Annotated in this window: 60 protein-coding genes, 2 pseudogenes and 1 other annotated feature (1 of these 63 running past the window's edge); of the genes and pseudogenes, 18 read left to right on the top strand and 44 right to left on the bottom strand. The window is 36.3% G+C overall.

Going from position 1 to position 57,671, the window contains the following annotated elements; translation table 11 throughout:
* The 7 genes from CP366_RS00835 to CP366_RS00865 all read right to left on the bottom strand — a co-directional run.
* Positions 1-403, bottom strand: a 403-nt coding sequence (locus CP366_RS00835) for a sugar nucleotide-binding protein (protein ID WP_143469299.1), incomplete at its 3' end; no start/stop codon positions are given.
* Between the two features lie 16 nt (positions 404-419).
* Positions 420-1,028: a dTDP-4-dehydrorhamnose 3,5-epimerase gene (gene rfbC, locus CP366_RS00840; protein ID WP_023192708.1), complete on the bottom strand. Its 609-nt coding sequence runs from the start codon at positions 1,026-1,028 to the stop codon at positions 420-422.
* A 22-nt stretch (positions 1,029-1,050) separates the two neighbouring features.
* A complete protein-coding gene (rfbA, locus tag CP366_RS00845) occupies positions 1,051-1,935 on the bottom strand; it encodes a glucose-1-phosphate thymidylyltransferase RfbA (protein WP_089147671.1) in 885 nt (294 codons plus the stop codon).
* 2 nt (positions 1,936-1,937) lie between these two features.
* A complete protein-coding gene (rfbB, locus tag CP366_RS00850; protein WP_089147672.1) occupies positions 1,938-2,975 on the bottom strand; it encodes a dTDP-glucose 4,6-dehydratase in 1,038 nt (345 codons plus the stop codon).
* A gap of 89 nt (positions 2,976-3,064) precedes the next feature.
* Positions 3,065-4,237: a MerR family transcriptional regulator gene (locus tag CP366_RS00855; RefSeq protein ID WP_089147673.1), complete on the bottom strand. Its 1,173-nt coding sequence runs from the start codon at positions 4,235-4,237 to the stop codon at positions 3,065-3,067.
* A gap of 41 nt (positions 4,238-4,278) precedes the next feature.
* Positions 4,279-5,226 (bottom strand): S-4TM family putative pore-forming effector, encoded by a 948-nt coding sequence (locus tag CP366_RS00860; RefSeq protein WP_089147674.1) that lies wholly within the window; start codon positions 5,224-5,226, stop codon positions 4,279-4,281.
* Positions 5,168-6,136 (bottom strand): nucleotidyltransferase, encoded by a 969-nt coding sequence (locus CP366_RS00865; protein WP_089147675.1) that lies wholly within the window; start codon positions 6,134-6,136, stop codon positions 5,168-5,170. Before CP366_RS00865 ends, CP366_RS00860 begins: the two co-directional genes overlap by 59 nt.
* 430 nt (positions 6,137-6,566) lie before the next feature.
* On the opposite strand from CP366_RS00865, the gene tnpB reads away from it, so the two are divergent.
* The gene (tnpB, locus tag CP366_RS00870) at positions 6,567-6,815 is read left to right on the top strand and encodes an IS66 family insertion sequence element accessory protein TnpB (RefSeq protein WP_089147676.1); all 249 of its coding nucleotides are present in this window, start codon (positions 6,567-6,569) and stop codon (positions 6,813-6,815) included.
* A gap of 6 nt (positions 6,816-6,821) precedes the next feature.
* Positions 6,822-7,895, top strand: a pseudogene (locus CP366_RS00875) (IS66 family transposase); the annotation flags it as partial.
* Positions 7,896-8,127: 232 nt separating this feature from the next.
* Here the strand turns inward: CP366_RS00875 and CP366_RS00880 are convergent.
* The 18 genes from CP366_RS00880 to CP366_RS00965 form a co-directional block, all read right to left on the bottom strand.
* Positions 8,128-9,078 carry an ornithine cyclodeaminase gene (locus CP366_RS00880; protein WP_089147677.1) on the bottom strand — a complete coding sequence of 317 codons (951 nt, stop codon included), beginning with the start codon at positions 9,076-9,078 and terminating at the stop codon, positions 8,128-8,130.
* A 5-nt stretch (positions 9,079-9,083) separates the two neighbouring features.
* Complete coding sequence (locus CP366_RS00885; protein WP_089147678.1) at positions 9,084-10,571, bottom strand: APC family permease; 1,488 nt, start codon at positions 10,569-10,571, stop codon at positions 9,084-9,086.
* Between the two features lie 13 nt (positions 10,572-10,584).
* On the bottom strand, positions 10,585-12,354 hold the full coding sequence (locus tag CP366_RS00890; RefSeq protein ID WP_158227340.1) for a phosphotransferase: 1,770 nt from the start codon (positions 12,352-12,354) through the stop codon (positions 10,585-10,587).
* A 49-nt stretch (positions 12,355-12,403) separates the two neighbouring features.
* Entirely contained in the window at positions 12,404-13,315 is a 912-nt protein-coding gene (locus CP366_RS00895; protein WP_089147680.1) for a phosphocholine cytidylyltransferase family protein, read from the bottom strand.
* Between the two features lie 17 nt (positions 13,316-13,332).
* Positions 13,333-14,259 (bottom strand): phosphorylcholine transferase LicD, encoded by a 927-nt coding sequence (locus CP366_RS00900; RefSeq protein ID WP_089147681.1) that lies wholly within the window; start codon positions 14,257-14,259, stop codon positions 13,333-13,335.
* A 25-nt stretch (positions 14,260-14,284) separates the two neighbouring features.
* A complete protein-coding gene (locus tag CP366_RS00905; protein WP_089147682.1) occupies positions 14,285-15,718 on the bottom strand; it encodes an oligosaccharide flippase family protein in 1,434 nt (477 codons plus the stop codon).
* Positions 15,719-15,724: 6 nt separating this feature from the next.
* Positions 15,725-16,831, bottom strand: a complete 1,107-nt coding sequence (gene glf / locus CP366_RS00910; RefSeq protein WP_089147683.1) for a UDP-galactopyranose mutase — start codon at positions 16,829-16,831, stop codon at positions 15,725-15,727.
* Between the two features lies 1 nt (position 16,832).
* Positions 16,833-17,834: a glycosyltransferase family 2 protein gene (locus CP366_RS00915; protein ID WP_089147684.1), complete on the bottom strand. Its 1,002-nt coding sequence runs from the start codon at positions 17,832-17,834 to the stop codon at positions 16,833-16,835.
* Between the two features lie 10 nt (positions 17,835-17,844).
* Entirely contained in the window at positions 17,845-18,864 is a 1,020-nt protein-coding gene (locus tag CP366_RS00920) for a glycosyltransferase (protein WP_158227341.1), read from the bottom strand.
* A 34-nt stretch (positions 18,865-18,898) separates the two neighbouring features.
* The gene (locus CP366_RS00925) at positions 18,899-19,936 is read right to left on the bottom strand and encodes an EpsG family protein (RefSeq protein ID WP_089147686.1); all 1,038 of its coding nucleotides are present in this window, start codon (positions 19,934-19,936) and stop codon (positions 18,899-18,901) included.
* Complete coding sequence (locus CP366_RS00930; protein WP_089147687.1) at positions 19,936-21,042, bottom strand: glycosyltransferase family 1 protein; 1,107 nt, start codon at positions 21,040-21,042, stop codon at positions 19,936-19,938. Before CP366_RS00930 ends, CP366_RS00925 begins: the two co-directional genes overlap by 1 nt.
* Before the next feature lies 1 nt (position 21,043).
* Complete coding sequence (locus tag CP366_RS00935; protein WP_089147688.1) at positions 21,044-21,877, bottom strand: glycosyltransferase; 834 nt, start codon at positions 21,875-21,877, stop codon at positions 21,044-21,046.
* Between the two features lie 3 nt (positions 21,878-21,880).
* Positions 21,881-22,534: a sugar transferase gene (locus tag CP366_RS00940; protein ID WP_089147689.1), complete on the bottom strand. Its 654-nt coding sequence runs from the start codon at positions 22,532-22,534 to the stop codon at positions 21,881-21,883.
* Positions 22,535-22,632: 98 nt separating this feature from the next.
* Complete coding sequence (locus tag CP366_RS00945) at positions 22,633-23,403, bottom strand: tyrosine-protein phosphatase (RefSeq protein WP_089147690.1); 771 nt, start codon at positions 23,401-23,403, stop codon at positions 22,633-22,635.
* Complete coding sequence (locus CP366_RS00950) at positions 23,403-24,188, bottom strand: CpsD/CapB family tyrosine-protein kinase (protein WP_089147691.1); 786 nt, start codon at positions 24,186-24,188, stop codon at positions 23,403-23,405. Before CP366_RS00950 ends, CP366_RS00945 begins: the two co-directional genes overlap by 1 nt.
* 14 nt (positions 24,189-24,202) lie before the next feature.
* The gene (locus CP366_RS00955) at positions 24,203-25,081 is read right to left on the bottom strand and encodes a YveK family protein (RefSeq protein WP_089147692.1); all 879 of its coding nucleotides are present in this window, start codon (positions 25,079-25,081) and stop codon (positions 24,203-24,205) included.
* A 17-nt stretch (positions 25,082-25,098) separates the two neighbouring features.
* Positions 25,099-26,151, bottom strand: a complete 1,053-nt coding sequence (locus CP366_RS00960) for an LCP family protein (protein WP_089147693.1) — start codon at positions 26,149-26,151, stop codon at positions 25,099-25,101.
* Between the two features lie 232 nt (positions 26,152-26,383).
* Positions 26,384-26,644, bottom strand: a complete 261-nt coding sequence (locus tag CP366_RS00965; RefSeq protein ID WP_089146258.1) for a type II toxin-antitoxin system RelB/DinJ family antitoxin — start codon at positions 26,642-26,644, stop codon at positions 26,384-26,386.
* 110 nt (positions 26,645-26,754) lie between these two features.
* On the opposite strand from CP366_RS00965, the gene CP366_RS11045 reads away from it, so the two are divergent.
* From CP366_RS11045 to CP366_RS00975, 3 genes are all read left to right on the top strand, one after another.
* Complete coding sequence (locus CP366_RS11045) at positions 26,755-26,880, top strand: hypothetical protein (RefSeq protein ID WP_255404450.1); 126 nt, start codon at positions 26,755-26,757, stop codon at positions 26,878-26,880.
* Between the two features lie 143 nt (positions 26,881-27,023).
* A complete protein-coding gene (hflX, locus tag CP366_RS00970; protein WP_089147694.1) occupies positions 27,024-28,289 on the top strand; it encodes a GTPase HflX in 1,266 nt (421 codons plus the stop codon).
* Positions 28,290-28,306: 17 nt separating this feature from the next.
* The gene (locus CP366_RS00975) at positions 28,307-29,335 is read left to right on the top strand and encodes a hypothetical protein (protein WP_089147695.1); all 1,029 of its coding nucleotides are present in this window, start codon (positions 28,307-28,309) and stop codon (positions 29,333-29,335) included.
* Positions 29,336-30,047: 712 nt separating this feature from the next.
* Here CP366_RS00975 and CP366_RS10840 read toward each other — a convergent pair.
* The 5 genes from CP366_RS10840 to CP366_RS01000 all read right to left on the bottom strand — a co-directional run bounded on the left by CP366_RS10840 (position 30,048) and on the right by CP366_RS01000 (position 33,960).
* Entirely contained in the window at positions 30,048-30,191 is a 144-nt protein-coding gene (locus CP366_RS10840; RefSeq protein ID WP_233197954.1) for a hypothetical protein, read from the bottom strand.
* Between the two features lie 425 nt (positions 30,192-30,616).
* Positions 30,617-31,510, bottom strand: a complete 894-nt coding sequence (locus tag CP366_RS00985) for a C40 family peptidase (RefSeq protein ID WP_180706855.1) — start codon at positions 31,508-31,510, stop codon at positions 30,617-30,619.
* Positions 31,511-31,679: 169 nt separating this feature from the next.
* Positions 31,680-32,423, bottom strand: a complete 744-nt coding sequence (locus CP366_RS00990; RefSeq protein ID WP_005726403.1) for a C40 family peptidase — start codon at positions 32,421-32,423, stop codon at positions 31,680-31,682.
* Between the two features lie 270 nt (positions 32,424-32,693).
* Positions 32,694-33,245 carry a C40 family peptidase gene (locus CP366_RS00995; protein ID WP_089147696.1) on the bottom strand — a complete coding sequence of 184 codons (552 nt, stop codon included), beginning with the start codon at positions 33,243-33,245 and terminating at the stop codon, positions 32,694-32,696.
* Positions 33,246-33,417: 172 nt separating this feature from the next.
* Positions 33,418-33,960, bottom strand: coding sequence for a guanylate kinase (locus tag CP366_RS01000; RefSeq protein WP_089147697.1), 543 nt, complete (start codon positions 33,958-33,960; stop codon positions 33,418-33,420).
* A 95-nt stretch (positions 33,961-34,055) separates the two neighbouring features.
* Between CP366_RS01000 and CP366_RS01005 the strand changes: the two genes are divergently transcribed.
* Together CP366_RS01005 and CP366_RS01010 are read left to right on the top strand one after the other, a co-directional pair.
* Positions 34,056-34,358 (top strand): DUF2187 domain-containing protein, encoded by a 303-nt coding sequence (locus tag CP366_RS01005; RefSeq protein WP_013086899.1) that lies wholly within the window; start codon positions 34,056-34,058, stop codon positions 34,356-34,358.
* Between the two features lie 85 nt (positions 34,359-34,443).
* Entirely contained in the window at positions 34,444-35,952 is a 1,509-nt protein-coding gene (locus CP366_RS01010; RefSeq protein WP_089147698.1) for an O-antigen ligase family protein, read from the top strand.
* A gap of 55 nt (positions 35,953-36,007) precedes the next feature.
* Here CP366_RS01010 and CP366_RS01015 read toward each other — a convergent pair whose 3' ends face one another.
* The gene (locus CP366_RS01015; protein ID WP_005722447.1) at positions 36,008-36,631 is read right to left on the bottom strand and encodes an LVIS_2131 family protein; all 624 of its coding nucleotides are present in this window, start codon (positions 36,629-36,631) and stop codon (positions 36,008-36,010) included.
* A gap of 123 nt (positions 36,632-36,754) precedes the next feature.
* On the opposite strand from CP366_RS01015, the gene nrdI reads away from it, so the two are divergent.
* Positions 36,755-37,201 (top strand): class Ib ribonucleoside-diphosphate reductase assembly flavoprotein NrdI, encoded by a 447-nt coding sequence (nrdI, locus tag CP366_RS01020; RefSeq protein ID WP_023488188.1) that lies wholly within the window; start codon positions 36,755-36,757, stop codon positions 37,199-37,201.
* Positions 37,202-37,203: 2 nt separating this feature from the next.
* Entirely contained in the window at positions 37,204-38,139 is a 936-nt protein-coding gene (locus CP366_RS01025; protein ID WP_089147699.1) for a ribonucleotide-diphosphate reductase subunit beta, read from the top strand.
* Between the two features lie 39 nt (positions 38,140-38,178).
* Here the strand turns inward: CP366_RS01025 and CP366_RS01030 are convergent, their stop codons facing one another.
* Positions 38,179-38,709, bottom strand: coding sequence for a hypothetical protein (locus tag CP366_RS01030; protein WP_057726354.1), 531 nt, complete (start codon positions 38,707-38,709; stop codon positions 38,179-38,181).
* 116 nt (positions 38,710-38,825) lie between these two features.
* Between CP366_RS01030 and CP366_RS01035 the strand changes: the two genes are divergently transcribed.
* Positions 38,826-39,539, top strand: a complete 714-nt coding sequence (locus CP366_RS01035) for a C39 family peptidase (RefSeq protein WP_089147700.1) — start codon at positions 38,826-38,828, stop codon at positions 39,537-39,539.
* Between the two features lie 196 nt (positions 39,540-39,735).
* On the opposite strand, the gene CP366_RS01040 is transcribed toward CP366_RS01035, so the two are convergent.
* From CP366_RS01040 to CP366_RS01055, 4 genes are read right to left on the bottom strand one after another with little or no spacing between them, the layout of a single operon-like run.
* Positions 39,736-40,221 (bottom strand): threonine/serine exporter family protein, encoded by a 486-nt coding sequence (locus CP366_RS01040; protein ID WP_089145831.1) that lies wholly within the window; start codon positions 40,219-40,221, stop codon positions 39,736-39,738.
* A gap of 2 nt (positions 40,222-40,223) precedes the next feature.
* Positions 40,224-40,994, bottom strand: coding sequence for a threonine/serine exporter family protein (locus tag CP366_RS01045; protein WP_013086907.1), 771 nt, complete (start codon positions 40,992-40,994; stop codon positions 40,224-40,226).
* 10 nt (positions 40,995-41,004) lie between these two features.
* Positions 41,005-42,546 (bottom strand): ABC-F family ATP-binding cassette domain-containing protein, encoded by a 1,542-nt coding sequence (locus tag CP366_RS01050; protein WP_089147701.1) that lies wholly within the window; start codon positions 42,544-42,546, stop codon positions 41,005-41,007.
* A gap of 14 nt (positions 42,547-42,560) precedes the next feature.
* Complete coding sequence (locus CP366_RS01055) at positions 42,561-42,941, bottom strand: hypothetical protein (RefSeq protein ID WP_089147702.1); 381 nt, start codon at positions 42,939-42,941, stop codon at positions 42,561-42,563.
* A 144-nt stretch (positions 42,942-43,085) separates the two neighbouring features.
* On the opposite strand from CP366_RS01055, the gene CP366_RS01060 reads away from it, so the two are divergent.
* Both CP366_RS01060 and CP366_RS10845 read left to right on the top strand, forming a co-directional pair.
* Positions 43,086-43,637 (top strand): GNAT family N-acetyltransferase, encoded by a 552-nt coding sequence (locus CP366_RS01060; protein ID WP_005722451.1) that lies wholly within the window; start codon positions 43,086-43,088, stop codon positions 43,635-43,637.
* Between the two features lie 374 nt (positions 43,638-44,011).
* Positions 44,012-44,508, top strand: a pseudogene (locus tag CP366_RS10845) (PBECR4 domain-containing protein).
* Here CP366_RS10845 and CP366_RS01070 read toward each other — a convergent pair.
* A complete protein-coding gene (locus tag CP366_RS01070; protein ID WP_089147703.1) occupies positions 44,505-45,194 on the bottom strand; it encodes a DUF554 domain-containing protein in 690 nt (229 codons plus the stop codon). The pseudogene CP366_RS10845 and the gene CP366_RS01070 overlap by 4 nt on opposite strands.
* Positions 45,195-45,259: 65 nt before the next feature.
* Positions 45,260-46,492, bottom strand: a complete 1,233-nt coding sequence (locus CP366_RS01075; protein ID WP_089147704.1) for an LCP family protein — start codon at positions 46,490-46,492, stop codon at positions 45,260-45,262.
* Between the two features lie 166 nt (positions 46,493-46,658).
* Here CP366_RS01075 and pepF point away from each other — a divergent pair, with 166 nt between their 5' ends.
* From pepF to CP366_RS01105, 6 genes are all read left to right on the top strand, one after another.
* Complete coding sequence (gene pepF, locus CP366_RS01080; RefSeq protein ID WP_089147705.1) at positions 46,659-48,455, top strand: oligoendopeptidase F; 1,797 nt, start codon at positions 46,659-46,661, stop codon at positions 48,453-48,455.
* A 58-nt stretch (positions 48,456-48,513) separates the two neighbouring features.
* On the top strand, positions 48,514-48,708 hold the full coding sequence (locus CP366_RS01085) for a hypothetical protein (protein WP_089145826.1): 195 nt from the start codon (positions 48,514-48,516) through the stop codon (positions 48,706-48,708).
* A 147-nt stretch (positions 48,709-48,855) separates the two neighbouring features.
* Positions 48,856-49,071, top strand: a complete 216-nt coding sequence (locus CP366_RS01090) for an AbrB/MazE/SpoVT family DNA-binding domain-containing protein (protein ID WP_005723825.1) — start codon at positions 48,856-48,858, stop codon at positions 49,069-49,071.
* Between the two features lie 3 nt (positions 49,072-49,074).
* Positions 49,075-49,482, top strand: coding sequence for a type II toxin-antitoxin system death-on-curing family toxin (locus CP366_RS01095; protein ID WP_089143643.1), 408 nt, complete (start codon positions 49,075-49,077; stop codon positions 49,480-49,482).
* Between the two features lie 115 nt (positions 49,483-49,597).
* Positions 49,598-49,846: a binding site (T-box leader), on the top strand.
* 216 nt (positions 49,847-50,062) lie between these two features.
* Positions 50,063-51,181, top strand: coding sequence for a 5-methyltetrahydropteroyltriglutamate--homocysteine S-methyltransferase (locus CP366_RS01100; protein ID WP_089147706.1), 1,119 nt, complete (start codon positions 50,063-50,065; stop codon positions 51,179-51,181).
* A gap of 58 nt (positions 51,182-51,239) precedes the next feature.
* A complete protein-coding gene (locus CP366_RS01105; protein ID WP_005718152.1) occupies positions 51,240-51,716 on the top strand; it encodes an S-ribosylhomocysteine lyase in 477 nt (158 codons plus the stop codon).
* A gap of 85 nt (positions 51,717-51,801) precedes the next feature.
* Here CP366_RS01105 and CP366_RS01110 read toward each other — a convergent pair whose 3' ends face one another.
* The 6 genes from CP366_RS01110 to CP366_RS01135 all read right to left on the bottom strand — a co-directional run.
* Positions 51,802-53,316 (bottom strand): L-lactate permease, encoded by a 1,515-nt coding sequence (locus CP366_RS01110; protein ID WP_089147707.1) that lies wholly within the window; start codon positions 53,314-53,316, stop codon positions 51,802-51,804.
* A 251-nt stretch (positions 53,317-53,567) separates the two neighbouring features.
* A complete protein-coding gene (locus CP366_RS01115) occupies positions 53,568-54,362 on the bottom strand; it encodes a metal ABC transporter permease (protein WP_061205108.1) in 795 nt (264 codons plus the stop codon).
* Positions 54,362-55,009, bottom strand: a complete 648-nt coding sequence (locus CP366_RS01120) for a metal ABC transporter ATP-binding protein (protein ID WP_089147708.1) — start codon at positions 55,007-55,009, stop codon at positions 54,362-54,364. Before CP366_RS01120 ends, CP366_RS01115 begins: the two co-directional genes overlap by 1 nt.
* Positions 55,010-55,029: 20 nt before the next feature.
* Positions 55,030-55,929, bottom strand: a complete 900-nt coding sequence (locus CP366_RS01125) for a metal ABC transporter solute-binding protein, Zn/Mn family (protein ID WP_089147709.1) — start codon at positions 55,927-55,929, stop codon at positions 55,030-55,032.
* 253 nt (positions 55,930-56,182) lie between these two features.
* Positions 56,183-56,461 (bottom strand): helix-turn-helix transcriptional regulator, encoded by a 279-nt coding sequence (locus tag CP366_RS01130; RefSeq protein ID WP_041811225.1) that lies wholly within the window; start codon positions 56,459-56,461, stop codon positions 56,183-56,185.
* Positions 56,462-56,655: 194 nt separating this feature from the next.
* A protein-coding gene (locus CP366_RS01135) for a fructose-specific PTS transporter subunit EIIC (protein ID WP_089147710.1) crosses the window boundary here: on the bottom strand, positions 56,656-57,671 show its 3' portion. 982 nt of this gene lie beyond the right edge of the window; the window shows 1,016 of its 1,998 coding nt (coding positions 983-1,998); its start codon lies beyond the right edge, outside the window; the stop codon is at positions 56,656-56,658.

Below are 57,671 nucleotides of genomic sequence, written 5' to 3' on the forward strand. Positions count from 1 at the left end.
GTTCCCATGGCTTGGTGCCTTGACCGTCAAATACATAATCGGTTGAAAGGTAAACTATTGGAACATCTAACTTCTTGGCTACATTAGCAATATTTTGCGTACCGCCAACGTTAACCATCCGGACAGCTTCAACCTTGTCATCATCTTCAGCCATATCAACAGCAGTCCAAGCAGCACAGTGAACAATCACATCTGGATTTACTTCAGTGATTACCTTGTCAACTGCATCTGCATCGGTGATGTCTAAAGAAACGTATGGCATCTTGGTAACAGCACTACCGTCTTCAACGCCACTGTATTCAGGAGCAAGGTCTGAACCAACGCCCTCGTAACCGCGCTTAGCAAGTTCATTCATCACGTCATGGCCAAGTTGGCCATTAACGCCAGTTACAAAAACTTTCATCAATTTACCTCACTAATTAAAACTTGAAAGTATCCTTTAAGCCAACCCATTCTTGGTCACGTTCTGCCAAGTTCAACTTAGTGCCATCATCTAAAGTGTAGCCTTCAGCACTAGCGCTACCTGGGTAATCGCCCTTAACGTGTGGCCACTTAATACCAATTTCAGGATCGTTCCAAGCCATACCACCTTCATCGTTTGGGTGCCAGAAGTCGTTAACCTTGTAGCAGAATTCAGCAACATCACTCAATACAAGAAAGCCATGTGCAAAACCTTGTGGGATCAAGAATTGCTTCTTGTTTTCTGCAGTTAATTCAACACCGTACCACTTGCCGTAAGTCTTTGATTCACTTCTAAGGTCAACAGCCACGTCAAATACGCTACCACGTACAGCACGAACTAACTTAACTTGTGGGTAATGCTTTTGGAAGTGTAAACCACGAAGAACACCCTTAGTTGAACTTGATTGGTTGTCTTGAACAAAGTTAATACTAAATCCCGCATCCATCATGTCTCTTTGGTTAAAAGTTTCCATGAAGTAGCCACGATCATCCCCATGAACAGTTGGGGTGATAACAGCTAAACCTTCAATACCGCCGACATTCTTTTCAACTTTAATTTGTCCCATTATTTTTCTCCCTTATTGAAAATTAATAACGTAATTTACCTTCTGCAACTGACTTCAAGTGTTTTCCATATGGACTCTTGCCATAGTGCTTTGCAGCTTCAAGCAATTGATCCTTATCAATCCACTTGTGGATATATGCAATTTCTTCAGGAGCTGAAATTGCTACACTTTGACGTTCTTCAGTCATCTTAACGAAGTTACTTGCATCTACCAAGCTTTGCATTGTACCAGTATCAAGCCAAGCATAACCACGACCAAGAAGTTGAACGTTCAAGTTATCTTCATTTAAGTACATCTCATTCAAACTGGTGATTTCTACTTCACCACGAGCACTTGGCTTAACTTGAGCAGCCTTTTCGCTAACGCCAGCTGGGTAGAAGTAAAGACCCGTTACAGCGTAGTTACTCTTAGGATGTGCTGGCTTTTCTTCAATAGAAATTGCCTTGCCATTCTTATCAAAATCAACCACACCAAAACGTTCTGGATCGTTAACGTAATAGCCAAAGACGGTTGCCTTGCCTTTTTGTGCATCAGCAGTTGCATCCTTAAGCAACTTAGTAAATCCATTGCCGTAAAAGATATTGTCGCCTAAAATCATGGCACAAGGTTCGCCATTAATGAAGTCTTTACCTAAAGTAAATGCTTGAGCCAAGCCATCTGGAGTAGGTTGTACCTTATAGCTCAACTTAACGCCAAATTGTGAACCATCACCCAGCAATTCCTTGAAACGAGGAGTATCAGCTGGTGTAGAAATGATCAAAATATCCTTAATCCCTGCAAGCATAAGAGTTGATAAAGGATAATAAATCATCGGTTTGTCATAGACAGGCAATAATTGCTTGCTAGTTACTAAAGTTAATGGATAAAGACGAGTGCCTGAACCACCCGCTAAAATAATGCCCTTCATTTTTAGTCCTTGTCTAAAACCTTTCTGTTGCCATACATTTCTTCGTAGTAGTTTTGGTAATCGCCAGAAATGATGTTTTCCCACCATTCTTTGTTGTCGAGATACCATTGAATAGTCTTCTTGATACCATCCTTAAACATGGTTTCTGGAAGCCAACCTAATTCGTTATGAATCTTTTCTGGATCAATAGCATAACGACGGTCGTGACCCTTACGATCAGTAACGTGTTCAATCAATGAGTAAGGCTTACCTAAGTAGTCACAGATCAACTTAACTATGTCAATGTTATGCATTTCGTTGTGCCCACCAATGTTGTATACTTCACCTGGTTTGCCCTTTTCCAAAATTAAGTCAATCGCCTTGCAGTGATCTTCAACGTATAACCAGTCACGAACATTTTCACCGTCACCGTAAACTGGAAGCTTTTCATTGTTCAAAGCTCTTTGGATCATTAATGGAATCAATTTTTCTGGGAATTGATATGGTCCATAGTTGTTTGAACAGCGTGAAATAGTTACTGGTAAGTTGTAAGTTCTGCCGTATGCACCAACTAATAAGTCAGCACTAGCCTTACTTGATGAATATGGACTTGAAGTGTGAAGTGGTGTGTCTTCATGGAAGAATAAATCTGGACGATCAAGTGGTAAATCACCATAAACTTCATCAGTTGAAACTTGGTGGAATCGTTTGATGCCGTACTTACGACATGCATCCATCAATACTGAAGTACCAATGATATTAGTTTCCAAGAAAATTTCTGGGTTTTCGATAGAACGATCAACGTGACTTTCAGCAGCAAAGTTTACTACTACGTCTGGCTTTTCTTCTTCAAATAACTTGTAAACACCATCACGGTCGCGGATGTCTAACTTAACGAACTTGAAGTGAGGATTGTCCATCACGCTCTTCAAAGTAGACAAGTTACCTGCGTAAGTTAAACTATCCAAACAAATAATGTCATAATCAGGATGCTTCTTCATCATATAGAAGATGAAGTTAGAACCGATAAAACCGGCTCCTCCAGTAACGATAACTTTCATATAATTCCTCCGACTTAATACTTTGATTCACATAGATTATATAACCTTACGTAACGTCATCTTCAAGGGTAAAAAATAAATTATCCAAATTATTTTTTAGCTGTAAAAAAGCCGGCATCTTTGGTGATGCTGAAACCACCACTCACTTTTGACTCAACATATTGCTTGAATTCTTGATAATGATTGAGCAGGATCTCGTTCTGGTTGCCGTGGCAGGACAAGATGTATGAAATAATCGGCGTTGCTTCGGAAATTTCGATGGCGTCGTGGTACTTCTTGCAGGTGACATCACTGAAGAACTTACTCAAAATCTGCTTGCCGTTGTCTAGGCCGAAGCGTTCGTACAAATTGGTAGATGATAAAACGATGTTGGAATTGAAGTTCTGGACTAGATCGGTGATCTCGCGCATGTGACACTTGGAGTATGTGCTGCATACGAGGGATGCACCAGGCTTAAGCACGCGGCGAATTTCCGACAAAGCCTTCGAAATATCATCACAGTAAAACAGCATATGATTAGCAATCACTAGATCAAAGGTATTGTCCGCAAAGGGAATCTTTTTCGCATCGATCACGGCATATTGAAATTCAGGCTTATTGCTAATCTCATTCTTAGCATCAGCCAACATCCCTTCAGAGATATCTGACAAAATAATATTCACACCAGTTGGCACCTTATCGATATTCTGTGACCATAACGCACCATTGCCTGCACCAAGTTCAAGCACCTTCATCCCCGACTTAAGGTGTAAGTTACTAAATAGCCATGGGAACCAACCTTCCTTATTAACAGAATAATCACGGTGCAAACGAATGCGAGCAGAAATATTCGTAGCGTTCTTATACTGCATACTGAGCGATTGATTCATTGAAGTTAAATGAATTAAGTTAAGCATCTTCGCCCAATCAACTTGATCATTGCGATCTAGTGCCTGACTAGTTGAGTCGATGGCATTCACCACATTCTTCATCTCTTCGAGTCGTTCTTCGGCAAGACGCTTTTGAATCTGGAGTGAATTGCGGAGTAATTGCTTATCCCCTGATCCAATCGTCATTTCACGAATATCGCTGAGTGAAAAACCAAGATATTTCAGTAGCAAAATCTGTTGTAACTTGGCAAAATCTTGGTCTGTATATAGCCGTGCGCCACCTTTAGTGTATGTGGCTGGCTTTAATAAATTCTTTTGATCATAATAGCGAATTGTGCGAATCGAAACATGGGCTTTCTTCGCAAATTCGCCACTTGTGTAGTATTGGGACATGGTATGGTTTCCTTTATCTGACTTGATGTATTTCTCTGAGATCAATGATCATTAATAGTAAAAGTCTGCGCTTCTTGATGTACTTTATTATCTTTTTTTCTAAAAAGGGAGTAAATACAATCAGGAATTAAACTATCATTTTGTCGGTACTCTGTAAATTTAGCCTCTATTATCAATGCCGAAATATTACTGTATCTTTTATCACTTATCAATTTCTTCAACTCATCTAAAATATTTTTATTCTTTTGGTAATTCTTATTAAAGTCCAAAATCCATGTAATCAAAGGGATGAAATTAACTGCACTATTTATCATTTGTGCCATGTTCAATTTTAAAAAAGGTATTATAAAAACAAATATACCGAAACTTCCCCATATAAGAATATTAAAACCTATATTAATTCTCTTATATAGAGTAGAATTCCATTGCAAATTTTGTCGTTGACAGATCCGTATAACTTCTTCCTTTTTCTTTTTTTCTAATCCGCTTAAGTTATACCAATTATTCAAATCTGATAAATCTTTTTTGGGAAATTTATCAAACTCTTCTACAACCAATTCGGTATTATCAACTTTAGGTCCTAAAAGACGATCATTCCACTTTAGGTCGAATACTTTCATATCAGATTCTAGTTGAATATATGCAGCGTATTTCTTCAATTTTTCAATATGAGTTGTTAAAAAATATTGTAGGAAAACCATAAATACAGTATAAGCATGAAAGAGCAATGTTACATTTGGATTTTGCAGAAAAACTAAGCTGGGAATTGTAGTTAGTACAGACACAACAATCGGTATAAGAACTACAAGTCCAAAAATTAAATAATTTATTTCTTTAGCTTTTGAATATATTCTTCTTTGTGCAGCTAGTCTCTTAATATTATTTTTATCATTCTGTCGTTTCTGTAACTCTTCAGTAAATGTCATTTTTTTATTTTTTAAATTGTTCCCCAAATATGCTACTCCAAATCTCAATTGCTGCTTGCTCATTTCCAATAATTCTTTGCAACACAGCATTTCCAGCCTCTTTGGCTATCTTATCAAAAAATGTGGAAATCTTAAGCCTATCTTCCCCTGCTAAAGTATTTATATTTCCTTGAATACCTTTAGGATCTATTACACTACCTAAAATTTCAGTTGCTATCTCTCCAAACACCAACTTCAAGTTATCATCTATTTCCCAATTACCATTAAAGTATTGTCTGTCATAGTAATTTAAAATAATAACTTCCAATAAATACGAAGGAATTGTAATAGTTAGCTTTCTTGAATTAAGATATTTGACCAGTCTGATCAATTCTAACAAATGGCCATAAAATTTTTGGTTTATTCTTGTTGTACGTTTGTTATCAATTCGAGGATCGGTTTTCTCCCATTTTCCATAACCATTAGGGATTAAATAAAAACCAGCATCTGTATAGAAACACGGCACTATATCGAAATTCCACGGATAAGAACTCAATTGTAATGTTATTGCCTGCATATTTCTATGCACATCTGCCTTTTGGTAATTACTTATTTGATATAGTCTACTTTTTAGTAATTCTATTACTTTGCGTGAATTTAGATATCCATCATCTGTACAACCATACTCTTTATTTTTATCATTAACTAAAATCAAAAAATGGTCTTCTTCTTTATGATAAACATATCCGTCACCACTAAATCCTACCATTAGATCTATATCATCTAATGGATTTTTCTTGGTCTTTCTTGCAAAAGAACCATAATATAAATTAAATCCAGAATACAAATCAAAAAAATCAGTTGCTTTACCGAATTCAGCTATATTGGCAAGCAAATAATCTCTGCTGTTACGTGCTTTTTTATTTAGATCAGGATCTAGATTTACCTCATCATCTAAAAAAGCTCTAAATGCAGAATTTACAGTTTTTGACATTTTAATCACCTTTCAGCACAATATCTATGCCTATTTTTAATGCATAATACATTATATTGTGTTTTATGATATCTGCCAGACTATATTTTTAATGTTAATTGTGCTATTAACACTTTCATAAAGATTGTTCAATTTTTAGAACATAAATTCTGTTTTTACTAAAAAAGCACTGATCTTCAACAGATCAGTGCTTTTTTAGTAAGCGTCAGATAACCGAGTATCTTTCTTAGTTCTCTTTTTTCGGCTATTCTAAACTCATCAAAAATATTGGAGGTTAGAATTATGCTCTAAATCATCCAGTCAGACCAAAGAAGACGCGGCCACCACGTAATAATCTGTTGCTTAGTTTAAAGAAGAATGACTTAGAATTGAACTTTTATAGTAATTTGGATCCTGAGTTAATGAATAAATTACTTGAGAAAGTCTTACCATGATTAGGCTTAGTGACTTGGGGCAAGTTTATATCGTTTGTGGTGGAAGCAAGGATCGCTTCAAAGCCCTCTATTGGGACGGTCAAGGTTTCTGGCTACTCTATAAAAGATTTGAAAATGGAAAAATGAACTGGCCCAGGAATCAAAATGAAGTTCAAGCTCTCTCTGCTAAGCAGGTTGATTGGTTAATGAAAGGCTTCGCAATTAGTCCAAAAATAAAGAACACGAAAGCGCGCGAATTCTACTAACACTAAAGGCTGGATCATATCCAACACGCTTACAAATGTAAGTACTGCAGTCAAAGAAATTATAGCGACAAGATCATTAAAGCTGCCGTACCTAAGGCGCCTCTAAATCATGGTTTAGGTTCAGCTTCACTCATCGCTCATTCACTTTATCAAAAGTATGAAATGAAATTACCCGACTATTGCCAAGAAAGTGACTGGAAGTTTCAAGACAGATGTTAAACTATTGGGGCTTAAAGAGTAGTGAATACTACTTTAAGTCGATGTTCGAGTTATTAAAACAAAAGCTGTTAACTAGTCCAATCTTACATGCCGATGAAACTTACTATACTGTCTTAGAAAGTGAGACCGTTATGGGTCTTTCTTTCAGGTAAACATGATCCATACAAAATTACGCTGTATCATCATGATCCTTCCCGCAGTGGAAAAGTCGCTCTAAACTTTTTAGGCGACTATCCTGGTTATCTGCACTGTGATATGTGGCAAGCTTATGAGCAATTACCTAAAGCAACTCTAGTTGGTTGCTGGGCCCATGTTAGAAGAAAGTTTCATGAAGCCGTACCACAAAGTCCCTTGCCCAAAAAGGGAGTTAACTACTGCAATCGCATGTTTTACTTAGAGCGGACCTGGGAGAATTTAAGCAAACAAGAGCGTTACCAGCTAAGACAAGAAAAACTTAAGCCATTGATGCAAGAGTTCTTCAACTGGTGCGAGAAAAATAAGACAACCGTTTTACCAGGTTCTAAGTTGGGAAAAGCCATTAATTATACACTCAAGCATCAAGAGACTTTTGAACATATCTTGCTTGATGGTAATTTAGAATTATCTAATAATAAAGCTGAACGAGCTGTCAAATCACTAGTAATGGGCCGCAAAAATTGGTTATTTTCACAAAGCTTTAGAGGCGCTACTGTAAGCGGCATTATTCTAAGCTTAATTGAAATTGCCAAGAGAAATAAGCTAGATCCCGAAAAATATTTGAATTATTTGCTTCAGAAACTGCCGAATGAAGAGATTCTAGAATCGGACGCCCTTGAAGCTTATTTGCCATGGCAAGAAAAGATTCAAGCCAGTTGTAAATAGAAGAACCGCCTCAGTATAACAGTTACTGAGACGGTTTTTAAGTACACTATTTTATTTGACGCTTACGTCTGAACTAATCATAATTCTATTCCTATTTATATATTCACAATAAAAGCCATCATCCACTTCAGATGATGACTTAAGTTTTAATATTAAAAAGTTGTTTATACCTAATAAATCACACTGAAAAGCAATAGAGTTTATTAAATTAATTATAATTTACTCTTACTACTTACATAAAATACTTTTCAGTTGGATATCCATAAGTAACCTCTTTTCCTTTTATTAAATTATGAAATTTCATTGCAAAAAAGAGGTCATGAATAGCTATACCGTAGTTATAAACTAAAATTCTTTCTTCATCATTAACTCTGCCTGCAGTTTTTTTGTTCAAAACATCTGTTACATTTGCTACTGATTTAAACTGATCAAAATATTTAAATCCTCTAATTTGAGCAATTTCATCAGTAAATACTTTATCAAAAAACAAATCACAATTTTGAAACCCCATTGTACAAATAGGAATTACAGTAACGCCTTTTTTAAAACAGTTATCTGGCGCAAAATTACTGTTTGCTTTAGTAACTGCTGATATCACTACATCTGAATTATCAATAACTTCTTCATAAGTATCACAATAAATAAAATTAATATTTTTCAAATACGCGAATTTTTCAGCAAATCTCTGTTCTTGCTTATGATGCTTATAAAGCTTAATAGTATATGTTGTATTTACGTCAAATCTTGCGACTAAAGCTTTAAAACAAACTGTCATTATATTTCCTAAGCCAATAAGACCATATACAGTTGAATTTTTTCTAGCAAATAACTGAGCAGAATGCGCTGCTACAACCCCAGTTCGTAATGTAGTAATATATTCTGCATCCATTACCGTTTTTAAAATTCCAGTTTCTGCATCATACAACATAATGTCGCCCATCATTGATGACCGCTTTTCTCTAGGTTTTAAATTATGTCTTCCAATCATTTTTACCATCGCAAGAGAATGATATAAAACTGGCATCACATTAAAGTAATTTCCATCAGATTGAGAAATTCTAGATTTAGGTGGCATTACAAAATCAGATTTATTTTTTAAAGCAAATTCTACCCACTGATACCAATTATTAGGATTCATTTTTTCAGCATAATGTTTAATTGTTTCAAAATCTATAACCTCCATTTTTCCTACCTATTGTTAAATATTATTGGTAACAAATATATTGCCAATGCTAATACTGAAACTACAATTGTAGAATATTTCCATACAAAATATTCATGATCTATTTTCTTTTTCTCATTATTAGTTGGTACTTCGATTTCTCCAATTTCATTCTGTGTTAATACAACCTTATTTTCATATTGATGCTTAATTAAAAAGGCATATATTAAAGAAATAATCGCCACAATCGCAGCAGTTAACAGTGCGACTTTATCAGCAAATATTAATATACAAATATACGCAATTACCGTTACTACTACACCTAAATAACCTAGTGGCGCTTTGTAAGGCCTATTTATATTTGGATATTTTTGTCGTAAACCTACAAAAGCTAAACATCCAATAATGTAACAAATAGCTAGCGATATTAAAGACACAGAAGCTATATAATCAATTGAATTAGTTAAAATAAGAACAAAGTTTATCAATCCAATAATTATAACTGCAATGTGAGGAGTTTTGTACTTGGGATGAACTTTCCCCATAAATCTCGGTAATGCTTTATCTTGTGCCATGGCATAAATGTATCTTGCTGGTGCAGCTATTCCAGGATTAATTGTCGATAGATCTCCACCAAATGCAATTCCAATACATAAAAGAATTAATGGAAAACCAACTAGTCCCACTAATTTTAATCCTTCAGCGTATGGTGCCGTAGCCACAGATAATACGGAATAAAACTTATGAGGAACTAAACCAACTAAAAACCATTGAAACAATGCATTAACCGCAAATACTAAGAAAATAGAAAGTTTCAAAGCTCTAGGTAAAGTATATTGTGGATATTTTGTTTCTGATCCCATTGATACACATGTTTCGAATCCAGTATAACACCACCATACTAATCCAAAGATATACATTATTTCTTTGAACGGAGGCAAAGAATTCATAGCAAATCCACCAAAATATTCAAAGTGGACCTTAGGTATCATATAAAGAAACCATAATATGGAACATCCCCAGAAGAAGAATACAAAAGCAGTCTGAGCTTTTCCAGATATTTCAATTCCTCTATAATTTAAAATTAAAAAAGCAGTAACCAAAATTATAGCGATCCATCTTGAGTCTACCTGAGCTATCCAATTTAGATGAAATTGCTCTAGTAATATTTTAAAGTAATTAGCAAAGGCTAAAGTTTCTCCAGCTCCAATTGCTACAACTGAAATAATATATTGCCATGCAGCAACATTAGCCCATATTCGATTTAAACCATACTTAGCATAGTTATAAGTCCCGCCTGCCATAGGCATCATAGCTGACATTTCACCATAAATTAAACAAGGCCAAATAGATATTAATAAAGCCCCAAATGTAAAGGCTATAATCCAAGGACCTACTTTGCCAATTTGAGACGAACCTGTTGTAAAAAGTCCTACACCTACCACTGTCCCAATTGTCATACTAATAGACTCTTTTAAGCCTAGTGCACGAATCACATGGTTATTCTCGCTCATTTTTATTCACTTTCTATAAATTATATTGATGAATAACGTAGTTAGAATATTTTTCTGCCATTTTTTTCCAGTTATTACGTTCTTCTCCCATATTCGCACCACACAATTCGCGATAAATAGCCCAAATAAACCAGTAGTAAGCAATAATAGCAGTATATGCTAGATAATGACATTCTCCTTGTTTATCCTTACCTTTTCCTAGATATTCTCTAATAAATCGAAGAGCATCATCGAAGTTATATTTTGCATCTACAATATAGTAACCAACGTCAATACCTGGATCAGAATAACCTGCATACTCCCAATCAATAAGAAGCACATGATTATTTGGCTCAATCATCCAGTTATGACAATAAGTATCTCCATGACAAAAGCATTTCTTAATACCATCCGAGCGAGTTTTTTCATATAAAGTATGTATTTGTTTCTTCAACAATTCATACTTTTTTAGAATCCCCGGTTTCCTTGTTTCAATTAGCTTCTCTATAGCAAGTGAATCTTCCCATGGCTTCATACCATAATTTACTTTGATATTTGCTTGATGCAATTTTCTCATAACTGGAATGATTTTTTTACTATCTTCAAAATTATCATATCGTGGCTCTCTAAACTTAGGAATATAACGTGAGATCTTCCATCCTTCAACTGAATCCATATAAATGTATGTTGGATCAACACCTATTTTTTCAGCTATAATTAAAGATTGTTTTTCATTACGTCTGTTAACTACTTTTTCGGTTCCTTCACCTGGATGACGATATACATAATCCTTTCCCTTAACTCTAAATACAAAAGATGTATTCGTCATTCCTTCATCAATAGGCCTAAAGTCTATGATATCTTCTTCTTCACACCTAAAAATTAGTTTAATATTACGAAGAATTTGACTATGAGCATGATTAATAAACTTTTTATCAAAAGCTTTTAATTGCTTAAAATAATCAAATTCAAAAATTGTATCAATTGGATACTCTTTAAAGTAGTAATTAGGGAATACTGCTAGATTATCTTTAACTAGCCATTCCCAAAATCGATTATCATATTTTCCAATATGTCGATCTTTTTTGACTAACTCAAGAAATTTCTTAGAAAAGCTTTTAGTCCAAAATGTATGTCCTAACAATAATTCTCCATCTGACAATGATTTTTCCATATCAATGATTTTATTATTATTGTCAGTAATAGCATACATCTCATCTTTTTTATCATTTGATTCATATCCAGCATAAAATGAATCGTATTCATACTGATTAAATGGATTAGAAATAAAATATTCATCACATGGGCAGATATAGGTATTACTTAAATTTTTTCTTGCACAATAAAGACTTTCAATATTATTCTTAACGCCATATTCTTCATTGATAACTAAATTAACATTATATTTCTTCTCAAGATAATAAAACATCTCTTTTTTATATCCAAGAATTACAGTAATGTCAGCAATTCCCGCATCCTTTAACTGCTTTATTTCTCGTTCAATCAGCTTTTCACCCTTAACTTCAAATAATCCTTTAGGATATTCCAAAGAAAGCGGGATTAGCCTTGTGGCTAATCCCGCAGCCATAATAACTGCATTGTCAACTTTGTACGGACTTAAAGCTTTGATACCTTTAGCAGTAATTTGGGTTAGATCACCATTAATAAGTCCATAATTCTTCATTTTTTGAGTTAAAGTATTATTATTTAAAATACGTTTAGTCTGCTTGTCAACTAAGAACTTATCTTGCCGATAAGTCTTATTATAGAAATAATTTAGTAATTTAAATTCATCAATATTCATCAGTAAATTTCCCAACATAAAAAGCTACAATGAACTTGCAGCTTTTTTGTTATTCTATTACATAACTAGAATCCAATTGAGCAAGTTCATAATAATTATCAATCTCCATTATATCAGATTTATTACATGGTCGTATATCTACCTGATAATCTTTTGATTTCAATTGTAATGGAACTTGCTCCCAGAAAATATCCTTACCCTTATCACTAGAAAATAACTGTGCCCAGTCATGGTTCAATTTTTTGCAATCTTGTGGAGTCCAATATGAAATGCCATAATAATTCCAGCAATATGTATTTCCTTTTTGATAATCTCTAATATGTCCATAATCATCCACTTTAAAACTCCAATCATCAGTCTCAAGTGACCATGAACCTAAAATATTACTATTATATTGATATTTAGTAATAATGTTTGGATTAGTAATATACAAGTCAGCCTCACATAAATATGATCCATCAATGAAATCATTTTTAGCTAAAACCGCTGATGAAATATTATTAAATTTATCGTAATCTGAATTATCAATAAAATGAATAAATGGATATTTTTTTAGTAAATCATTAAATTTATCCTTTTGATATCCGCGAATAATCGTTATATCCTTAATTCCTACATTAACTAGAGCATCTAATAACGTTTCAATTATTCTTTTTCCATTAACGGTTACCATGGGTTTAGGCTGATCTTTAGTTGCTGGCATCATACGTGAACCAAAACCAGCAGCTAATATCACTGCTTTTTTTACCCTATATGGTTTAAGAGCCAATAATCCTTTTTTAGTAATTCCAAGATAATCAGCATTTTTAGATATTAATTCTTTGTTTACCATATCTAATATATCTTTTGTGATTTCTGTATTTGAAATTGTCAATGTATCAGATATTTCCCTATGAGAATAATGTTTGCTACCGTTTTTTTCTAAAAAACTTAAAACATCAAATTGATATCTTGTGAGCATTTTCGTTTCCTTTTGTATTACTTCATGTAATCTGTATAAGGCTTATTAGTATCAAATATACATCCACCATGTGAATTTTGACCTTTAACTAGTTTATGCCAATCACCATAATATGCCTGTAAAACTTTATCATAATTCTTAGGAACCGGCATTTTAAATGATTCAAATGGTACATAAACAGGGATATTAATATCCTCTTTGCATAGGATATTATTTTCACTCTCCACAGCAATATCCATTACATATTTAGTATTTAACTTATTATACTTTGTCACTTTATTTATATACTCCTCATAAAATGGATTTTTTTCACCATAAGTTTGATATAAATTATAGTATTTTTTCTTTTCGAGTATATATTCTATGCTCCACAAAAGAGTATGGAATCCTGTTATTTTTTCCTTTATTTCATGATTAAAATTATAATATTTGCGAGCTTTCGTTTTTAGCTTTTTCATTCTTCTAACAAAATTTATTCTTTCCTTATTATCATCTGGAACACTATCCAACGGAAAAATATCAATAAATATACCTTGATTAAATGGATATTTATATTGTTGTTCAGATTGTAAAATTCCAGTTGTACTTGAATTCCGAATTTGTGCGTGACACCTTAAAGAGCCTGGATCTGTTTCTTCTATTTGAAGAAAATACGGATATTTAAATTCATCAGCTACATTACATAACTTTTCAAAGTCCTCACGATACATTATAAAGTCCATATCATCATCCCATGGTATAAAGCCATGATGCCGTACAGCACCTAACAAAGTGCCCGAATCAGCATAATAAGTTATATTATGTTTTTTGCAAATTTGATCTAGCTGATTAAATAAATCCAGTTCCACTGCCCAAACCTTTTTCATATCTGAAGAAACTAGATAATTATTTCTTATTTCTTCCTTATAAAAGGAATCTGGTAACTTGATCGTTATTTCCGCCATTCTATTTTCTCTTTTCTAGCTAAACTCAATTTTTATGCACAAATCTAAATAACAAATTCAAAGAGCTATCTTTTAAGAGCCATAAAATAAAAATATAAATTATGGATCCGCCTATAAACTGAATAAGTAAACTTAAAATTCCAATATGACTTATCATGCTTAAATCGAACATGACGAGACACATTACACCACCAGCAATTACTTTTTTCCAGAGGATTTTAAAAATATATCTTGTTGTTAAATAACCATTTGAATTTTTTAAATACAAAATAGAAATAGTTAATTCAGCAATAATAGAGGCTATTGTAGCACCTGCACTTGCAAAATAAGGAATCAAACATAAGTTTAATACTAAATTAACTGCAGCACCGACAATAATATAAATTGCGCTCTGTTTTCTCAACCCTGCTGGAGTATAATATTGTGATCCTAAACAGTTCGAGATCCCAATAATTATTACCTGTGGACTAAATAACTGAAGAATTAAAACAACTTTTTCCCAACCATTTCCAAAGAAGACTGGTACAAAAGTATTTGAAATTTCAATTAGTCCAAAACAAACACCAGCTCCTATGAACATAATGTAATCCAAAGACACACGTATACGTTGCTTAATTTCTGCATATTTTTTTTGAAAAAAGAGGAACGAAATGCGAGCACCTAACACACTATTCACTGCAGTAAAAGTAACCGCCTTAATTAAATTAATGATTTTTGTAGCTTGTTCATAATAAGCATTTTCATCATTACTATGAGTAATCAATCCAATCAAAGTTTTATCCATTGAGGTGTAAATAGACGTAGCAATTGTTGGAATAAAATATATTAACGTTTCATGAAAGTGCTTTATAAGATTGGATGGCACTATTTTAGCTTTAACTAAAAATCTTCTTAAAGATAACCACATGGACATCGTACCTAATAACGTACTGGCAGTCATAATGAAAACATACAGGTCTGTATCTTCAGGATTTTTAACAAATAGCAAAATTAAAATCACACCACTAATTTTTACCAAAGCATTCTTTGTTACGGTATATTGGAACTGCTCCAAACCATCATAAAACCAAGAAATATCTAACATTGTATTTATTAAATTTAGCGTCAAAATTAAATACATTACGTGATATTTTGTTTGAAAACCTATAAAAACAAACCAAAGAATTAACATTCCAACTGAAGTCAAAATACTAACCAATTCAATCTCAAAAAAAAGTTCACTTCGTTTTTGGGGATTCGATCTTGCACGTGCTATTTCTCTCATCCCATACTCTGCTGTTCCTAATGCAGCAAATAAAGAAAAGTAAAGCTGAATTGACGAAGTATAGCTATATGCACCAATACCATTAGGCCCAATAACTCGCGATATATACGGAGCTGTAATTAATGGTGTTATAACAGATAATATCTGATAGAGTGTGCTAATAATAATATTTTTCTTAATACTAGGAGTATTCATTTCTTTTTATTTAAACTCTTTATATACCGCTTGTAGCGCAGCATCAATAACTTGATCCATATTGTAATACTTATATTGACCAAGACGTCCACCAAAGATGACTTTATCCTGTTTCTTAGCTAATTCTGCATACTTAGCATAAAGTTCATTATTGCGGTCATTATTTACTGGGTAATAAGGTTCATCCCCACGATGCCAATCAGCTGGATATTCCCGAGTAATAATCGTCTTGTCCTTATCACCTTTGCCAAATTCAAAGTGCTTGTGTTCAATCACACGTGTATATGGTGTTTCAGCATCAGTGTAATTGATTACTGCATTACCTTGGTAATTGCCAATTTCCTTTTCTTCAGTTTCAAATCGAAGTGAACGATATTCTAGCTCGCCTAATTTATAATCGAAGAACTTATCAATCATTCCTGTGTAAACTATCTTGTCATAGTTCTTAAGATATTCATCCTTCTTATCAAAGAAATCAGTATTCAATTTCACAGTAATATTTGGATGATCAAGCATCTTTTCTACCATTTTGGTATAACCACCAATTGGAATACCTTGGTAATCATCATTGAAATAGTTATTATCATAAATTAATCGAACTGGGAGACGTTTAATAATGAAGGCTGGAAGTTCAGTACATGGTCTGCCCCATTGCTTTTCAGTATAGCCTTTGATCAACTTTTCGTAGATATCTCTACCGATTAAGGAAATAGCTTGTTCTTCAAGATTCTTAGGTTCTTTACCGGCCATCTCCTGTCGTTGTTCATTAATCTTAGCCACTGCTTCTTGTGGAGTTCTAACTCCCCACATTTCATTAAAAGTATTCATATTGAAGGGCAAATTATATATTTGTCCTTTATAATTAGCTACAGGACTATTAGTATAACGATTAAAGTCCGCAAATTGATGAACATAATCCCAAACTTTTTTATTAGAAGTATGGAAAATGTGTGCACCATATTCATGAACTTGAATTCCATCCACTTCTTTTGTGTAGATGTTACCTGCAATATGATCTCTTTTTTCAATTACTGTAACTTGATTTCCATGTTTTGCAGCTTCATGGGCAAATACTGCACCAAATAGACCTGAGCCCACAATTAAATATTTCATTTTATCTATTAACTTTCTTATACGAACAGTACAATTTAGCGAAAAAAGTGTATGTTTTTTTATGCATCAACCCTATGAACAAAATTTTTTTACTCAATGAAAGTTGCTCAATTGATATATCACTTTTATATTTTCTTAATTCAGTAAATTTATCAATTATTTCTTTACCATATTTATCCTTGAAATCTGTGCTTCCTGTTCTAACATATTCAGATAATACATATTCTAAGTAATTATATAAACGATACATCAGAATATTGTCTTTATCTTTATTAATTTGATCAAAAACAGATTGCCAGCAAATAGTGTAATCATTTATAATTGATTTTCTTACATCAGTTCTAGTATTTCCAACTCTTTCTATTAAGTAGTCTGCAAGCGCCTCATTATAATAGGCTATACTCTTAGCATTAGACAAACTAACGATATAGAGTACAAAGTCTGTATAACTAACCTTATGTGGAAACTTTATATTTTTAGCTATTTTAGTTTTATATAATTTAGCATGTGGTGAAGGGTCTCCTAAAGCAAATTTTTGTATATCATTGAAATTAGTATATACATGCTTAGGAACAATATTTAATTTAGTATCAAAGGTATTAACATATATCGCTTTAGTTTTATTATTATGCGAATATACATTATACTTATCGCCTACAGTTATATCTACATTGTTCTGCTGTGCAAAATTATATAATTTATATAATGCATCTTTTTCTAACCAATCATCTGGATCACAAATTAAAAAATATTTTGTCTTTAAATTTTGGATGCACATTTCTAAAACAGAGCCGTAACCCCCGTTTTCCTTCAATATTAGTTTAAATCGTTGATCTTTTTTTACCCAATTTTCAACTATCTTTTTTGAATTATCAGGAGAGCCATCATCTACAGCCCAAACTTCAAATTCTTTAAAGGTTTGTTTTTCTAAACTCTTAAAACATTTATCTATGTAAGATTCAACATTATAAATGGGAACTATTACTGTAATTTTTGCATTCATACTTAATTCCTTATCTCTGCTTCAAATTCATTTTCAGATTTTTTAAAATAGCATCTAATCTATAATAAAAGAAAGAACTAGTTTTACCTGGTAAATATGTCAAAATTATCTTAATTTTTTGCTTAAGGTCCAATTTCCAATTAATTTGTCTTTGAATTCTTCTAAAATTTATTAAATATTTTTGTTGTAAAGAATAGTCATTTAGATAAATAGATCCCATTAATCCCGTAAAATAAGTTGATAACATACTACTCTTTGCGCTTTTAATAATAACTGGGCTATTTTTATAATAATTATAAAAATAGTTATTTTTATACATTTCTGCATTAACCTTATCAATTACTTTTTTTAGGGTAGGTTTAGACAAACTAATAGAATTTTTCCTAGTTCTGTAATAATAGTATCCAATCAAATCGCTAGACACCTCATAGACATTATCCTGATCACAAATAATGGGTGGCATATAATATTGATCTTCAAAAAGAAATCCTTCTTTAAATAAGATTTTTTTCTTTTTTAAATACCTATTTTTAAATACATAGCTCCATACCCCCATTTGCCTATCATCATTCAAAATGCTCTCAGCAAAATTCATGCTTTTTACTAATTCATTATTTCCATTTTGAATTTCTATTTCTTTCCCATTAATAAATTTCTTTACTGGTAAATTTATCAAATTAATTTTGGAGTCTACTTTTTTTAATAAATTATACATATTATCTATATACTTTTCGCTCACAAAATCATCTGAGTCAATAAAATATATCCACTTGCCAATAGCACTTTTCAATCCAGTATTTCTTGCAGCAGAAAGTCCCATATTTTTTTGATGAATTACTACAATGTTTTTATACGCTTTTGTATAATCCTTAGCTATTTTTAGTGAATCGTCTGTAGATCCATCATCCACTAATATGTATTCGATTGCATTATTATGAGATAAACATGTTGTAAGACATTTTCTTAAATATTTATCAACATTGTAAATTGGGATTATAACCGATAACAGAATAAACGGTTTTTCTATCATGCTAAACTCCATCTAAAATTGCTTTATATAAAAATTATGAATAAATATTTATCAAATCGGAATTTACTAAATTATTATTTATCAGGTAAAAAATAATTATTGTAAAAATGACAAAATAAATATACTTTTTTGGCCCTTTAACCCAACTTTCTAGTAAATTAATTATTATAATGGGTTCTCCCGTTGCTAATATAGTAGAAATTCTTCCTGCCAAAGTATAATATTGATTAAACAAAGCCAATAACACTGTTGATAATACATACATTACTAAAATTACAGAATAATATTTTGTTTTCTTATACTTATTTTGATCATATGAATAAACTGCTATAAAACTTATAAGAATTTGAAGCCAAAGTACTGGATTTAATAATCCTCCACCCTGATTAAATGAAGGATTTGTAATGTACACACTAGTAAAGAAATCACTTATCTTTACAAAGAAAGTATTCATTTTAAAAGATAATCCTATAGCTATGACGATAGTTGTTGCAAATATACCTAAATATTTTTGTTTCTTTATATTTTTTAACCATTCATATAAAGGATAAATTAATATACCTACTAAAGCGCCGTGATGTATAGTCCATGCTATAAATATTACCAATAGAAAATTCAACAATTTATTATCATATACATATTTCACAGCAAGGAATAGAATTGCAGTAGCTAATGATGCTCTAATTTGATTCATATCACGTGAAACGAAAAATCTAGCATAATAATACAGCAGTGCATAACCGGGAACATCCGTAAAGACAGAAAATTCCTTAGTAACTATTCCCAAAGTAAGCAAGGCTATAAATATTGCAAAACATGTCCAATTTGCATTTAATAGATGAAAGATATTTTCTAAAAATACATATCCTCCTTCCAATTTTCTATCAATATAGCCATTATAAATACCATAATACATTGAAGTATCATTATTTATAGTAGCTGCTATATTTCTAAATCCGGCCAATATTACTAAGATCAGCATAGAAATATATATAAAAATGTTAGTATTTACAAATTGATCTAAAATTGCAAGTATTAATAATGCTATAAAAACAATAATAAATATATACACTATTTTTCCTCATATGCTTGCTCATAAAACTTTGCCAGTTGTTGAGCTTCTTGTTTAATATTAAATCCAGCATTTTCAAGTTCTGTAACATAGTCTTTTCTAAGAAGTTTTGGCATATTTTTTATAGCTTTTACCCATTCTTTAGTTGATTCCTGCAAATCCTGAAATCTAACTAATGGAGTTAATTCTATTTCTTTTGTAACGTTACTTGATGCTAAAATTGGTAATCCTGCATCCTGAGCTTCTACAGCTACCACAGGAAATCCTTCGAAGAATGACGGCAATAAAAAAATATCCATGGCTTGATATAAATTTTGAGTATCTTTTCTTACACCCATAAATCTAACTTTATCTTCTAATCCTAGATCTTGGACTTCTTTTTGAATTTCCATTTTCAGTTCTCCATCCCCTATTAACAATAATACAGAATTAGGAACTTCTTTTTGAAAATCATAAAATACCTTAATCAAAAACTTATGATTTTTTTGTATGTTAAATCTGCCGATATGTCCTATTACATATTTACCATTTAAGCCCAAATTATCTCTGTATTCATGTCGTATTTGAGAATTATATTTGAACTTTTGCAAATTTATCCCATTATTTAAAATGGTGAATTTCCTATTATCGCCATATAAATATTTACCGGCAGTTTTTCCACATGCAAAATAATTATTTGCAACCATAGGCGCCAATCTTGCAAGCCTATATTTAACTATACCTTTCAATCCGGGAACAGTATCAGAATTATGACTATGGATTATCCTGATTTTTACACCATATTTTTTGGCATAATACATATAAAAAATGGCTGTACTCATCATATGACCATGAACTACTTTATATTCTCTATGTGTTTTAAAAAAATGATCTAAATCATTTAAATATTTAAGGAAATTGTTATCATCTCGTACAGATAAATGATAGATTCTACCTCCTAGTTTTTTGATTTCATCATCATAGAAATAGTTTCCTTTATAATGAACTAAAAAATCAAACTGAATCTTAGATCTATCAATGTTTCTGTAAAGATTCATAATTAAGGTTTCTAACCCACCAGCTTGCATATTAGGTACTACTTGTAGTACTCGAACAGGTTTAGACATATTATCTTAACACCTTCATATAAAATAGTTTTCTAAGAGAATTTGGAAGTATGCTTACACCGGCTTGTCCCAAACCACTAATAATAAAATCCGTCAGTGACATATATCCTTTTACATGTTGATTCCACTTAAAACGAAGGACTGTACCAGCATATCTTATGCCTCCACGTCTCTTATAGAAATCAGGACTCGTTCTAATATAATACAATGATTTCTGAATATTATAAGTTTTAATATTATATTCTAAGACCATTCTAGAAAATAAATCATAATCTTCATACAAAGGAACATTACGATAATTTCCTGATCTAATTACCGCACTCTTTTTATACATAACTGTTGGGTGCAAAACTGCACATCTACGATGCATAAACTGCTTTATTTGTTCCATTTTTTCAGGAACTTTATGTATTGAAATCACATTATCCATATTATTGATAAATTCAGCTTCAAACGAACCTACCATTTCATATTCTGGATTCTGCTTTATAAACTGTAATTGTTGCTCACATCTTATAGGAATTGAATAATCGTCCGAATCCATTCGAGCAATCCATTCATTCTTCGCTACCTTTATGCCCTTTCTTAAAGATAAACCCAATCCTAAATTCTTTTTATTCTTTATAATTTTAAATAGACCAGGATTATTTAATATATGTTTTTTTATTACCCTTATAAGTTCAGGAGTGAGTGGACCATCTTCCACCAAAATAAATTCATCTGGAAGAATGGTTTGATTCAACATACTATCAATACTCAAATTAAGATATTGCGGATTCTCTTTATAATATACTGACATTAAAACACTATATTTAGGAATTTCATTTACTACCATATCTTAATAAGCTCCATTCGGATGAACCATTACTAACACAGTTTTAACGATCAACTTCAAATCTTCCAATATTCCAGAATGGTTGATATACACAATATCAAGCCAAACCATCTCATCAAAGTCAGCTTCATTACGCTTGGTAACTTGCCATAACCCTGTGCAACCCGGCATGACAAGCAATCTTTGCTTGTCATAATCAGTATATTCTTCCACTTCTGATGGTAGAGGCGGACGTGGTCCAACAAGAGACATATCTCCAATCAACACATTCCAGAGTTGTGGCAACTCATCAAGACTATATTTTCTAATAGTATGTCCAATCTTCGTGATTCTCGGATCATCTTTAATCTTGAACATTGCACCATCGATTTCGTTTTGATCCTCTAATTGACCAATCATCTGATCGGCATTAACGACCATTGAACGAAACTTCCACATCTTAAATGGCTTTTCATTCTTTCCAATTCGCTCTTGTGAATAGAATGCTGGACCACCATCTTCATGTCTGATTCTTATTATTAAAAACAAAAACAACGGAGATAGTAAGATTAACCCAAGTGCGCTAGCCAGTATATCAATTACTCGCTTAACTGTATGATATACGGGCCGGCCATTTACCTTTGCCGGATTAACCTGTAGTTTCTCCATTAGAATCATTGCTTCTTACTCTCCTAATTACTTAGTCTACAATACTCACTTTTTATATTATCACGCTTGCACTAGCTCTAATACAAATTTGCATACTTGCAATTAGCTTAAAACAACCAGAACTTCTTCTTGCGCTTCAACGGCTGCCAATCCATCTGAACTGGGTCGCCATTGATGATACTTCTAGCATTATCTTGCCACTGCTGAGCTAGGTCTTGACTGAATTCTTGACTCATCTTTTTATAAGCTTCACTCAATTGATACTGCCGTCTTGGCAAGTCGTGTGCGTCAGATGCAAAGGTGCATCCCTGCCCCGCCGCAATCAACTTACGCGACATCTCTTCAATCTTCTTGCCAAAGATCCCTGTATAAGAGCTGGCAGTAATCTGCACCAAGCAGCCCTGTTCCAGCATCCCTTGCAAGATCTCGGGTTCCTTCAAGATGCGGCTATTGCGCTCTGGATGCACGATAATTGGCGTCACCCCTCGCTGCATGATCTTGAAGATCGTGTCTTGCGCATAAGTTGGCACGTCCTCACTTGGAAATTCCAACAGCATATAAGTACCGTCTTCATCGCAGAACAGGATATCATCGTTATCAAGCGCATCAATTAAGTCACCCGACAAGCGAACTTCCTGTCCGGGGAAGACTGTCAATGGGATCTTAGCTTCATCCAGCTTCTGTTGGTAGAGATCAGTCAGCCAGATAATGTCATCTTTATGATTTGTATAGCGCCCATTAAGCGTATGTGGTGTACAAATTGCATGCGTTACGCCATCTTTTACCGCAGCCTGAGCAAGTTTGATCGAAGTTTCCCAACTTTTTGAACCATCGTCAATGCCCGGTAAGATATGGCAGTGAATATCAACTAAGACCATTATTGACCATCACTCTTTTTACGTCCGAACAAACCTTTTTTCTTTTCAGCACCATATCCGTAACCATAGCCATACCCGTAGCCGTAACCATAGCCACCATTTTCAGCTCTAATATCGTTCATAACGTAGCCTAGAATTCGGGCCTTAGCAAACTTCAGCATTTGCACTGCTCTAGTAATACCAGCCTTTTGCGTAATGCCTTGACGTACTACTAGAACTACACCATCAAGGTGGCTAGCTAATTCTTGCGTATCGGATACTTCCAAGACTGGCGCTAAGTCAATGATAACCATATCATAATGTGACTTAACCAGTTCAATGAAGGTTTCCATTCTGCGTGAACCAATCAATTCAGCTGGATTAGGTGGAATCGGACCAGAAGTCAAGATTGACAAGTTATCAATTCCACTTTCTTCAACTACATCATTTAAGTTAATCTCATCGGCTTCTGAAGTAAGAACAGTTGTCAAACCAGTATTATTTTTAACGTTAAATGTACTGTGCAAAGTTGGACGACGCAAGTCACCATCGATTAACAAGATCTTGCGACCTGCTTGTGCATAGGTGATCGCTACGTTGGCCGTAACGGTTGACTTACCTTCACTAATATTAGCTGAAGTAAAAGCTAAAGTATGAATTTCCTTATCAACAGACATAAAGTTGATGTTAGTCCGGATGGTTCTGAACTGTTCAGATACCGCACTACGAGGATTAGCAACTGTGATTAATTGGGCACCGTTTTTAATCGTATCGTTGGTATCACGCTTTTTTCTAAATAATGCCATTCGCTTCTCCTCTCCTATACTCGACGGCTTCTACGCTTAGGGCTATTAGAATTTTTATTCTTTTTTCTAATGACAAATGATGATGACACATGGAAGTGTGAAACTTGACCCAAGTCAACTAAACCTAAGGTGTCAGTCAAGAATGCATCATCCTTAACTGTAGTGTCAAACATCTCACGAATTAAGACTACTGCGAAACTTAAAACCAAGCCAATAACAAAGCCAGCCAAGGTAAAGAGCTTCACATTAGGTGATGATTGATTACCATTAGTTGCTGGCGCAACGATCGTAACGTTGTTAATGTTCATGATGTTAGGAATTTGATCTCTGAATGAACGCGCTACAGCGTTAGCTTCAACCTTTGCCTTTTCAGGTGTATCTGCAGTAGCAGAAATTGAGAAGACCTGTGATTGTTGTTGGGTATTAACTGAAACGCTCTTAGCTAATTCGCTAGTAGAAACGCTGTAGCTCTTACCGCTACGTTCAACTACTTCTGGTTGAGCCTTTCTTACTAATACTCGGCGACCTTCTTCATTAGTTCTGTACTTAGCAGGTCTAGCCTTTCTTACTACACGTACAGGGTTAGCCAAACGATCTGATGCGTCCTTCAAGATAACGTGACTAGTTACAATATCCTTATAGGTAGTAACCATTTGCATGTTAGCTTGTTGAGTTGTATATGCTGCATTCGGGTCATTCTTGTTAGCCTTTTGGTTAACCAAAATCTGCGCATTAGAAGTATACTTTGGTGAAATAATAAAATTAGCGACACCCCAGCCGACTAAAGCCAGACCGACACTCCAGATAATCAGTGCCCAGATGTGGCGACGGCAAATTTGTAGCAATTGAGTAAGATCAATTGTATTTTCAGTTTGCTTTTGCTCTTGTTCCATTTACCTTTTCCTTTAAATTAACGATTCATTACATAGCTAGACTTGTTAGCAGCTACCTTAACATGTGGCAATTCTAGCGCCGTTCTGATCTTGTCAGAAACTCGTTGACGCTCTTCTCTACTTACCACTTCAATTTCCATTGTGCCAAACTTAGGGTTTTGCGTTTCTTTACTTACACCCTGAGCATGATCTTGAGAAAGATTGTTAGTGGCTTTTCTATAATCCATAGCAATCTTGTACATTTGATTCATGGTCAAGTCAGTTTGCATCTCACTAGAAATGGAATTCAAGAAACTTGAATTAAGCAAAGTTGAAGGTGAAACAGACTTCTTAAGCAAGGCCATAATTACCAAGCGGTCACGCTCTTGTCGACCATAATCCTGACGAGGGTCACCATGACGAAGTTGGGCAAATGCTAAAGCCTTTTTACCATTCATATGATAAGTCTGGCCTTTGACAAAGCTATAACCCATATTGTTGAAAGTTAATGGAGAAGTTACATCAATTCCCCCAACTTGGTCAATTGCCTTCTTCAAACCACCCATATTGATCATGATGTAGCCGTCAATTGGAACACTGTAATATTTATCAAGTGTCTTAATTGTTTCGCTAACCCCGCCCAATGTATAAGCTGAGTTAATCTTAGTTACACCATAATGTGGGTAATCTGGGAAGATTGCGTTTGAGTCACGTGGAATTGAGACAATGCTTGTACTATTGGTCTTAGGGTTGATTGACATCATCATGATGGTATCAGTTCTACCCTTCCAGTGACGACCCATGGCACCAGTATCTGTACCTAATAATAGGATATTAATTGGCTTTTTCTCATTCAGCAAATTATCAAGAGCACGTCCTTTATTACTCTTGGTAGTCTTAGCAACGGGAGTGTACATATTCTGCGTCGTATCACGCAAATTCTTGTAGATCATCCCGCAAACAAAAAGACCGACTACAATGATCACGCCAATAACAATCCAAAAACCGCGCCAGAACTTACGGTGACGACGGTGGTGATGATGGCGATGACGATGTATCGGTTTATTACTTGATTCTGCGTTATTTTCCATTCTAATCCTCTTAATCTTATAACCGTTACTATTATATACTCAAGGATGTATTTTGACCAGGCCTTAAAAGGCTTACATACGGCAAATACTTTGAGTAGAAATGAAAAATGCATCCCTCAAAAATGGAATGCATGCTACAGAGTTAATGTATTTTCTATGTATGTTTGTTCCTTACTTTAATTTTATCAGTTTACATACTCATTCCAAGCTTCATCTTTCCATCTGACAGTCATCAATTATCCTCCAGAAGCTTGTGATGAGAAATTGAAGTCCCCTTTTTATATTCTTCATACCTGGTCTTAAGTACATTCATATTTTCATTACTGTAAAAAGGACTTGCTTTAACTTCAAATGGAATTTTTCTTTCATTAACTAAAGCTTTCGTAGCTATGTTAATCCAAACCGAAAAATTCAATCCCATATCCGCCAATAATTCTTCAGCCTCGTTCTTTAATTCAGGATCCATACGAGCTGTAATCTTTGTATCTTTCATTGTTGTTATCACCTTGCCTTACATTGTACTTACATTGTATCATATAAATAAGACTAAACTAGCAAAAAGCATCTACAACTATGTTAAGTATTGATAGGAGTTGATTAATTATGCTAAATATTGAAGAATCAATTAAAGAATTTGAAACATATTTTCAAGGCAAGCCTAATGAAGTTGAAGTAGTTACACGAACTATAGCAGTAGTGAATAAGAAAGATCAGCATAAAAATAAATAATTCTACTTGCATCCTTCAAAACACATCTTACGAGTGGTCATTTGACCGCTTTTTTTCTACCTCTTTCCAATCAATTCGACTTCTTTCCTTATTATATGGATCTGTAATACAATAAACTTAACAACAAATAACGAGGTGTTTTTATGATTGATAATCAACCTAAAAAGACAAAAGCATATATCGCGGGCGTAAACTTAAACGACCCAAACTTCGACTACTACATGACCGAGCTGGCCAACTTGACTGAAGCCAACAACATGGAAGTAGTTGGACAAAGTTTTCAAAATGCAGAATCAATTGTTGCCGGAACTTACTTCGGTGTCGGCAAAATCAATGAAATTAGAACTATGGCTCAAGGCTTAAAAGCAAAAGTTTTAGTCCTTAATGACGAATTGACTCCCGTACAAATTCGCAACTTAGAAAAATTAACCAAAATGCGAGTTATTGACCGCACGGAATTAATTCTGGAAATTTTTGCCAGCCGCGCTCGAACTAAACAAGCTAAATTACAAGTGCAACTGGCACGTTTACAATATGAATTGCCGCGTCTCCATCCCTCCGAGAACAACTTGGACCAGCAGCGTGGTGGTGGCTTCGCTAACCGTGGTGCCGGTGAAAGTAAACTAGAGTTGAACCGGCGGACAATTGGCAAGCAAATTTCGGCTATCAAGAAGGAATTGAAGGCTGTTGCCGGCCAGGAAGAAATCAAAGCGGCACGACGCAACCAAAGTCGCATCCCTAAAGTCGCTCTCGTTGGCTACACCAATGCCGGTAAATCAACCACAATGAACGGACTATTGCGTGAATTTTCTAAAGAAGGAGCCGACAAGGAAGTCTTCGTTAAAAACATGCTTTTTGCTACGCTTGACACCAGTGTGCGGCGGATCGACTTGAAAGACAACTTTAGCTTCATTCTGTCTGACACTGTCGGTTTCATTTCTAAACTGCCCCACAACTTGGTCGAATCTTTCAAGGCTACTCTGCAAGAAACGCGTGATGCTGATTTATTAATCAACGTTGTTGACGCCTCTGACCCGAACATGGTGCAAATGATTCGGACAACACAGAACGTTTTGGATGAAATTGGCGTTAAGGGAATTCCGATGATTACCGCCTACAACAAGGCTGATAAGACTGATCGCAATTACCCACAGATCGAAGGCAACGACATTCTTTATTCCGCCATCGATCCAAAATCGATCAAACTACTGGCCGACTTGATCACCAAGCGCGTTTTTGCCAACTATGAAAAGTTTGACTTGATCCTGCCACTAAGCGCGGGTAAGGAACTGGCTTACCTGCATGATCACGCCCAAGTTTTATGTGAAGACTACCAAGACGATGGCGTACACATCGAAGCGAACATCGCGCCCGACGACCAAGGACGCTTCCGTCAATATTTGGCCTAACTAGACTAAGAAAAAATATGAAAAAACATAATCTGCTGTTCCTTTTTGCCCTCACATTTTTGTTAGTTCCTACTAACACGCCTGTAATGGCTGCTAAATATAGTGCTAGTGAGGCAAAAAAGGTGCGCACTTTTCAAAAAAGCTATCATCGTTTGAGCCAGAAAAATTACAATCAGGCTACGCTCTTTGCCGTGCAGCCAAATTTTGGTATTCCTTTTTCAGCAGGAGTGCTTGACCCTGATTACATCAAAACTTCAATAGCTTATGTTAATTATTACCGCTCATTGGTTGGACTGCCTGATGACGCTAACTATGCTAATGATAACGTTAACGCACAACTTGGTGCTGCAGCGCTAGCTTCAGTTAACGCGGAGCAAAATCTGCGAGCTCACGGCTTACAAGGTTACGTCAAGCCTGGCTATATCAGTGATACTGACTGGGATACAGCGGAAAATACCACATTGGGCAATATCAATTTTTCAGAATCAACTAGCGGAACCACGGCTGGCGAGATCGTTACCGATCTGATACGTGAAGATAATAATATTGCAGGTAATGGCAACATTGGTCACCGTGGTATGATCCTGTCGACGCGAGCAACCCGAATGGGAATCGGCGCAGCTTATGGCACTGCAAATAATGTCTTGTATTCTGTTGAACATGGACTATTTGCTGATGATATTTTGCGTCAGCCTGTGAAAAGCCGAATCGTTTATCCAGCTGCCGGCGTTTTTCCCTACGAATTAGTTGGTGGTAAAACGCCATGGTCTTACTCAACAACCGAGCGAATTTCTGGTCAGCCGAAAATTTACATCACGGATTTGACCACCAAGAAAAAGCGGCAAGCGACACAGGTGCGCAACTTCGGCATCACTTTTTACGGTGACGGCTACACAACAACGATCACTTACCGACCTGGCAAAACCAAGTTAATCAACACGCACAAGTACCGTGTACAAATCGGCAAACATTATAGCTACAGTTTCAGATTTTTCAGGCAAAATAGCACATTGAAAAATAAACAGATTGTAAAGCATCGAAAATGAAATACGTTGATATGCAAAACGGCTCAAGCAGTTGTACATCCTGCTTGAGCCGTTTTAGATAGTAACAAATATTGTAGTCTGTTCAACAATCTTCATGTAAAATAATACTCAGGTCTATTGCAGCGGTTAGCTACCGCTAAGACTTAGTAACTTTAGCATGGCTACACACCCCTCGATCAATTCTTAAGTTATGGAGGTGGAAGCTATGCATAATTGGGTAGACTGGAGAAGTAGGCTTCCAAATGATTGCTTGGGCTATCGCTATTGCGATTGTGCTGAATGCCTTAGGCTTTTTCGCTATTCGTTTGGCTATTGCGTATGCGATAACAAAAAAAGCTAATCACAAGGATTAGCCGAAACAACAGTCATCTTAAGTTACGATTGGAGTTAGCGACTGGTACTCGCTAGCTCCTTTTCTTTTATTATTTTAATATGATTTAGAATTTATTGCAATGTTTAGAAGCGCTTATTCTACGCCAATGACGTAACGCATGATGAATCAATAGCTTGTTATACCAAGCATAATTGTGCTTCATATAATTATAGGCGGTTGTAAAATTTTCCAGTTGGCTAGCCGCAATGAATTGATTGCGTGTCCAATGCCAATCCTGAGTAGGATAATATAAAATTTTCACTCGGATTACCCTTCCTACTGTAATAATTGCCCGATCATGATGATAACGCGTGCGAGCAACATTGAGGTAGCTACCAATTAAAGTATTGCGCCAGTATCGATTATGCAGATAATTTTTTCCAAAAGTAAGGCCTTGCGCAATACCTTAGAAATGCAGTACCATTCACATTTACCGTTAGGCAATTCAACCAAACACCAAAGATATTGGTGTCTCTTCGCCATTCAATCCATCCCTTCTAATTAATATCGGCTTTAATTATACCGCTACTTATTAAGCTATTCAGTTAGAAAATCAATAATGTCAGAAAATATTAGGTCATGATGTCAAATCTATTCAACTGACATTATTTGTCCTAAGAACGCATTTACCGCTTGCTTAATATACTCGCTGCAAAGGTGAGTATACTGCGTTGAATTTCTGGACATGGCTCTGCTTAAACGGTCTTGATGGGTGTCATTTTAATCCCTTCTTTAATTTTTGCCATAATTTTCTCCACACTGAAAACTATGGCAAAAAATCTAAAAACTTTCAGTACAGAGAAAATTATGACAAAAAAGCAGATTTTTTCAGTCTAGTGAAAACTTTTATCAATACAAAAAAAGCAAGCGCATTAATCGCCTGCCTAAGATTATTCCAAATTACTTTTCTATAACACTCTCTTAGCAATCGATGGTGTAAAGTAACTCGATACCGTTTGCAAAATAGTACCTTGCTCCGGTGTTGCTGCGTCTACATATTGATTGTTTCCTACATAAATTGCAACGTGGTATGGAGCTGTCGTTGAACCCCAGAAGACTAAGTCACCTGGCTGCAAGTTGTTCAATGAAACAGTTTGACCAACCTTAACTTGATCATAAGTTGTTCTTGGCAAGTTAACACCAGCAGCTTTTTGGTAAACATATTGTACTAAGCCAGAACAGTCAAATGAATCCGGACCTTCTGCACCCCAAACGTAATTCTTGCCTACTTGTTGCTTAGCTAAAGCAACGATTGAAGCGGCCTTACTAGTAGCTTGCGTTGAAGAAGTTTGGTTAGTATTTTGGCTGGTCTTCTTGATTGCCGTATTAACAATTTGCTTAGCCTTCTTCACCTTAGCTATCTTTTCAGCCTTCTTCTGAGTAGCCGTTTTAGTAGCTACTGCCGCTGTCTTCTTATTAACAGTAGTCTTTGTCTGCTTAGCTTCCGTTTTCTTAACAGTTGGTGCTTGCGATACTTCTGCTTTTTCTCCAGCAGTAACATCTACGGTATAACGCGCTTCAATCCATTCACGCGTTCCAACCTTGTACCACAAGTTGCCCTTCTTATCGAGTGCAGTCTCAGCTACATTCCAGACCGTGCCGTCCTTAGCACGGTAGCCCATGAATTGACCATTCTCATAGTTGGTCCAAATATTCAGGCTCTTACCTGGTAAATAGCTAATCTTAACTTGCTTAATCGCAGTAAAATTAGCTGCACGAACAGTTTTCATTGATGTGATTGCGGAAACACCCGTAACGGTCAGGGCTGCAGCCGCTCCCACTTTAAAAAAATTATGTTTCATAATTGAATCCCCTTGGTAGCGAAACAGGTGAAAACTTTTCACCTAAAATTACCCACTCTTACTATGTAACGCCTTCATTATTGCATGTCCTACCTCAAGAAGCAAATTGGAACATTACAATATTACAAAAAAGACGGATCACTGGAATCCGTCTTCATTACTTACTATCTTAATTTAAAACACGCTTAGCAACACTTGGGTAGAAGTATGAACTCAAAGTTTGCTTGATTACGCCTTGACCTGGTGTAGCAGCGTGGATGTATTGGTTGTTACCAACATAGATACCTACGTGATATGGAGCACTTGCACTACCCCAGAAAAGCAAATCACCCGGTTGAAGATTATCCATAGAAACGGTTGATCCTTGCTTAACTTGATCATAAGTAGTTCTACCCAACTTCACGCCAGCAGCGTTAGAGTAAACATATTGTACCAAACCTGAACAGTCAAAACCGTTAGTTCCTGTACCACCCCAAACATAGGACTTGCCTAATTGTGCTGAAGCCAAAGTAATAACTGCTGAAGCATCACCAGTTGCTTGAACTGACTTCTTAGCCTTTTTAGCTTTCTTAACTGCTTGAGCCTTATCTGAACTAGCATCAACAGTATATTGAGCTAAAATCCATTGGTTATCACCAATTTGGTACCATGTACGGCCCTTCTTATCAGTCTTGGTGTCAAAAACATTCCAAGTAGTACCATGTTGAGCACGTTGACCAGTAAAGTGACCGCCATTGTAGTTGTCCCAGATGTTAATTCCATAACCTGCAATGTAGTTAATCTTTACTTTGGTAGTAGCAGCTTGAACAGTAGCATTAGTTGAATCTGGCTTGATGACATTTACTGCAGCTACACCGGTCAGAGTTAATGCAGCAGCTGCGGTAACTTTTACGAAATTGCTCTTAATATTCATCAAATTCTCCTATATGTTTTCACTATATATATATAAGCATTCTTAGAATTTATTACTTAAGCTGGTAACGAAAATATTAATTCATCGAAAAATCTTTAAATTTCTTTAACGTATTTAACAAAATCTATAATAATGTCCTAATGTTACAGTAGTGTTACAAAAGTAATACTGATTTAATAAATATTACGTTTCCGTCAAAAAGAAAAATAGCTAGGGAGATTTCCCTAACTATCTTAATTAGATATTTTATTTTTAGGAAGACTAACGCAATTAGTCGATTACACGCTTAGCTGATGATGGGTAAAATGAAGCTAAGGTTTGTTCCTTAACATTTTGACCAGGAGCTGGAGCGTGAACAAACTTGCCGTTACCTACGTAGATACCTACATGGTAGTTACCCCAGAATAATAAGTCACCCTTCTTAAGCTTCTTAGTTGAAACTGAAATGGTCTTACCAAGAGTAATTTGACCGTAAGTAGTTCTTGGCAAAGTCTTGTTAATAGCATTCTTGAAAACGTAAGTAGTTAAGCCTGAGCAGTCAAAACCGCTAGGACCAGCAGCACCGTAAATGTAAGGCTTGCCGATTTGCTTCTTAACAAGCTTAACAACTGCATTACGCTTCTTAGTAGCAGCTGATTCTTGCTTAACTGAACTTGAGTCAGGTTTAGTAGTTTCAAGATCTGAAATTGAGTTGTTAGTAGTTACAGTAGTGTTTTCAACGTCATCAGCGTGAACAGTTGATGGAACATTGATAGCTGAGATACCGGCAAAGAATACTGATAAAGCTGCGGTGTATTTTACTAAAGTACGTCTAAAATTCAAAATTAATTGTCTCCTCTAAAAATTACTAAATTGTTTTTTTGATTTCTTAAATCAATTGACGTTTTATATAATACCGATTGAATGTTACACGAATGTTTCAAAAGAGCTACCATCGCGTTAAGAAACCTTGTTAAAAAACACATTTTATGTAAAAAAGAGAAGACCCAAAAAGCTAGCGAAGCTTTGCTATCAGTGCATCGAGAGCACTTTTTGTCTTTGTTAAATTGTCGTTAATTAATACATGAGCGTAATTTTTCAGATCAGCTGGCAATGCATTTAATTCACTACCACTAAGTCTTTCTTTAATCTTACTTGGATCATCACCGCGCTTGAGCAAACGCTCTTCTAGCTCTTTTTTGGTAGATGTTGTTATATAAAGGAAATAGACTTTGTCACCCAATTGCTGAATATAGGTATAAACGCCTTTGATATCGACAATTAGAGAAACTAAGTCGTTTTTTTTCCAAGCTAAATTCAAAGCTTCTCGACTTGAGCCATATTGATAAGAGCCGTACTTAATATGCTCAAAAAAGTGCAGCTGTGCAAAAGTTTCGTCTGTTTCAAAATGATATGACACATCTTGTTTTTCGCCTGATCGCATCGGCCGCGTGGTATGCGTTAATACGCGTGGAATACCATATTTTTCAGTTAAATATTCTGAAACAGTCGTCTTGCCAGCACCACTAGGTCCTGCAATAAGAATTATTTTTTTCAAAACCTGATTCTCCCCACTTGAAAATGTTGCTTTTTTATAATAGCATTCTTGTGTTATAAAAGACTAAAACTTTTTCTCGGAAGGGAGAATTATAGATGAAAAAAGCAGATGTAAAAGTTGGTGCAATCGTTGGTGCCAAATCAGAAGAAGAACTTAAGAAGCCATTCCAAGGCAAAGTTGAAAAGATCTACGAAAATTCCGCATTGCTTGCAATTACTTCATACGATCCCGTTGACGCCACTGCTATCAGCGACTTGAACAATAAGATTGTAGTTAACTTCAAGCATTTAAAGACTGCTCGCGCTGCCAAGAACAGTAAGACTGCTTCAACTAATGAAGTTAAGATTGAAAAAATTGCCAAGAAGAACGACGATAAAAAAGAAGCAGACAAGAAGTAAAATTTGACAAAAATAGCCCGCGCAATGTTTACGCGAGCTATTTTTTTGCCTAAAATTAGGACATCGATACGAGAGGAAATATTTTATGAAAGAAAAAACGCGAACTGTTTTATTTTGGTTTATTTTAATCCAGCCCTTTTTAGACCTTTATTGGTTCTACAACGGTAAATTAGCGGAAGTTTTACCATTTACTCTACCTACGATTATCCGAATTTTAGCTGTTTTTGTGATTTTCTGTATGTTTTTCAGTCAAAAGCAAAATTGGCAAAAATTAGGGCAAGACAAGTGGTTAATTCTATATTTAGCCCTACTAATTTTGTATTCGATTATTCACTTAATCCACGTCAAAAACTTTAACAGCATTAATCCTAATGACTACAATTATTCAACCGTAAGCGAAATTTTTTATCTCATTAGAATGCTTTTACCTCTGATGGTAATCTTTTTTACAAAAGAATTGAATTTCAGTCAGGAGCAATTCAGACACGTTATCGAAGGCATCAGCGGACTTTTTTCATTTACAATTGTCATTACCAATCTTTTTGTCATTTCGCTTAGAAGCTACGAGACAGGCCCGATTAGCGCTAATATTTTTGAATGGTTTGTTAACCCCAATATCGGTTACTCCCATATGGCCTCCAAAGGCTTCTTCAATTTTGCCAACATGGTATCAGCCGTACTCTTTATGCTGGTGCCTCTGATGCTTTACTTCATGTTCAGTCGTTTTAACTGGAAAATCGTCACTTTGAACGTAGTTCAAGCTTTAGCGATGATCGAGTTAGGAACCAAAGTGGCCCTCATCGGTTTAATCGGTGGCGTGATTATCAGTATTTTGCTGTATGTTTTCCACTTATTTATTGTTAAGGATGTTAACAAAAACGGCAAAGCCATTATCGTGGCGCTTTTAATCGAAGCTGGCACCTTTGCCATCATCCCCCTTGGTCCAGCAATCCAGCGCTATAATTATGAAAAATATTTGGCTCAGCAATCCGATGATTCTTTGACACAGGCCAAGCGAGAATTAAATGCTGGCTTAAAAAAATATCCTCAAGGTAAACAGCGCAAGGAATTTTTAACGAATTTCATCGGCAATCATCATCAAGATTACGCCTTAAATAAGAAGTTTGTTTTTAAAAGCTACCCTTATAAATACGATCCTGAATTTTGGCTCAAAATCATGAACGAGCCAGGCACCGCTAGAATGCAAAATCGACATGTAGAAAAAGCGATGCTTGATCAAGTTGTGAAGACTAACAATAATCGACTCGACAAGTTCCTGGGCATTTCTTACACACGAGAAACCAACATTTTCAACCTTGAACGTGATTTCACTAGTCAAATTTATTCACTTGGTTGGATCGGCATGCTATTGTTCATTGGGCCTTATGTCATTATCCTGCTCTACGCTTTAATCAAGTGGCTAATGAACAAAGAAAAGCGGACTTATTTGATCAGCTCAATGTTGCTTTCAATCGCCTTTATGATTTTCGCAGCATTCTCGTCAGGTAACGTAATGGACTTCTTAACGGCTAGCTTCATCCTGGCTTTCGTTGAAGGCAGCTTGTTAGCTAGCGTAACCAGAAAAGAAAATTAATCATAAAAGAAAAGTTAGGTAGTTGCTTGCCTAACTTTTTCTTAGTTTTTAAACATTATTTTTCTTGCTTAATAAAGCTTGAATCTGGCACCCGAATTAAGTAGTACCGAGTTGCTAAATGACCTGCATGCATCCCGATTCCATTTTGCCAATTCCGCTTGTACTTAGCCGTATAAATTGCCACGTAAGCCCGTTGATACTTTTTATCCATTTTAGCCAATTCCTTTTTTACATAAGGAATCTTCTCGGCATTCACATCAAGCGCAGTGTTACCATAAGCAATCGAGGCATAGTCACTACCAATCGTGACCTTGCTGCCATCGCGATAAAAAGTATAAGTTTGTGAGCCATATCTCTTCTTAGCAGAATTAATCGTTACATAGCTTGAATTTCCCGCACCTGTACGCATTATCAGTGGCTCATACTTCACGCTTGAAGTAATGCGGTTTGCATCTTCCAGGTCTGGATTGTCCATAAAGGTCTGATTAAACATCCAACCTGCAGCTAATAAAAGTACTACAATTTCCACAATATTAAGAGCCATATTCGGCCAACTAAAGCGTTTATGCTGTTTGATAATCATCTTGATTCGTCTTTGACGAATGTTTTGGACGATAAAAACTAAATAAAGAATGATGGCAACCCAAATTAAGATCCCAATGATATTCCAGCTAAACATATGTCGTCCTCCTTTTTTTCAATTATATGGTAAAAAAAGTAAAATTTGAATAGGATAATAATTGAATACTTAGTTAAATAGTGAGAAGATCTTACTAGTACATTAGATTTATTAGGGAACATTATGGTAGCAATAGCTTTTTATTCAATTACTGGGCAAACGGAACGTTTTATTAAGAAAACTCAACTTTCGGCCCATCAAATCGACGATGCCAACCCTAAGTATGATATGGGAAAATCTTATATCTTAATCGTACCCTCATATCAGGACTTCATGATGGATTCAGTCGTTGATTTTTTAACGTATAAAGATAACAAAAAAAATATTATAGGGATTATCGGTTGTGGCAACCGAAACTTTAACGACCTCTTTGCTCAAACTGCCAAAAAGATCGCGGCAACATTGAAAGTGCCTATTTTGTATCTTTTGGAATTTAGTGGTACTAACCAAGATGTCAAAAATGTACGAAAAATCGTACACGATCTTTCTGCTGGTGAGAGTACTAAGCAAGTCCAAAAGCCTAAGGAATTACGTGGGAATATCAGCTTTTTGAGTGATTTTAGAGATTAAATATGACTGAAAAATATTACAAAGCAATTAACTGGAATGACATGGAGGACCGGGTTGACAAATCTGCTTGGTCCCGCCTGAATGATATTATCTGGGAACCCCGTAATGTTCCAGTTAGAGAAGATAAAAAAGAATTTTTACAATTAGACAAGCCGGTGCAAGATGCCTTGCTTCAGGCATTCGGAGCACTATCTTTTTCATCTGGACTCCAAATGAAAAATGGGCTAGAGCAAATTAAGGTAGATGCCATCACACCAGAGGAAGCAGCTGTGCTGAATGCCTTGCAATATTTGGAATCTATTGCCAATAAAGGCTACAGCTACGTTATCAACGAGTTGACGGACTCAAATACAGCAAAAGACGTTATTAACTGGGCTGATGACAATCCTTACCTGCAAAAGAAGATTCGGATTTTGAATAAAATCTACCAAGGCGGGGATGCACTACAAAAGAAGGCAGCTAACGTTATCCTAGAGACAGCTCTCTATCATTCTGCCTTCTACGCTCCGCTTTATTTATTCGGACAAGGCAAAATGGTACGAACAGCTGAAATTGTTAAGTTAGCTTTACGTGGCACTTCATTTGGTGGAATTTATCCTGGTTACAAGTTCCGCTTAGGCTACCAAAAATTAGGTAAAACTGAGCAAGCAGAGCTAAAAGAATGGATCGATAACTTGTACGATGTGCTAATTGATAATGAGAAGAAGCACATTGAGTTAATGTACAAGGGCACTGACTGGATCGATGATGTTACGCACTATTTCTACTACAGTGTCAACAAGGCCTACCTCAACCTAGGTTTTTCAGCCAAGTATCCTGACACTTCTGATTCAATCAACCCTATTATTGAAAAAGGGGTCATCAAGAATGCAGTGCTTGAAGACTTCTTCTTCTACACTAACGATCACTCGCTGACTAAGTTTAAAGAAATTAAATAATTACAAAAGACGCAATCGAAAATTCGGTTGCGTCTTTTTTTACTTCTTAGTAGTTTTCTTGGTTGCCTTTTTAGTAGCGGTTTTCTTTTCTGCTTCCTTTTTTTCAGGCTTCTTATATTCACGTATTGTGGTTAGCTTTTCAATAATTGCCTCCACCAGTTGATCAACAATCTTCGCTGGATCTTGTTCGATCTCTGCTTCACTGGCTAATTGATCAATTCTAAAGCCTGAAACATTAACGTATTCAGAGCGCGTTTCAAAGTAAACATTTAAAGGATATTCCTTACCCTCTTCAAAGAAGTTAGCAACTCGTTTGTAATTGCTATAAGGCAAATTGATAATATTTGTCTCCAAGGCAAAAGTAGCCGGCCGCTGACCCGTCACTGCTAGTTGCGTTTGGATCAATGAATTATGCTTAAAAGCAGCGATAACTTCCTTGACCATCTTTTCAGCATACGGCTTGATTTTGCTCTTCGACTTGCTAATGTCGGCATATTTAACTGTTTCAAGATCTTGAATATAATCTTGATTTTCAATTTTTTCGTTGAGATCTTTTAAATTAATTTCCAAAATAAACTTTCCTTTTTCATTGGTTATAATTACAAAATACTACAAAAAAATTTTTTGTCATCCTTTTTAAGGATTCAATTCAGTATTTTTAGCTTTTTATTTGTTAAAATGACACTATGAAAAAGCAAAAATTTGATCTTAAGTATTTATTTTTACTCATTCCCATTACGTTAATTCTCATTATAGGATTGATTTACCTTTTTAACAAAAATAGAATCGATAATGAAATTAATTGGATGAAAATGAAGGAAGAACAGCGGCTCAATGTCCCGCTAGAAAATCAACTGCCCGATCTACCCAACGGCTGCGAGGTTACTAGCCTATCAATGTTACTGAATTACTATGACATTAAGGTTAACAAATATGATCTCGCCGATAATATTGCTCATGTTGATTCTTTCACCAACAACGGTAAATATCGCGGCAACCCCAATCAAGGCTTTGTCGGCCATATGTCTGTCGCTAATGCTGGCTGGTGCGTTTATCACGGGCCTTTATTTGATGTTGCACGTAAATATACCAGCCACATAGAAGATGCCTCTGGCAGCAATTTTTTAGCGATTCTCAAGTTAATCTCCGATGGGCATCCCGTGCTGATCATTACCACAACCACTTTTAATCATGTTAACAATATGCAAACATGGGAAACCAATACTGGTAAAGTCAACGTTACACCGTCATCACATGCCTGCGTGATCACGGGATACAACAAGCCAAAGAAGCTCGTCTATGTTAATAATCCTTACGGTATTAAAAACCAACCGGTTAATTGGCATAACTTAGAATTGAGTTATGACCAGCAAGGACGACAGGCACTTTACATCAAATAACAAAAAAGGGCAAGCCACGAAGGCTTGTCCTTTTAACTCAAGGCACATGCTCAAAGCATATGTGGACGTTTAAACTGTTCACATCAGTGCGTCCAACATCAGCACTTCCCGTGCTTGCCACTTAAGGCGGATGTCCTCTATCTCATAAATATACGCATCTCGCGTTCATTAATCGACTCGTCAGTCAGTAATTGTACTATTTTTTATGTTTGATGTACAGTCTAGCACTTTTAAAATGACGATATTTAAATTTATAAAAAACTTCAGTACACATAGTCGATAACATGAAACCTAAAGCAATAGCACCAGTAACAATTGCTACTCGTAGAAGCAAATTCTCTCCTTGACTATAATCCCCCACAACTAAAGCACGTACTGCTTGATAAGCAGGCACGCCCGGGACTAACGGTACTAAGGCAGGAATATTAAAGACCGTCACTGGACTTTTTTTAATGCGTGCAAAACACAAGCCCAAAATACCTATCAAAAAGGCGCCAATTAAATTTGAAATCATTCGCCCAAATCCCAAATTAAAGCAAGTCCAATATACCATCCAGCCCACTGTGCCACTGACTCCTGACAGGTGAAGATCGCGATGAGGTATATTAATAGTTAATGCAAAACCCACCGAAGCTACATAAGAAAAAATGACATTAATAATAATTTCTAACCAAAGTGGCATTTTTATACTCCTATGAATTTAAGTACAAGTGCAACTCCACCGCCTAAAGCTAAAGCGGTTAACACAGCCTCGCACATTCGCATAATCCCTGATAATAAATCTCCCATGAATAGATCTCGCAAAGCATTAGTAATTGCCAAGCCTGGGACTAAAGTCATCAGAGCGCCGATCAAAATATTATCAGTAATCATTTGTGGATTAAAATGATTGAGTAATACTGCCAAGATCCCCATGACCATTGCTGCAATTAGCTCTGATAAAAAACGAATCTTAGTATATTTTTTAAACTCATAATACGACCAAAAACCAACAGCCCCTACTAAGGCAGCACCTGGGAAATCAACCCAGTCGTAATTATCCATAAACAAAACCATCAAGGTAGCAGACAATACAGCAGCTCCCAATACCTGGAGCCACATTGGGAAAGTAGGTGCTTGTGATACTAAAGCAATCTTTTCTTTTAATTCAGAAAGAGTGATTTTTTCAACTGCAAATTGGCGCGACAAGTCATTAACCCGGTCTACTAATTCCAAATTGATGTTGCGATCACGAATTTGTTTCATCTGACTTAGCTTGCCACCATCTAAGCTCATGAAAACACAGGTTGGCGTCGCAAAAACACGCGGATCATCAATTCCGGCATTGCGAGCAATTCTGAGCATTGTATCTTCTACCCGATACATTTCGCTCCCGCCTTCGATCATTAGTCGGCCCGCAGTTAAACAAATATCCATTACTTCTTGATAAAATTGGACATCCCGCTTCTCAGACATAGTTTTAGCCTCAGTTCATAGTTTCAATATCGATGGTCTTGTCGATCCAATCACCGCGGAAAAAGTCACGTTCGTGACTAACAATAATGACTCCGCCTGGGAAGTTAACAATCGCTTTTCTCAAAGCATCCTTGGTATCGTTATCCAAGTGATTAGTAGGTTCATCAAGGAAAAGCAAATTAGCTGGTTCAAACTGCATCTTAGCTAATTTTACTTTTTCCTGTTCCCCACCAGAAAGTTCCTTTAGCGGACTCATTGCTTGTTGTGCAGTTAAGCCCATGCGTGCCAGCGCTTGTCGCAATTCCTTTGGCTTTTTGCGTTCAAATTCTTCTTGTAAATATTGGAGTGGAGTCATGTTGCTATTAGGCCAGGTTAGATCTTGCTTGAAGTAAGCCAACTTTGCAGTAACAGATAACTCATATGAACCATAAATTGGCTTTAATTGCCCTAACAATGTCTTAAGCAAGGTAGTCTTACCAATTCCGTTAAAACCAGTAATCGCCACTTTTTCATCCCCACCAACAGAGAAATTGAAGGCTGACTTGACCAAAGCATGGTCGTAACCGATGACCAAATCTTGCGTCTGTAGCAACAAATTAGAAGCAGTCGCAACATATGGAAATTCAAAGCGTGCCTTGCGGTTGTTTTTTGGCGGTGTCAAAACATCCATCCGCGCCAGCTGCCTTTCCCGTGACTTAGCACTCTTAGCACGTGTACCCGCCTTGTTCTTGCGAATATAGGCCTCAGTCTTAGCAATCTTGCGTTGCTGGTTAGCATAAGCCTTCAAGTAGGTCTCACGGTTGGCTGCTTTTTGCCGCAAGGCTTGCTTCAACGTTCCTGTATAACGGGTAATTATGCCAAAATCGATATCGATAATGCAGTTAGTGATTCGGCCTAAAAAGTCATAGTCATGGCTGACCACGATAAACGCACCATCAAAATTATTCAAATAATCAACTAACCAATCAATGTGAGAGACATCCAGATAGTTAGTCGGTTCATCTAGTACCAAGACATCTGGACTTTGCAAAAGTAATTTAGCCAAAATAATTTTTGAGCGCTGACCACCAGATAACTTTGAAACATCATGGTCATAGCCCAGATCGGCTAAGCCCAATCCTGACGCAACCTGTTCAATCTCAGTATCAATGTCATAAAAATTATTTTCTTCTAAATAAGTCTGTACCTTGCCGGCTTTTTCTAACAGGGCTTCGTCCCCGTTTTCGGCATATTTGGCATACAGATCATTCAACTCTTTTTCTTTTTGAAATAATTGATCAAACGCCGTCCGCAAAAAGCTACGAATTGTTACGCCAGGTGCTAATTTGGCATACTGGTCCAAATAACCAACATCAATTTTATTTTGCCAAGTTACTTGACCATCATCGGGCAAAATTTCACCCGTTAAAATCTTAATTAACGTTGACTTACCAACACCATTTTGACCAGTAACCCCCATATGGTCTTCTTTGTTAAGCACAAAGTTGGCATCTTCATATAAAGTTTTATCAATAAAACTCTGGCTTAAATCTTTAACAGTTAATAAACTCATTTTTCATCCCTTAATTATTGTTCAGCTGATTCGTGTTCTTTTTCATAATTTTGTAGCGCATCAAGCACACGAGGCCAATAGCGTTTAGGCAAAATTAATTGCAAATGGTCGTGATAAATTGGAAAATCACTGGCCTTCATACCGGTGATTTTAGCCAATTCTTGGTCGGTCAGCTTATATTTATAAACAATACGCTTAATTTCGACTGAAGCATGTCCTCTGAAATAAGACAAGCCGAAGAAAAAGATGGCAAAAACACCAGCTATAATAATTGATAGCTGCAAATTCATTCTAAAGCTGTGCAAGCAAATAAAAAATACGGCAATAAAAGAAATTAGAGCTGAAATTATGCCGTAAATAACTGGAAATATTGATTCTTTTTCTTTCTTTTGCATAATCTTTTCCTTCCTAATTGAGACCTAGTAACTTTACGAACTTAGCAAAAATTGTTAAAGTTTGCAAGATACGACGTTTTCATTATTTTTTACATAAGTTAAGTATACTTAGCAAAAATGAAATTGCACGAAGAAAGAAGAAAAATGAGCCAAGAAAAGCAAAAATACTATTTTTTCCCACTTCGTTTTCAACAACAGGACTTAAAGATTGAACTAGTTTTGCCTCAAATTACGCAAGCTGAGGCACTTTATCAAGCTGTTGTCCGCGATCGAAAGCAATTAGGTCAATGGCTAGCCTGGGCTGATCAAATGCACTCAGCTAACGATGAAGCAAAATTTATTAAGCAAATTCAAACCAAAATGTCCCAGCAGACGATGCTTGTGCTCACTATTTTAGTCAATGGCGAACCTAGCGGCATGATCGACTTGCATAAGCTAGTGCCAAATAAAAAAGCCGAGATTGGCTATTGGCTTGCTAGCAAGTATCAAGGCCGCGGCATTGTTACTAAGAGTGTAACGGCGTTATGCCAATATGCCTTTAGTGAATTGAACTTGCAATACATTGATCTGCTCGTTGCCGTTGGCAATGACAAGAGCAGCAATGTCGCAAAGCGTTGCGGTTTTAAATTAATGGGGATTGAGCCAAAATTAATTAATGGCTATGACGGCCAAATTTTTAGATTAATTCGACGTTAAAACTACTTTGTTCGCTTGTCATTGCGTTAAATATTAGGTAAACTAATAAAACAAGTGTTTGGAATCTTAACACTTTACTACCAAAACAAACTCAAATATAATTATGTTATACGATGCTTAGCATCAATGAGTGGTCGGCTCATGGTCAATCTGATTCTAATGCAGGACATAAGGGCCTGACGGGTCGCAGGGACCAAAATAAACCTGATATTATATATCTAAGACATAAGGGCTTAGCTGGTGGCAGACACCAAAATTAAACCGACTTAAGAGTTCACGAGTTTGTGAACTCTTTTTTATTGGAGAAAAAAGAGATGAATCGCAACTTATTTAAAAACGCAAATTTAAAAGAAATCGGACAATTACGTCGTTATATGTCGATTATTTATGATAATGCTGACTTTTACAGCAAACACTTTGTAAACAAAACCATTATCTACACTACTAAGAATAAAAAAATCGAACTTACTGCTAGAAGAGATAATTTTATGCATTTGTGTGGAGTAACGTATATCGACGGTCCAAGAAAATTTTTAATGATGCATTAGATCAAAAAATACAAATCAAAAAAATACTTATAAAAAAAGATGGGTCTACCTTTCAAAAATTACAAATTATGAATCAATTTCAAGAAATGCTTGGACCACATTTAAGATTAACAGGACGCAGTAATTTTACATATTTAAAATTTGATCACTCTATACGTACCAACAAAAGCATACTAGCTCTTGCACTATTAAATAATCAAAACTACATGATACCTATCTCTTTATTAAATCTAAAATTTATTCATCCTTTTCCAAATGGAGAAAAAATAATAAAAATAGAATCTCGAGATCTAAAAACTGGTAAAATTACTATTCTCAACTAAAACCAACCAGTCAGATCTTTAATAATGAAAAAGATAATTGGAACTAACAATGATGGTAAAAAATTTAGCGTTTTGACATCACGAATTTTTAATAAGGCCAAGCCAGAGCAGGCAATCAAAAAACCACCAACAATAGAAATCTCGGTTACCAGTGGACCCGTGAAAAAGCTAGCCGACAGAAATTTAGCAACCAAGTAAATACTACCCTGCCAGCAAAATAGCACTGGAGCAACAACGAGCATCCCCCAGCCAAAGCTTGCGCCAAAAACCATCGAGGTCACAAAATCCAACGTTGCATTAGTAAACAACATCGTATAGTCAACCTTAACTGCGGCAATTACTGGTCCCACAATTGACAAGGCACCAATACAACAAAGCAAAATTTCGGTGGCCAGACCTTTGCCTAAGTTTGATTTGCCCGTCTTTTCTACTAAGCGATCAAAATGACCAGAAATATCCCAAGCCGTGCCGCATAAACCACCAAGGGCTAAGCTGACAATAAATAAAACCGGATAATAACTCTTGGGCATATTATTAGTGACATTTTCCCAGCCAATTCCTAAGGCTGCTAAACCCATCGCAATAAAGAGCACATCTTCAAATCGTTTGTTGATTCCTTTTTTCAAAAAACAGCCAATACTAGTTCCTACTAATAAAGCCAATGTATTTACAATTGTTCCAATCATCCTTCTCACCTCTTAAGCTTATTTTACCGCAGAAAAAAAGTATCCTTGTCGGATACTTTTTCTATTTACCAGTGAAAATGCCAACCACTGCTTGATGATGAACTTGAACTAGACGAACTGCCCGTTCCTTTTCCTTCACCATAGCCAGAATTAGAACCGCCGGCTGGCTTATCCTGATTTTGATCATAAATCTGATAGTTTGTAAAAGCCTGCGGATCATCCCACTTAATGTGATTGTTCTGATCATTCAACTCATTCTGCCGTGTTTCCTCGTTATTAAGCGTTTGGGTCGATAAATTCAAATTCTTGCGAATTCTATCAGAAGTCTTTTGCAATTCCTTAGTTGAAGCAACTTGAATTGAGGCTCCATCAATCCAGGCATCATGACCTTGAATATAGCTACTCTTCATATTTTTAATACAGCCACGATAATTCAACGCCAAGCTTAACATATCGTTGAAGGTCAAATTAGTTTTCACATACTTATTGAAGACATCAACTAGCTTGCGGTAATTGCTGATGGTATTAACTGACATGGCCTTGTGGGCAATTGCCTCAATTACTTGACGCTGGCGCATCTGACGACCATAGTCACCACGCGGATCTTCTTTTCTCATCCGCACATAAGCTACGGCATGCCGACCATTCAAGTGCTGTTTACCCTTGTGGAAATCACACCAGTCATATGAAAAGTCAAACGGCACATTCACGTCAACACCGCCAACTGCATTAACTAAGCTCTTCAATGCCTTCATATTAACTTCAAGATAATAGTTGATTGGCACATTAAGCATGGACGAGACCGTCTTCATACTTGCTTCGTGTCCACCAATTTCATAAGCAGAGTTCACCCGGAACATAAAGTATTTGTCGCCTGGATCGCCCTTAATATCTGCTAAAGTGTCACGTGGAATTGAGGTCATCGTTGCCGAGTTCTTTTGCGGATTAGCCGTTGCTAAAATCATGGTATCCGAATTTCCCCGATCATGCCGGCCTTCAATTCCTTGGTCAACTCCCAATACTAAAATTGAAATTGGCTGTCGATTAGCAATTTTAGCTGAAGTAGCAGTATTGCCGCCGTTTTTGCCATCAATCACGCTGTGAACAGTAAAATACATATGCGCTGTCCAGGCTACGCCGAAGCAAACAGCCAACAAGGCTACCACTCCAACTAGTCGAGCCAAGAAATTCCCTGGTCTTAACGCTGACGCATCTGCCGCAAATGCACGATTACGGTGAAGATTAAGCGATGAACGACGAGCACGATAATCTTCTCTTCGTTTTGGATTTTGGTCCATTCTTTTGATCTTTTCCCTTCGAAATTAATAGAAGTTAGTTTATTTGTATCACTTTTCGTCTCTAGATAAAATAAAAATACCGATAATTAATAATAACTTATTTTTTGCGAAAAATAGCATAACAAGCTAAGATGTATACAAATTGAAATAATTATGGAGGAAAATTATGGCGATACCAAACAGAAATGAAGTCCCAGAAGAACTTAAGTGGGATTTGACCCGAATTTTTAAAAATGATGAAGAATGGGAACAAGCCTATGCAGCTGCCCAAGAAAAAGTCGATCAACTCGGTGAATTAAAAGGCACATTAGCAAAATCTGGCAAGGATTTGTACGAAGGTTTAACCAAGATTTTGGCCGTTAAGCGCGAGGTGGAAAATATTTATGTTTATGCCACCATGTCCAGTGATGTTGATACGGCTAATTCACATTATCTAGGCTACGTCAGCCGAGTGCAAAGCTTAGCTAACCAATTTGAAGCCGCTACTAGTTTTATTAACCCAGAAATCTTGAGCATCCCTAGTGACAAGCTAGCTGAATTTAAGCAAGCTGAACCAAGACTAAAGAATTACGCTCACTACCTGGAAATGATTACTAATAAGCGCCCTCACACCCTGCCAGCTGAACAAGAAAAATTAATCGCTGACGCTGGGGATGCTTTGGGCGTTTCCGAAAATACTTTTAACGTTTTGACCAATTCCGACATGGAATACGGCTACGTCCAAGATGATGATGGCAATATGGAACAATTGTCCGACGGTTTGTACTCATTATTAATTCAATCACAAAACCGTGACGTCAGAAAAGGTGCCTTTGATACACTTTATGCCACTTATGGACAGTTCCAAAATTCCTTGGCTTCAACTTTGTCTGGCGTTGTAAAAAAGCACAACTATAACGCACGTGTGCACAAGTATAATTCAGCTCGTGAAGCTGCTTTAGCCGATAATGGCGTACCCGTAGCAGTTTATGACACTTTAATCCAGGAAGTTGATTCACACCTAGACTTACTTCACCGTTATGTTGCGCTACGTAAAAAGATCTTAGGCCTGAAGGATCTGCAAATGTGGGACATGTATGTGCCACTAACCGGAAGACCTTCTCTTTCATACAATTTCGAAGAAGCAAAAGAGACAGCAAAAAAGGCTTTGGCTCCACTTGGTGAAGACTACTTGAAGCATGTTGACTATATTTTTAATAATCGTGTCATCGACCCAATAGAATCTAAAAACAAGGTAACTGGTGCCTACTCCGGTGGTGCTTATGATACCGATCCTTATGAATTGCTCAACTGGGAAGATAACATCGATTCACTTTATACTTTAGTCCACGAAACTGGTCACTCCGTTCACTCCTGGTACACTCGCAATACTCAACCTTACGTTTACGGCGACTATCCAATCTTTGTGGCTGAAATTGCTTCAACTACTAATGAAAATATTTTGACCGAATATTTCTTAGACCACATTACCGATTCTAAGACGCGGGCCTTTATCTTAAATTACTACCTTGATTCATTTAAAGGCACTTTATTCCGTCAAACTCAATTTGCCGTGTTTGAACAATTCTTGCACGAAGCCGATGCTAAAGGAGAACCACTGACTGCTGACACTTTAGACGATGTTTATGGTCAAATTAATCAGCATTATTACGGCGATAGCGTTGAACCAGGCGGCGATATTGCGCTTGAATGGTCACGAATTCCACACTTCTACTACAATTTCTATGTGTACCAATATGCGACTGGCTTTGCGGCTGCAACGGCATTAGCAAACAAGGTGGTTCATGGAACGCCTGCTGAGAGGGATGCCTACCTTGGTTTCCTTAAAGCTGGTTCAAGTGATTACCCAACTGAGATCATGAAGCGCGCCGGCGTGGACATGACCAAGCCAGACTACTTGGAGGATGCATTCAAGACTTTTGAAAAGCGGTTGAATGAATTTGAGAATTTGATTGAGAAGTAAGAAGAAATAAATATGCTTCATTACTCACAAAAATACATTGACGATGTATTAGTCCGCTTTGCTTACCATTCAAATGCCATTCTTGATCATTGAAAAAGACGATAAAGCTCAATACATTACTTATGAGGCTGACCAAGATATAACAAGTCTTACCCAGTATGCAAAGCAAAAGTTAACCGAAGAACAAAAGCGCTATGAAATCTTTGAACAGAATTATCAGGCTCAAAAAGATTTTGACGAAAATCATCAATAATCGCGCTCATATAAAAATAATCGATATCATTTCGTGAGATTTGATATCGATTTTTTGTTGATGATCTTGATTTATTGCTTGGCATATTTATCGCTCAATATGTATAATACGTATATAAGTATTATAGTGCGAGAAAAGGTGGAAAATATGGCTGAAACTTTATATAAAAAGGTCGTTAAAAATGGTTCTTCCTTAGCTATCAATATCCCAGCTAAGGAAGTAAAAGAGCAAAATCTCAAAGTAGGCGATATTGTTGAAGTAAAAATCAAAAAATCAGACCGTCCTAATTCTGAAAATTTAAAAGAAATAGATGGCTTAATCTCTGATTACTGGGATATGTTAGAGTACTTAAAGGATAAGTAGTCAATGAAGATCAATTATCTAACAGAAAAGGATATTTTAGTAATCAATGCAAGGGTTATTCAAAGAGAAGGTGCAACGGGACAAAAACCTCACGTTAGGGATGCAGAAGCCCTTCATTTTTTAATTGCTCAACCTAAGCAAACTAGTTTTGGACAAGAATTATATCCGTCTTTTGCTGAAAAAGCTGGGATTTTATTAATTAAATTAGTTAAAAAGCATGTTTTTGAAGATGCAAATAAACGAACTACAGCAATTGCATTCTTACTATTTTTAAGACGAAACTCTTATGAATTAACCTGTGATTGGCAAGATCTAGCAAATCAAATCTTAAAGATTGCTCAAATAGATGACAATGAACTAAATTACCAAGAAATTTACCAATGGATTAACCAAGTAATTCATGAAAATTAAAAAATCGGTATCATTTCACTAGATTTGATACTGATTATTTGTTAATGATCCTGATTTTTCAAAAATTTCCTTGACTTCTTCTTTTCATCGTCGTATTATAATGACAATTAAATTAATAAAAGCTTAGAAGAGATGAGTAATTACTTAAGACTTCTGCAGAGAGTCGGAGTTGGTGCAAGCCGATGTAGTCGAGAGTAACGAATATGGTCTTGGAGCTATTTTAAAGAGCAAGCTGTTAAGTAAGCAATTTACGAGTGACGATCGTTACCCCGTCCGAGTATTCCCAATTTTGGGAGCACTTAGTAAGGAGTTAGTTGGGAAGCTAACTTGAATTTGGGTGGTAACACGCTTAGGCGTCCCTAGCATAGAAGTTCTATGCTAAGGGCGCTTTTTATTTTGCTTATTTAATTTTTCAGAAAGGAGCCAGACAATGGATAAACCTATCAAAACTACAAGTTCACGAATCATCATCAGTAAAAAGGCATTTAATCGAATGTGCACCCTTGTCTGGTTGATCTTGATTATCATCGGACTTTTCATCGTTAAATAAAACATCGAAGCAAAACTAAGGAGAAAAATTATGACGGAATTACATTACGATATCGTTGGTAGCTTTTTAAGACCTGCAGAATTAAAAAAGGCTCGCGCAGAATTTGAAGAAGGAAAGATTAAGCAAGAAGAATTAACTCATGTTGAAAATAAAGAGATCAGAGAATTAGTTCAAAAAGAGATTGATCATGGTCTTAAAATCGTAACTGATGGTGAATTTAGAAGAAGTTACTGGCACCTCGATACTTTCTGGGGCTTTGGGGGTATTAAACATACTAAGCAGGCCCACGGCTATTTCTTCCATGATGAAGAAACTCGTAACGACTCTGCCCAAGTTGAGGGGAAAATTAAATTTACTGGTAAACATCCAGATCTTTCATCATTTGAATACTTAAAAAAGGTTGTCGATGAAACTGGCGCTAACGTAATCCCACGGCAAAGTATTCCAGCTCCCGCACAATTTTACGCAGAACTTGTTCGTGGAGAAGAAAATATTGCCGCACTTAAAAAGATTTATAGTTCAGAAGAAGATTTACTCACCGATATTTCTAAAGCATACCGAGACTTAATTTTAGCCTTATACGATGCAGGATGTCGCGACATTAAACTCGATGACTGTACTTGGGGTATGATTGTAGATAAGCGCTATTGGAAAAGTCATTTACAAGATGACTTTTCATTAGACGACCTTAAAAGAAAATACTTGAAGCTTAACAATGATGCAATCAAAGATTTGCCAACAGATTTGCGAATATCAACTCATATTTGTCGCGGTAACTATCACTCAACTTGGGCAGCTCAAGGAGGTTACGGCCCAGTAGCAGATTACGTTTTTGCTAAAGAAAATGTCGACGCCTTTTATCTTGAATTTGACAATGATAGATCTGGCAGTTTTGATCCAATTGCACAAATTCCTAACGACAAACTTGTTGTCTTAGGTGTAGTAACTAGTAAAAAAGCAGAATTAGAAGATCCACAAAAATTAATCGCTAGAATTAAAGAAGCTGCTGAATTCCACCCACTAAATAGTCTCGCTTTAAGCACACAGTGTGGCTTTGCCTCAACTGAAGAAGGCAACACTTTAACCGAAGATGACCAGTGGCAAAAGATCAAGTTGGTTGTCGACACTGCCAAGCAAGTTTGGAGCTAAATGGCAATTAACTAGTTAAAATAAAGATAAATAGATTTAGACAAAGGAGAAAAAAATCATGGGAAAAGTTGAAAGTTTTGAATTAGATCATACTAAAGTTAAGGCACCTTACGTTCGTTTAATCACTGTTGAAAAAGGCCAAAAAGGTGACCAGATTAGCAACTTCGATTTGCGTTTAGTTCAACCTAATAAGAACGCCATTCCTACTGGCGGCTTGCACACGATTGAACACCTTTTAGCCGGTCTTTTACGTGACCGAATTGACGGCTACATTGACTGTTCACCATTTGGCTGTCGGACTGGCTTCCATCTTTTAGTTTGGGGCACCCCATCAACTACTGAAGTTGCCAAGGCACTTAAGGAGTCATTAGAAGAAATCCGTGACAACATTAAATGGGAAGACGTACCAGGAACGACAATTGAATCTTGTGGTAATTATCGCGACCACTCATTATTCTCAGCTAAGCAATGGTCAAGAGATATTTTGGCTGAAGGCATTTCTGATGACCCATTTGAAAGACATGTGGTTGAATAAAATTTAAAGGTTTAACTGAAAAATAGTAAATAATTAAAAAAGCTAGCAATTCATTTTAGTGAACTACTAGCTCTTATTTTTTCACTTATATCATCCCGGCAACTAAGCCAACTATATACAAAAAGACACAGCAGACTACCAAATACAAACCGCCCCACTTGACCGTTTCTTTTAGGATCTCGCCTTCGTCTCCCTCACGATTAATTGAGCCGGTTGCTACTGCAATATTCTGCGGTGAGAGCATCCCTGCCGTGGCCCCTGTCATGTTCGAGGCTACAACCCAGTACTTACTTACGCCTAAGTCCGTTGCTGCAGTATACTGCAAATTACCAAATAAAACATTAGCTGATGTAGCAGATCCTGTTAAAAATGTTCCTAGTGCACCAATTAACGGCGCAAACAATGGATAAACTGGTCCTAAAAGGCCAACCAAGGCCACTGCTAATGCATTCGTCATACCAGCATAAACCATTACTTTAGCTAAGCCCACAATCGCACAAACCGTAATCGTCGTTTTCCACACGCTTTTTATCGATTGTCCTAATATTTGCATCATTTTTTTCAAGCTGACACCCTGAATCGCTCCACCAATTAATGTAGCTACAAAAATTAATGTTCCAGGAGAAGATAACCAACTAATTGACAATGTATTTGGGTTCTTTCCTGTATAAACAACAAGATTAGTGGTTACTTTATTAAGTACATCATTGACAGTTGGAACTAATGAAGAAGCAAAGATCACGAAGATAAAGACCAAAATAAATGGTGAACACGCCTTGAGCATTTCCTTAGCATGTGGACGTAAAACATCTGACTCTTCTTCATTATCATGCCATCTAGTTAATAAGACTGTAATCGCAATTGAACACAATGAGCCAACAATTGCAGGCAATTCTGCCCCTACAAATTTTGCAGCTATTACCTGGGGAATAGCCATTCCCAGTCCTGACATCAATGTAATAAAGCCTACACCTTTAATTGCCTTAATGCTGCCTTCAGTCAAGATAACTAAAATAAATGGTACCAGTATTACCAAAATAGATAATTGCAATGTCACGATGAAGGATAGTTTTTCTTGATGTAGACCCGTCACTTCAGCTAAAGTTAAAACTGGTAATCCAATTGCACCAAAAGCCGTCGCAGTTGTATTAGCAATCAAACTAATGACTGACGCGCGAATCGGATCCAAGCCAAAGGCAATCAATATTCCTGCCGCAATTGCTACCGCAGTCCCAAAGCCAGCGATTGATTCTAAAAAGCCACCAAATCCCCAAGCAATAATCAAAACAATAATCCGCTTATCGGTTGAAATCGTCGCCAGCATATTTTGAATAGTTTCCATACCGCCAGATTCTGTAGTAACGTTATATGCAAACAAAGCCATGACAATAACAAACATAATCGGCCAAATGCCCATGATAATGCCTTCTAGCGCCCCACTTGCCGTATCTAGCACCGATAATTTAAAACTAAAGACTGCTAACACCATCGTCAAAATTAAGCCAATGACACAAGCGCGTGCAGCTGGCATTCGCATAACTCCCAGCGAAATAATCAACCAAACGATCGGCAACAATGCGATCGCAAATCTAATCCACATCAAAAGTCTCCATCATTAAAAGTATCTCTTAATATTTAATCATTATTTAGGTAAAAAGTTAAAATTAGATACCAAACTTTAGCGAAAATTACAATTTTCACAAATTTTACTTGCAAGTTTCGCCAACAAACTATATAACAATTAATAGAAAGTAAATTTTCTCACATCATTTCAGAACTACTCCGTGGAACAGAGTAGTTCTTTTTTACACCAAAAAAGCCAGGCTGACTAGCTCAACCTGGCTTTTAATTTTAACGATGTTTAATCACATGAAGAGTATAAGCGACTAAATAGATTACTACCTCAATCGTTGCAATAAAGAATGTTACCGGCCAGTTGGTAATGAAGCCGAGATATAATCCGGCCCATACACCAACCAAGGCAAAGAAAACAGACCAACCGATCATCGCCGGGATCGTTTTGCCAATATAACGGGCTGTTGAAGAAGGCAGCGTTAGCAAAATGAAGACCAGCAATGAACCAACGATCTGGGCTCCGATCGCTACTGACATGGCTAAGGAAACCAAAAAGGCAATGCCAACCCAGCCAGTGTGTACACCGTGGGCCACGGCTCCAATATGATCAAAGGAATCAAAATTCAGGCTGCGCGCTACCAAAATAATCAGCAGCAAAACCAAAATTGATAAAACAACTAATTGAATTACGCCTTGCTTATCAACGCCGATGATACTACCGAACAAAATATTCGTCGCATAACGGCTATTCGAGCCCGAGATAGCTAAGAAAAGTACCCCTAGCCCAATAAACAAGGCCGAAATCGCACTAATTGATGATTCCTTTTGATCACTGTGCAAGGACAATTCGCCAACGCCAATCGAACCTAGCAGGGTGAACAAGAGCATCCCCCATAACGGCGCAATCCCGATAAACACGGCAAAGGCCGCCCCAGCAAAACCAATTTCAGACAAGGTGTGAGCTAGGAAAGCATAATTACGTGCTACCACATAGACGCCAACTACCCCACAGGTAATTGCAATAAAAGTACTAGCTAAGAAGGCGTAACGCATAAATTCATATTGAAACATTACTCAAAATCCTCCTTAAACTCACTCATCTTTCCCTGTCTAATTGTCCCTTTATTCAGATACAAGTAATCAGTCATGTACTTTTTAGCTAAAGGAATATCGTGGGTCACAAACAAAACGGTAATCTTGTGTTCTTGATTCAAGTGCTTAATTAAGCCCATCAATTCTTCCTTAGCAGCTGGGTCCAAACTCGCTGTTGCCTCATCCAAGATAATCACATTGGGATGATCCAGCAAAGCCTGAGCCAGGTATGCCCGTTGTTTTTGTCCACCGGAGGCTTCACCCATGCGGGTATTTTGAATTTGACTCAAATGTGTTTCTGCCAATTGATGGTCGATCTGCTCTCTCACCTTTTTAGTTTTAAATAAAGGAGCGTTCAAGCCAATAAAGGCGCGAATTGATAAAGGATATTCCGCATCGATATTGCGAAATTGAGGCACATAACCTAGTCTGACATTCTTATCAAACTTAAAGTTGCCCCCAGTCGGCTTTAGCATCCCCATCAAAATCTTAATTAAAGTAGTCTTCCCCGTTCCATTTGGTCCAAGTAGTGCCGTCATCGACCCAGCTTCAAGTTCAAAATTTAAATCTTGAAAAACAGTCTTGGTATCAAATTTCATCGAGAGATTATTTACTTCTAAAATCACTCATCACACCCCCTGCTTGACTAAAATTTATTTTCCATCTTAGCCAAATTTTGGTAGTTTTCCTTCATCCAAGCTAAGTAAGTAGTATGGTTAGGAATTGTTTCGCGTACATTCAACACTGGAATATTATTTTCCTTAGCCAATTTTACAAATGACTTCACAGTTGAGCTGCTTGCTTGCGTATTATTAACAAAGAAAGCGATCTTCTTTGCTCTAATTTCATCATTCATCTTGTTGATCATCTTTGGACTTGGGTCAGTACCATTTTCGATGGCTTCTTCAAAGTCCTTGTCACCAATCTTGTAGCCTGCTTCTTTCAAAGCATAATCAAAGACTGGCTCACTAACAAAGACCGGCTTACTATTTTTCTTGTCAGTCTTTACAAGTTGCTTAATTTGCGCAACTTTAGCTAGGTACTTTTCACCATTAGCCTTAAAGTAAGCTGCATGCTTCTTGTCGAGCTTAGACAAGCGTTTAACTAAATAATCAACATATTTAGTTGGCATACTTAAATTGTACCAAATATGAGGATTATCGCCCCTCTTCAAGCCCATCAAGTCTTCACCAACTAAGACCGGCTTTTTATTGACTGAACTAGCTAACTTATTCATCCAAGAATCGTAGCCTAAGCCGTTAGCCACAATAATATTAGCCTTAGTCAACTCCTTGGCATCGGCAGTAGTTGGTTCAAAGTCATGGGGATCGGTGCTGCTATTATTAATAATCGCCTTAGCGCTACCGTATTTACCTACAATATTCTTAGCGATATCGGAATAAACATTTGTGGTCGTTACTATGTTAATCTTATCTGAATCGCTAGCTGACTTCTTATTTGAGCATGCCGAAACAACTAAAGCCAGCACACTAACTAATCCTAAAATAGAAATCAACTTGGTAATTTTAGATTTGAAATTTTGCATAAAAATCCTCCTTGTGCAAAATAAAAAAGCATTTAATTAGAAAACTCAGCAAAAATTCTCTAATTAAAAGTTAGAATAAGCTAGTTTTGAGCTTATGTCAACTGTTTTCAGAGTACACAAATAGCACCAGAGCTGCACAAGCCTGATGCTACCGCTAATTTAAGTCAATAAAATTTTGCTGAATTTTATTCAATGCTTTGTTCTAAAATTACATTATTATATAAACATATTTTTATATAATTGTCAAACCCGACTAAAATTCTTCCTTCACGTGCTGCCGCAAAACATCCAAAATCTTAATCACGTGCGTGTCTTCTAAGCTGTAATAACGCTCTTGCTTAACTCGTTCACTCTTAACTAGCTTTGCTTCTTCTAGAATCCTTAAATGACGTGAAATAGCCGGCTGGCTCACGTCGAATTGCTTAACTAAGTTATTAACGCTGCTTTTTTGGTGATCATTTAGATAATAAAGAATTTGAATTCTAATCGGATGATTCAACGCCCTAGTAATCCGAATAATTTGCTCGTCCACTCTCTTCACCCATTCATACTTTTTAATTTATTATAGCTTAAATTTAGGTACAAAAAAACGCTACCCTTCGGGTAGCGCAAAACATAACAGAGTATCTTGATTTAAGTAGAGATCATCAAGATATTTATATTATAATACATTTTTTTACGTATTGTGTTAATTTTTGATCAATAACTGAAATTATTTTACTCTTTTTATTCGTTAGGGTCGTCCTTAACGTTCTTCTTCCAGAAACTCATGATCAAACCAGCAACAATTGAACCAATAATCGTTGCTAAGAAGTAGTACAAGATGTGGCTTGGACCACCGATGTTACCAGCAAGTGGTGATACCCAAAGACCACCGTGAGGAGCTGGAACACCAACGTGCCATAAACCAACTAAAGCACCACCAACAGCTGAACCAATGATACATGATGGAATTACACGACCTGGGTCAGCAGCAGCAAATGGAATAGCACCTTCAGTAATGAATGAGAAGCCTAATACCCAGTTAGAAACACCGGCACGACGTTCTTCTGTAGTGTACTTGTTCTTGAAGAATGTAGTACCAATTGCAGTAGCAAATGGTGGAACCATACCACCCACCATTACAGCAGCCATCAAGATAGCAGCAGTAGCTGAATGAGGGTCGTTAGCAAATGCACCTGAAGCAAAGACGTAAGCAGCCTTGTTGAAAGGACCACCCATATCGATTGACATCATACCGGCAAGGATAGTGGTCAAAAGTACCAAGTTACCAGTACCCATTCCGTTCAAGAAGTGAGTAATAGCAAAGTTAATGCCACTAAAGATTGGGTTAATGATGTAGAACATAATTGCTGCAATAAAGAGCAATCCTAAAATTGGATAGAACAGCATTGGCTTCATACCTTCAACAGAACGAGGTAATTTAGCAAATACTTTCTTCAAACCAACCATCAAGTAACCAGCAATAAAACCAGCAGCAATACCGCCTAAGAAGCCGGCTGGTGAAGTTGCGTGAGCTTGAACGTTAACTTGGAATTGACCGTTAACAATAGAGGCCATGTAACCACCAACAAAACCTGGCATTAAGGCTGGCAAATCACCGATTGATTCAGCGATATAGGCTGCCAAAACTGGAACCATGAAGGCAAACGCCAAGTTACCAGCATTGTTTAAAAAGATGAAAGCAGGAGTCTTAGCGCCACCCATGTAGTTTTCTACGATGAATGAGATGGCCATTAAGA

The sequence above is a fragment of the Lactobacillus sp. UMNPBX15 genome (assembly GCF_002553785.1).
In the GTDB taxonomy this organism is placed as follows: Bacteria; Bacillota; Bacilli; order Lactobacillales; family Lactobacillaceae; genus Lactobacillus; species Lactobacillus crispatus.

Coding starts and splice junctions, on each gene's coding strand:
- rfbC (WP_023192708.1), bottom strand. CDS start 1,028: ATGGGACAAATTAAAGTTGAAAAGAATGTCGGCGGTATTGAAGGTTTA.
- rfbA (WP_089147671.1), bottom strand. CDS start 1,935: ATGAAGGGCATTATTTTAGCGGGTGGTTCAGGCACTCGTCTTTATCCA.
- rfbB (WP_089147672.1), bottom strand. CDS start 2,975: ATGAAAGTTATCGTTACTGGAGGAGCCGGTTTTATCGGTTCTAACTTC.
- CP366_RS00855 (WP_089147673.1), bottom strand. CDS start 4,237: ATGTCCCAATACTACACAAGTGGCGAATTTGCGAAGAAAGCCCATGTT.
- CP366_RS00860 (WP_089147674.1), bottom strand. CDS start 5,226: ATGAGCAAGCAGCAATTGAGATTTGGAGTAGCATATTTGGGGAACAAT.
- CP366_RS00865 (WP_089147675.1), bottom strand. CDS start 6,136: ATGTCAAAAACTGTAAATTCTGCATTTAGAGCTTTTTTAGATGATGAG.
- tnpB (WP_089147676.1), top strand. CDS start 6,567: ATGATTAGGCTTAGTGACTTGGGGCAAGTTTATATCGTTTGTGGTGGA.
- CP366_RS00880 (WP_089147677.1), bottom strand. CDS start 9,078: ATGGAGGTTATAGATTTTGAAACAATTAAACATTATGCTGAAAAAATG.
- CP366_RS00885 (WP_089147678.1), bottom strand. CDS start 10,571: ATGAGCGAGAATAACCATGTGATTCGTGCACTAGGCTTAAAAGAGTCT.
- CP366_RS00890 (WP_158227340.1), bottom strand. CDS start 12,354: ATGAATATTGATGAATTTAAATTACTAAATTATTTCTATAATAAGACT.
- CP366_RS00895 (WP_089147680.1), bottom strand. CDS start 13,315: ATGCTCACAAGATATCAATTTGATGTTTTAAGTTTTTTAGAAAAAAAC.
- CP366_RS00900 (WP_089147681.1), bottom strand. CDS start 14,259: ATGGCGGAAATAACGATCAAGTTACCAGATTCCTTTTATAAGGAAGAA.
- CP366_RS00905 (WP_089147682.1), bottom strand. CDS start 15,718: ATGAATACTCCTAGTATTAAGAAAAATATTATTATTAGCACACTCTAT.
- glf (WP_089147683.1), bottom strand. CDS start 16,831: ATGAAATATTTAATTGTGGGCTCAGGTCTATTTGGTGCAGTATTTGCC.
- CP366_RS00915 (WP_089147684.1), bottom strand. CDS start 17,834: ATGAATGCAAAAATTACAGTAATAGTTCCCATTTATAATGTTGAATCT.
- CP366_RS00920 (WP_158227341.1), bottom strand. CDS start 18,864: ATGATAGAAAAACCGTTTATTCTGTTATCGGTTATAATCCCAATTTAC.
- CP366_RS00930 (WP_089147687.1), bottom strand. CDS start 21,042: ATGTCTAAACCTGTTCGAGTACTACAAGTAGTACCTAATATGCAAGCT.
- CP366_RS00935 (WP_089147688.1), bottom strand. CDS start 21,877: ATGGTAGTAAATGAAATTCCTAAATATAGTGTTTTAATGTCAGTATAT.
- CP366_RS00940 (WP_089147689.1), bottom strand. CDS start 22,534: ATGATTCTAATGGAGAAACTACAGGTTAATCCGGCAAAGGTAAATGGC.
- CP366_RS00945 (WP_089147690.1), bottom strand. CDS start 23,403: ATGGTCTTAGTTGATATTCACTGCCATATCTTACCGGGCATTGACGAT.
- CP366_RS00950 (WP_089147691.1), bottom strand. CDS start 24,188: ATGGCATTATTTAGAAAAAAGCGTGATACCAACGATACGATTAAAAAC.
- CP366_RS00955 (WP_089147692.1), bottom strand. CDS start 25,081: ATGGAACAAGAGCAAAAGCAAACTGAAAATACAATTGATCTTACTCAA.
- CP366_RS00960 (WP_089147693.1), bottom strand. CDS start 26,151: ATGGAAAATAACGCAGAATCAAGTAATAAACCGATACATCGTCATCGC.
- CP366_RS00965 (WP_089146258.1), bottom strand. CDS start 26,644: ATGAAAGATACAAAGATTACAGCTCGTATGGATCCTGAATTAAAGAAC.
- CP366_RS11045 (WP_255404450.1), top strand. CDS start 26,755: ATGCTAAATATTGAAGAATCAATTAAAGAATTTGAAACATATTTTCAA.
- hflX (WP_089147694.1), top strand. CDS start 27,024: ATGATTGATAATCAACCTAAAAAGACAAAAGCATATATCGCGGGCGTA.
- CP366_RS00975 (WP_089147695.1), top strand. CDS start 28,307: ATGAAAAAACATAATCTGCTGTTCCTTTTTGCCCTCACATTTTTGTTA.
- CP366_RS10840 (WP_233197954.1), bottom strand. CDS start 30,191: ATGGCGAAGAGACACCAATATCTTTGGTGTTTGGTTGAATTGCCTAAC.
- CP366_RS00985 (WP_180706855.1), bottom strand. CDS start 31,510: ATGAAACATAATTTTTTTAAAGTGGGAGCGGCTGCAGCCCTGACCGTT.
- CP366_RS00990 (WP_005726403.1), bottom strand. CDS start 32,423: ATGAATATTAAGAGCAATTTCGTAAAAGTTACCGCAGCTGCTGCATTA.
- CP366_RS01005 (WP_013086899.1), top strand. CDS start 34,056: ATGAAAAAAGCAGATGTAAAAGTTGGTGCAATCGTTGGTGCCAAATCA.
- CP366_RS01010 (WP_089147698.1), top strand. CDS start 34,444: ATGAAAGAAAAAACGCGAACTGTTTTATTTTGGTTTATTTTAATCCAG.
- CP366_RS01015 (WP_005722447.1), bottom strand. CDS start 36,631: ATGTTTAGCTGGAATATCATTGGGATCTTAATTTGGGTTGCCATCATT.
- nrdI (WP_023488188.1), top strand. CDS start 36,755: ATGGTAGCAATAGCTTTTTATTCAATTACTGGGCAAACGGAACGTTTT.
- CP366_RS01025 (WP_089147699.1), top strand. CDS start 37,204: ATGACTGAAAAATATTACAAAGCAATTAACTGGAATGACATGGAGGAC.
- CP366_RS01035 (WP_089147700.1), top strand. CDS start 38,826: ATGAAAAAGCAAAAATTTGATCTTAAGTATTTATTTTTACTCATTCCC.
- CP366_RS01040 (WP_089145831.1), bottom strand. CDS start 40,221: ATGCCACTTTGGTTAGAAATTATTATTAATGTCATTTTTTCTTATGTA.
- CP366_RS01045 (WP_013086907.1), bottom strand. CDS start 40,994: ATGTCTGAGAAGCGGGATGTCCAATTTTATCAAGAAGTAATGGATATT.
- CP366_RS01050 (WP_089147701.1), bottom strand. CDS start 42,546: ATGAGTTTATTAACTGTTAAAGATTTAAGCCAGAGTTTTATTGATAAA.
- CP366_RS01055 (WP_089147702.1), bottom strand. CDS start 42,941: ATGCAAAAGAAAGAAAAAGAATCAATATTTCCAGTTATTTACGGCATA.
- CP366_RS01060 (WP_005722451.1), top strand. CDS start 43,086: ATGAGCCAAGAAAAGCAAAAATACTATTTTTTCCCACTTCGTTTTCAA.
- CP366_RS01070 (WP_089147703.1), bottom strand. CDS start 45,194: ATGATTGGAACAATTGTAAATACATTGGCTTTATTAGTAGGAACTAGT.
- CP366_RS01075 (WP_089147704.1), bottom strand. CDS start 46,492: ATGGACCAAAATCCAAAACGAAGAGAAGATTATCGTGCTCGTCGTTCA.
- pepF (WP_089147705.1), top strand. CDS start 46,659: ATGGCGATACCAAACAGAAATGAAGTCCCAGAAGAACTTAAGTGGGAT.
- CP366_RS01090 (WP_005723825.1), top strand. CDS start 48,856: ATGGCTGAAACTTTATATAAAAAGGTCGTTAAAAATGGTTCTTCCTTA.
- CP366_RS01095 (WP_089143643.1), top strand. CDS start 49,075: ATGAAGATCAATTATCTAACAGAAAAGGATATTTTAGTAATCAATGCA.
- CP366_RS01100 (WP_089147706.1), top strand. CDS start 50,063: ATGACGGAATTACATTACGATATCGTTGGTAGCTTTTTAAGACCTGCA.
- CP366_RS01105 (WP_005718152.1), top strand. CDS start 51,240: ATGGGAAAAGTTGAAAGTTTTGAATTAGATCATACTAAAGTTAAGGCA.
- CP366_RS01110 (WP_089147707.1), bottom strand. CDS start 53,316: ATGTGGATTAGATTTGCGATCGCATTGTTGCCGATCGTTTGGTTGATT.
- CP366_RS01115 (WP_061205108.1), bottom strand. CDS start 54,362: ATGTTTCAATATGAATTTATGCGTTACGCCTTCTTAGCTAGTACTTTT.
- CP366_RS01125 (WP_089147709.1), bottom strand. CDS start 55,929: ATGCAAAATTTCAAATCTAAAATTACCAAGTTGATTTCTATTTTAGGA.